The 57,671-nt window shown below is 52.7% G+C and carries 50 protein-coding genes, 4 tRNA genes and 1 other annotated feature (2 of these 55 only partly in view); of the genes, 40 read left to right on the plus strand and 14 right to left on the minus strand.

Going from position 1 to position 57,671, the window contains the following annotated elements; all coding sequences use genetic code 11:
- The 6 genes from ETHHA_RS14415 to ETHHA_RS14420 form a co-directional block, all read left to right on the plus strand.
- A protein-coding gene (locus ETHHA_RS14415) for a family 8 glycosyl hydrolase (protein WP_013484814.1) crosses the window boundary here: on the plus strand, positions 1 to 234 show its 3' portion. Its footprint begins 756 nt before the window's first position; 234 of the gene's 990 nt are visible here — the last part of the coding sequence; the start codon falls outside the window, past its left edge; it ends in the stop codon at positions 232 to 234.
- A gap of 674 nt (positions 235 to 908) precedes the next feature.
- A complete protein-coding gene (locus tag ETHHA_RS04510; RefSeq protein ID WP_137143848.1) occupies positions 909 to 1,355 on the plus strand; it encodes an oxidoreductase in 447 nt (148 codons plus the stop codon).
- A 111-nt stretch (positions 1,356 to 1,466) separates the two neighbouring features.
- Positions 1,467 to 1,826, plus strand: coding sequence for an IS66 family insertion sequence element accessory protein TnpA (tnpA, locus tag ETHHA_RS04515; protein WP_013484562.1), 360 nt, complete (start codon positions 1,467 to 1,469; stop codon positions 1,824 to 1,826).
- Positions 1,826 to 2,176, plus strand: a complete 351-nt coding sequence (gene tnpB, locus ETHHA_RS04520) for an IS66 family insertion sequence element accessory protein TnpB (protein WP_013484563.1) — start codon at positions 1,826 to 1,828, stop codon at positions 2,174 to 2,176. The genes tnpA and tnpB overlap by 1 nt, the downstream gene beginning before the upstream one ends.
- A gap of 65 nt (positions 2,177 to 2,241) precedes the next feature.
- Positions 2,242 to 3,774 carry an IS66 family transposase gene (gene tnpC / locus ETHHA_RS04525; RefSeq protein ID WP_013484564.1) on the plus strand — a complete coding sequence of 511 codons (1,533 nt, stop codon included), beginning with the start codon at positions 2,242 to 2,244 and terminating at the stop codon, positions 3,772 to 3,774.
- 43 nt (positions 3,775 to 3,817) lie between these two features.
- Positions 3,818 to 5,002, plus strand: coding sequence for an FAD-dependent oxidoreductase (locus tag ETHHA_RS14420; protein WP_120405677.1), 1,185 nt, complete (start codon positions 3,818 to 3,820; stop codon positions 5,000 to 5,002).
- Here ETHHA_RS14420 and ETHHA_RS04535 read toward each other — a convergent pair.
- Positions 4,995 to 5,192, minus strand: a complete 198-nt coding sequence (locus ETHHA_RS04535) for a hypothetical protein (RefSeq protein ID WP_013484815.1) — start codon at positions 5,190 to 5,192, stop codon at positions 4,995 to 4,997. The genes ETHHA_RS14420 and ETHHA_RS04535 overlap by 8 nt on opposite strands.
- A 64-nt stretch (positions 5,193 to 5,256) precedes the next feature.
- On the opposite strand from ETHHA_RS04535, the gene ETHHA_RS04540 reads away from it, so the two are divergent.
- The 9 genes from ETHHA_RS04540 to ETHHA_RS04580 all read left to right on the plus strand — a co-directional run bounded on the left by ETHHA_RS04540 (position 5,257) and on the right by ETHHA_RS04580 (position 18,365).
- Positions 5,257 to 5,607 (plus strand): hypothetical protein, encoded by a 351-nt coding sequence (locus ETHHA_RS04540; RefSeq protein WP_041686661.1) that lies wholly within the window; start codon positions 5,257 to 5,259, stop codon positions 5,605 to 5,607.
- Positions 5,608 to 6,005: 398 nt separating this feature from the next.
- Positions 6,006 to 6,926, plus strand: a complete 921-nt coding sequence (locus tag ETHHA_RS04545) for an aldo/keto reductase (protein WP_013484816.1) — start codon at positions 6,006 to 6,008, stop codon at positions 6,924 to 6,926.
- 318 nt (positions 6,927 to 7,244) lie between these two features.
- On the plus strand, positions 7,245 to 7,850 hold the full coding sequence (locus ETHHA_RS04550) for a YesL family protein (protein ID WP_242822095.1): 606 nt from the start codon (positions 7,245 to 7,247) through the stop codon (positions 7,848 to 7,850).
- Between the two features lie 510 nt (positions 7,851 to 8,360).
- A complete protein-coding gene (locus tag ETHHA_RS04555; protein WP_013484818.1) occupies positions 8,361 to 10,082 on the plus strand; it encodes a phospho-sugar mutase in 1,722 nt (573 codons plus the stop codon).
- Between the two features lie 49 nt (positions 10,083 to 10,131).
- The gene (locus ETHHA_RS04560) at positions 10,132 to 11,109 is read left to right on the plus strand and encodes a type I phosphomannose isomerase catalytic subunit (RefSeq protein ID WP_013484819.1); all 978 of its coding nucleotides are present in this window, start codon (positions 10,132 to 10,134) and stop codon (positions 11,107 to 11,109) included.
- 36 nt (positions 11,110 to 11,145) lie between these two features.
- Positions 11,146 to 13,617, plus strand: a complete 2,472-nt coding sequence (locus ETHHA_RS04565; protein WP_013484820.1) for a beta-mannosidase — start codon at positions 11,146 to 11,148, stop codon at positions 13,615 to 13,617.
- Between the two features lie 118 nt (positions 13,618 to 13,735).
- Entirely contained in the window at positions 13,736 to 15,070 is a 1,335-nt protein-coding gene (locus ETHHA_RS04570; RefSeq protein WP_013484821.1) for a GH1 family beta-glucosidase, read from the plus strand.
- A gap of 65 nt (positions 15,071 to 15,135) precedes the next feature.
- Positions 15,136 to 17,325, plus strand: a complete 2,190-nt coding sequence (locus tag ETHHA_RS04575; protein ID WP_013484822.1) for an alpha-galactosidase — start codon at positions 15,136 to 15,138, stop codon at positions 17,323 to 17,325.
- Between the two features lie 11 nt (positions 17,326 to 17,336).
- Positions 17,337 to 18,365, plus strand: a complete 1,029-nt coding sequence (locus ETHHA_RS04580) for a LacI family DNA-binding transcriptional regulator (protein ID WP_013484823.1) — start codon at positions 17,337 to 17,339, stop codon at positions 18,363 to 18,365.
- Positions 18,366 to 18,427: 62 nt separating this feature from the next.
- Here the strand turns inward: ETHHA_RS04580 and ETHHA_RS15800 are convergent, their stop codons facing one another.
- Complete coding sequence (locus tag ETHHA_RS15800) at positions 18,428 to 18,868, minus strand: helix-turn-helix transcriptional regulator (protein ID WP_162938332.1); 441 nt, start codon at positions 18,866 to 18,868, stop codon at positions 18,428 to 18,430.
- A 708-nt stretch (positions 18,869 to 19,576) separates the two neighbouring features.
- On the opposite strand from ETHHA_RS15800, the gene ETHHA_RS04590 reads away from it, so the two are divergent.
- From ETHHA_RS04590 to ETHHA_RS16035, 17 genes are all read left to right on the plus strand, one after another.
- On the plus strand, positions 19,577 to 20,932 hold the full coding sequence (locus tag ETHHA_RS04590) for an ABC transporter substrate-binding protein (protein ID WP_013484825.1): 1,356 nt from the start codon (positions 19,577 to 19,579) through the stop codon (positions 20,930 to 20,932).
- A gap of 80 nt (positions 20,933 to 21,012) precedes the next feature.
- Positions 21,013 to 22,083 (plus strand): carbohydrate ABC transporter permease, encoded by a 1,071-nt coding sequence (locus tag ETHHA_RS04595; protein WP_013484826.1) that lies wholly within the window; start codon positions 21,013 to 21,015, stop codon positions 22,081 to 22,083.
- Positions 22,084 to 22,307: 224 nt separating this feature from the next.
- A complete protein-coding gene (locus ETHHA_RS04600; protein WP_341349195.1) occupies positions 22,308 to 22,943 on the plus strand; it encodes a carbohydrate ABC transporter permease in 636 nt (211 codons plus the stop codon).
- Between the two features lie 40 nt (positions 22,944 to 22,983).
- On the plus strand, positions 22,984 to 24,009 hold the full coding sequence (locus ETHHA_RS04605) for a glycoside hydrolase family 130 protein (protein WP_013484828.1): 1,026 nt from the start codon (positions 22,984 to 22,986) through the stop codon (positions 24,007 to 24,009).
- Between the two features lie 159 nt (positions 24,010 to 24,168).
- Positions 24,169 to 25,251, plus strand: coding sequence for an AGE family epimerase/isomerase (locus tag ETHHA_RS04610; RefSeq protein ID WP_341349196.1), 1,083 nt, complete (start codon positions 24,169 to 24,171; stop codon positions 25,249 to 25,251).
- Positions 25,238 to 26,416 (plus strand): glycoside hydrolase family 130 protein, encoded by a 1,179-nt coding sequence (locus tag ETHHA_RS04615; RefSeq protein ID WP_013484830.1) that lies wholly within the window; start codon positions 25,238 to 25,240, stop codon positions 26,414 to 26,416. Before ETHHA_RS04610 ends, ETHHA_RS04615 begins: the two co-directional genes overlap by 14 nt.
- A gap of 2 nt (positions 26,417 to 26,418) precedes the next feature.
- Positions 26,419 to 27,945 carry a sialate O-acetylesterase gene (locus ETHHA_RS04620; RefSeq protein ID WP_013484831.1) on the plus strand — a complete coding sequence of 509 codons (1,527 nt, stop codon included), beginning with the start codon at positions 26,419 to 26,421 and terminating at the stop codon, positions 27,943 to 27,945.
- A gap of 41 nt (positions 27,946 to 27,986) precedes the next feature.
- Positions 27,987 to 28,961, plus strand: coding sequence for a glycoside hydrolase family 113 (locus tag ETHHA_RS04625; RefSeq protein WP_013484832.1), 975 nt, complete (start codon positions 27,987 to 27,989; stop codon positions 28,959 to 28,961).
- Positions 28,962 to 29,215: 254 nt separating this feature from the next.
- Complete coding sequence (locus ETHHA_RS14430; RefSeq protein WP_013484833.1) at positions 29,216 to 32,077, plus strand: methyl-accepting chemotaxis protein; 2,862 nt, start codon at positions 29,216 to 29,218, stop codon at positions 32,075 to 32,077.
- 741 nt (positions 32,078 to 32,818) lie between these two features.
- Positions 32,819 to 33,355, plus strand: coding sequence for a glycerol-3-phosphate responsive antiterminator (locus ETHHA_RS04635; RefSeq protein WP_013484834.1), 537 nt, complete (start codon positions 32,819 to 32,821; stop codon positions 33,353 to 33,355).
- 311 nt (positions 33,356 to 33,666) lie between these two features.
- Positions 33,667 to 34,605 carry a carbohydrate ABC transporter permease gene (locus tag ETHHA_RS04640; RefSeq protein ID WP_013484835.1) on the plus strand — a complete coding sequence of 313 codons (939 nt, stop codon included), beginning with the start codon at positions 33,667 to 33,669 and terminating at the stop codon, positions 34,603 to 34,605.
- Positions 34,602 to 35,432, plus strand: coding sequence for a carbohydrate ABC transporter permease (locus ETHHA_RS04645; RefSeq protein ID WP_013484836.1), 831 nt, complete (start codon positions 34,602 to 34,604; stop codon positions 35,430 to 35,432). The genes ETHHA_RS04640 and ETHHA_RS04645 overlap by 4 nt, the downstream gene beginning before the upstream one ends.
- 78 nt (positions 35,433 to 35,510) lie before the next feature.
- Positions 35,511 to 36,914 (plus strand): ABC transporter substrate-binding protein, encoded by a 1,404-nt coding sequence (locus ETHHA_RS04650; protein ID WP_013484837.1) that lies wholly within the window; start codon positions 35,511 to 35,513, stop codon positions 36,912 to 36,914.
- 132 nt (positions 36,915 to 37,046) lie between these two features.
- On the plus strand, positions 37,047 to 38,171 hold the full coding sequence (locus tag ETHHA_RS04655; RefSeq protein ID WP_013484838.1) for an ABC transporter ATP-binding protein: 1,125 nt from the start codon (positions 37,047 to 37,049) through the stop codon (positions 38,169 to 38,171).
- Between the two features lie 230 nt (positions 38,172 to 38,401).
- Positions 38,402 to 39,136: a glycerophosphodiester phosphodiesterase gene (locus tag ETHHA_RS04660; protein ID WP_013484839.1), complete on the plus strand. Its 735-nt coding sequence runs from the start codon at positions 38,402 to 38,404 to the stop codon at positions 39,134 to 39,136.
- Between the two features lie 198 nt (positions 39,137 to 39,334).
- Positions 39,335 to 39,529 carry a V-type ATPase 116kDa subunit family protein gene (locus ETHHA_RS15450; RefSeq protein WP_137143849.1) on the plus strand — a complete coding sequence of 65 codons (195 nt, stop codon included), beginning with the start codon at positions 39,335 to 39,337 and terminating at the stop codon, positions 39,527 to 39,529.
- A gap of 495 nt (positions 39,530 to 40,024) precedes the next feature.
- Positions 40,025 to 40,402 carry a hypothetical protein gene (locus ETHHA_RS16035; RefSeq protein WP_242822096.1) on the plus strand — a complete coding sequence of 126 codons (378 nt, stop codon included), beginning with the start codon at positions 40,025 to 40,027 and terminating at the stop codon, positions 40,400 to 40,402.
- A gap of 124 nt (positions 40,403 to 40,526) precedes the next feature.
- On the opposite strand, the gene ETHHA_RS04670 is transcribed toward ETHHA_RS16035, so the two are convergent.
- The 3 genes from ETHHA_RS04670 to ETHHA_RS04680 form a co-directional block, all read right to left on the minus strand.
- Positions 40,527 to 40,616, minus strand: a tRNA-Ser gene (locus ETHHA_RS04670).
- Positions 40,617 to 40,693: 77 nt separating this feature from the next.
- A tRNA-Ser gene (locus ETHHA_RS04675) sits at positions 40,694 to 40,780 on the minus strand.
- Positions 40,781 to 40,964: 184 nt separating this feature from the next.
- A complete protein-coding gene (locus tag ETHHA_RS04680; protein WP_013484840.1) occupies positions 40,965 to 41,870 on the minus strand; it encodes a M14 family metallopeptidase in 906 nt (301 codons plus the stop codon).
- Between the two features lie 124 nt (positions 41,871 to 41,994).
- Between ETHHA_RS04680 and ETHHA_RS04685 the strand changes: the two genes are divergently transcribed.
- The 3 genes from ETHHA_RS04685 (at position 41,995) to ETHHA_RS04695 (ending at position 44,765) form a co-directional block, all read left to right on the plus strand.
- Positions 41,995 to 42,540 carry an NUDIX domain-containing protein gene (locus tag ETHHA_RS04685; protein ID WP_013484841.1) on the plus strand — a complete coding sequence of 182 codons (546 nt, stop codon included), beginning with the start codon at positions 41,995 to 41,997 and terminating at the stop codon, positions 42,538 to 42,540.
- A gap of 134 nt (positions 42,541 to 42,674) precedes the next feature.
- On the plus strand, positions 42,675 to 43,520 hold the full coding sequence (gene dapF, locus ETHHA_RS04690; RefSeq protein WP_013484842.1) for a diaminopimelate epimerase: 846 nt from the start codon (positions 42,675 to 42,677) through the stop codon (positions 43,518 to 43,520).
- A gap of 48 nt (positions 43,521 to 43,568) precedes the next feature.
- Entirely contained in the window at positions 43,569 to 44,765 is a 1,197-nt protein-coding gene (locus tag ETHHA_RS04695) for an LL-diaminopimelate aminotransferase (protein ID WP_013484843.1), read from the plus strand.
- 75 nt (positions 44,766 to 44,840) lie between these two features.
- Here ETHHA_RS04695 and ETHHA_RS04700 read toward each other — a convergent pair whose 3' ends face one another.
- Together ETHHA_RS04700 and ETHHA_RS04705 are read right to left on the minus strand one after the other, a co-directional pair.
- Positions 44,841 to 45,158 (minus strand): GNAT family N-acetyltransferase, encoded by a 318-nt coding sequence (locus tag ETHHA_RS04700; RefSeq protein ID WP_083803619.1) that lies wholly within the window; start codon positions 45,156 to 45,158, stop codon positions 44,841 to 44,843.
- A complete protein-coding gene (locus ETHHA_RS04705; RefSeq protein WP_013484845.1) occupies positions 45,155 to 45,430 on the minus strand; it encodes a hypothetical protein in 276 nt (91 codons plus the stop codon). The genes ETHHA_RS04700 and ETHHA_RS04705 overlap by 4 nt, the downstream gene beginning before the upstream one ends.
- A gap of 975 nt (positions 45,431 to 46,405) precedes the next feature.
- On the opposite strand from ETHHA_RS04705, the gene ETHHA_RS04710 reads away from it, so the two are divergent.
- Positions 46,406 to 47,713 (plus strand): amidohydrolase, encoded by a 1,308-nt coding sequence (locus tag ETHHA_RS04710; RefSeq protein WP_013484847.1) that lies wholly within the window; start codon positions 46,406 to 46,408, stop codon positions 47,711 to 47,713.
- Between the two features lie 440 nt (positions 47,714 to 48,153).
- On the opposite strand, the gene leuB is transcribed toward ETHHA_RS04710, so the two are convergent.
- The 5 genes from leuB to ilvB all read right to left on the minus strand — a co-directional run bounded on the left by leuB (position 48,154) and on the right by ilvB (position 54,321).
- A complete protein-coding gene (leuB, locus tag ETHHA_RS04715) occupies positions 48,154 to 49,233 on the minus strand; it encodes a 3-isopropylmalate dehydrogenase (RefSeq protein WP_013484848.1) in 1,080 nt (359 codons plus the stop codon).
- Positions 49,234 to 49,247: 14 nt separating this feature from the next.
- Positions 49,248 to 49,739, minus strand: coding sequence for a 3-isopropylmalate dehydratase small subunit (gene leuD, locus ETHHA_RS04720; protein WP_013484849.1), 492 nt, complete (start codon positions 49,737 to 49,739; stop codon positions 49,248 to 49,250).
- Positions 49,740 to 49,760: 21 nt separating this feature from the next.
- Complete coding sequence (leuC, locus tag ETHHA_RS04725; protein WP_013484850.1) at positions 49,761 to 51,017, minus strand: 3-isopropylmalate dehydratase large subunit; 1,257 nt, start codon at positions 51,015 to 51,017, stop codon at positions 49,761 to 49,763.
- Positions 51,018 to 51,086: 69 nt separating this feature from the next.
- On the minus strand, positions 51,087 to 52,646 hold the full coding sequence (gene cimA / locus ETHHA_RS04730) for a citramalate synthase (protein WP_013484851.1): 1,560 nt from the start codon (positions 52,644 to 52,646) through the stop codon (positions 51,087 to 51,089).
- Positions 52,633 to 54,321 (minus strand): biosynthetic-type acetolactate synthase large subunit, encoded by a 1,689-nt coding sequence (gene ilvB / locus ETHHA_RS04735; protein ID WP_013484852.1) that lies wholly within the window; start codon positions 54,319 to 54,321, stop codon positions 52,633 to 52,635. The genes cimA and ilvB overlap by 14 nt, the downstream gene beginning before the upstream one ends.
- A 106-nt stretch (positions 54,322 to 54,427) precedes the next feature.
- Positions 54,428 to 54,659: a binding site (T-box leader), on the minus strand.
- A 230-nt stretch (positions 54,660 to 54,889) separates the two neighbouring features.
- Here ilvB and ETHHA_RS04740 point away from each other — a divergent pair.
- Positions 54,890 to 54,974, plus strand: a tRNA-Leu gene (locus ETHHA_RS04740).
- A 35-nt stretch (positions 54,975 to 55,009) separates the two neighbouring features.
- Positions 55,010 to 55,096, plus strand: a tRNA-Leu gene (locus ETHHA_RS04745).
- A gap of 233 nt (positions 55,097 to 55,329) precedes the next feature.
- Here the strand turns inward: ETHHA_RS04745 and ETHHA_RS04750 are convergent.
- Positions 55,330 to 56,523, minus strand: coding sequence for an AIPR family protein (locus ETHHA_RS04750; protein ID WP_013484853.1), 1,194 nt, complete (start codon positions 56,521 to 56,523; stop codon positions 55,330 to 55,332).
- A 118-nt stretch (positions 56,524 to 56,641) separates the two neighbouring features.
- Between ETHHA_RS04750 and ETHHA_RS04755 the strand changes: the two genes are divergently transcribed.
- On the plus strand, positions 56,642 to 56,935 hold the full coding sequence (locus ETHHA_RS04755; protein ID WP_013484854.1) for a hypothetical protein: 294 nt from the start codon (positions 56,642 to 56,644) through the stop codon (positions 56,933 to 56,935).
- Positions 56,936 to 57,025: 90 nt separating this feature from the next.
- On the opposite strand, the gene ETHHA_RS15805 is transcribed toward ETHHA_RS04755, so the two are convergent.
- The gene (locus tag ETHHA_RS15805; RefSeq protein WP_013484855.1) at positions 57,026 to 57,196 is read right to left on the minus strand and encodes a hypothetical protein; all 171 of its coding nucleotides are present in this window, start codon (positions 57,194 to 57,196) and stop codon (positions 57,026 to 57,028) included.
- 157 nt (positions 57,197 to 57,353) lie between these two features.
- Here ETHHA_RS15805 and ETHHA_RS15455 point away from each other — a divergent pair, with 157 nt between their 5' ends.
- Positions 57,354 to 57,671, plus strand: the 5' end (the start) of a protein-coding gene (locus ETHHA_RS15455) for a hypothetical protein (protein WP_013484856.1). Its footprint extends 687 nt past the window's final position; the window shows 318 of its 1,005 coding nt (coding positions 1-318); its start codon is at positions 57,354 to 57,356; its stop codon lies off the right edge, out of view.

The raw sequence follows: 57,671 nt of genomic DNA on the forward strand, positions 1-57,671 counted from the left end.
CGAGTACCCATTCGCCTGCTATATACATACCAGGCTGAAAAAGATTCTCAGTCCGCAACTCTTCTTGCCAAAATATATAACTACGTATCAAATAAATCATCACTTGTTGCGGGATATTCTCTTAATGGAAACCCATTAGTGCGGTATTTAAATACTTCGTACCTTGCTTCTTATGCTGCTGTCGCTTCATACAATAATCAAACTGCATTTATACGAAAATGCTGGAAAAATTAGAGGGTTCACAAAATGACAGTTATTATGGAACTTCATTAAAATTATGGGTATTGCTTATTCTGGCAAAGTATATTTAAAGTCTCCGATATTTATTGTAGGCATAAGTCTTAATGCAATATATTCATTCATTTATTCGGTTACTTTTACTTATATTATATATATTTAAAGTGAAATGCAACAAAATTATCCCCTGGTGTACTGTTGAGCCTAAGAATATGAGAAAAAGCCTAATTTAAATCTATTTTCCATGTTGTAGGTAAAGAGATGATTCCGAACTGAATCACTACCGGATACAACCGTAAATTCAACTTGCGGTTAAGCCCCTAATTTTAAAATCATCGCTTTCATTTCTTTAATATCTTGATTAGAATATACACCGCTGTCGCATCGTCGGTTACATTACCACTACTGGCAACTAAATATCCGCGCGCCCATATGTGTTGCCACACCCATATATGTATTTATTTTCCATTTGGCGCAAATATCAGGCTAATGGTACATAGACACGCTCTAAGTAGCATGAGAAAATGGACTCGAAAAACTCTCAAGAGTTTGTCAAGTAAAGACTAAAAACTCCAAAGAGACCACTCTCATGGGAGCATGGAAAACAACACACGGCTACCAACCCCCAAACATTTGGATTCCGCGTTCTGAATGCATCAAGTCCCTTTAATGTGATTGACTTAAATGAAATAGCGGAAATGATCCACGAGAGTGGAGCTGCCGCCAGCATCGAGCTGGCTTATGCAAAATATATGCTGGGACCGGCTGATATGGTCGTCAACAACAGTACAACTGAGGAAATCAGACAAGCAGTTGGTACTTATGTGCAATCTGCAGTTAATTGCATGCGGGCGGGCTTCGATATGATCATGATACATGGAGGCCATGGTAACGTGCCTGCCCGTTTTTTTTCCACCGCAATCAACTACCGATCTGACGAGTACGGAGGTTCATTGCGTAACTGCGCCCGTTTTGCTACAGAGCTGCTTGAAAAAATACGTGAGGCGGTGGGACAAGCTATTGCCATTGAATACCGTATCAGCGCGGAGGAATTGGTACCTGATGGAACCGGCATGGCGGAAACACAAGAGTTTGTCAAACTGATCGAAGATAAGTAACCGTCAAGACCGCGCGCACCTTGTAAGCATGGTGTCGGGGAAGGTACAATGAACTTCAAAAGGGTTCAAAACATGTAATGGAGTGTTTTGGACCAAATTGGAGTGAATAAAATGGATACGCAAAAAATCGCGAGGGAGTTCCGGCTATCAGAGTGGGGCGAGGCGGTAAAGGAGCGAATAGCTGGCGGGCAGAGCGTGGACGCATTTTGCGAAGAAAAAAACATCAGCAAGGCCACCTATTACTACAGGCAGAAAAAAGTACGGGAAGCTGCCTGCATGGAGCTTATGGAGAAACAAAAGCGCGGAACCGGGCTTGTGCCGGACGGCTGGACGCAGCTTACGGAAGCAAAATCTGTTACTGCCGGCGAAGGCACCCTAGACATTGAAATCGCCGGCTGCCATATCCTTGCAAATGCCCAAACCGACCTGGAATTGCTGGCGAGAGTCTGCCGCATCCTGAGATCGCTGTGATGCAGTTCGGAGAAAAACCTGTGTATCTTTGCTGTGGGTGCACGGATATGAGGAAATCGATCAACGGGCTAATGACGCTTGTGCAGCACAGTTTTTCTCTCGACCCTTTTGTCGACGCGCTGTTCGTGTTCTGCAACCGAAGCCGTGACCGCCTGAAAATACTGGAGTGGGACGGCGATGGCTTTTGGCTGTATTTCAAACGGCTGGAACGCGGACATTTCCGCTGGCCGTCGTCAGACGAGGAAACCACAATGACGCTGAACAGTGAGGAACTGTCTTGTCTGATCGATGGCGCAAGGCTGGAGAAAAAGCTTCGCCGCAGCGAAGTTCTTGAACACAATATTTCGTAACACATCGGGATACGAAAATGCCGTTTTTTCTTGATTCTATGCGGTTTTTCCGGTATAATTAGAGAATGGAAAAACAAGAAAAAACAATTGAAATACCGCTTTCTGTTTACGAGAATTTTCTCAAACAGGCGGAGCAGATTGCCGAGCTAAAACAGCAGATTCAGTGGCTGATGGAGCAATTCCGCCTGGCCAAACGTAAGCAATTCGGCGCGTCCAGTGAACAGACGGACAACGAACAATTATGTCTGTTTAACGAAGCAGAGCAAACCGCCGATTTGACCGTGCCAGAGCCGGAAACCACCGAGGTCAAGGCGCATTACCGCAGAAAGACGCGCCTGACCACCGACAAGTTGCCGGAAGATTTACCTGTTGAGACCATTGAACACGAGCTGCCGATCGAGGCGCGTATCTGTCCGGACTGCGGTTGTCCTCTGCACAAAATGGGGGAAGACATCCGTGAGGAACTGAAAATCATCCCGGCAAAAGCCGTGATTGTACGCCATGTACGGCACGTCTATGCCTGCCGCCACTGCGAGGAGTCCTCTGATCGTGTGCCGATTGTCAAGGCGGAGATGCCAAAACCCGTCATCAAGGGAGGGTTCGCATCACCCGAATCCGTCGCCCATATCGCCGTGCAAAAATTTGTGATGGGCAGCCCGCTTTATCGGCAAGAGCAGGAGTGGGCGCAAAGCGGCATTCTGCTCTCACGTCAAACCATGTCCAACTGGCTCATCAGAGCCTGTGAAGATTGGCTGGAGCCAATTTATCAGGAAATGAAGCGACAGCTATGCAATCATCAAGTCCTTCACGCAGACGAAACCACCCTTCAGGTGCTGCATGAGGACGGCAAGCCCGCCCAGAGTAAAAGTTACATGTGGCTTTATCGTACAAGCGGCGAGGCTAAGCGCCAGATTGTGCTGTATGACTACCAGCGGGATCGAAAGCATATCCGTCCGAAAGACTTCTTAGAGGATTTTTCAGGTTTTCTCCATGCAGATGGTTATGACGGATACCACAAGCTGCCTGACCGAATCACCGTGGTGGGCTGTTGGGCGCATCTGCGTCGGAAATTTGACGAAGCGCTGCAAACACTGCCGAAGGATAAACGGAAATCGTCTGACGCCGCAAAGGGGATTGCTTACTGTGACAGGCTGTTTCATTTGGAGAAACAGTTCACTTTGCTGACCCCGGAAGATCGTTTGAAGGAACGCGAACAGCAAAGTAAACCGGTGGTTGAGGCGTTCTACGCCTGGGTCGGATCGCTCCGGGAACTGCCTAAAACCCTGATGGGTAAAGCAATCCATTATGCACAGTCACAGCGCATGTATCTTGTGCGGTATCTGTTGGACGGACGGCTGGAAATCAGTAACAATCGCGCGGAAAACGCCATTCGACCTTTTGTAATGGGACGGAAGAACTGGCTGTTTTCCAACACGCCAAACGGTGCAAAAGCCAGCGCAATCTATTACAGCTTGATCGTCTCTGCCAGGGAGAATGGTCTTGTGCCTTTTGAGTACCTCACAAAGATTTTCACCGAAGCGCCCAATGGCGCGGATGTTGAAAACCTCATGCCTTGGGGGGCGTGCCCGTTGATTTGACGGTTACGAAGATAAGATCGATCTTCTCCATGTATCACGTGGATTGCTGCTTGATGACAGCACATTGCCCGATGTCTTTCAGCCGACATATTTTCCAAGAGCCATGAATTTAGCGGCGGCGAAAGAACTAAAAAAATCCGTTGGCATTCCGGTTTCCGTAGTGGGATCATTTGATTTAGAGACCGCCGAGCGTGTAATCAAAAATGGAGATGTTGATATCGTAGCCATGATACGGAATGTCATTGCAGGTGGAAAAGATTGTGTCCATAATGCCCTTGTTGGCAAAGCCGCTGAGACGCGCCCGTGTATTCGCTGCAACACATGCATAGACCGCACACACTCGCAATTTCTTGCCGTGCGGTGTGCAGTCAATCCTACAGTAGGCAGGGAGACGCAAGTGCAGATGGGCATTCATACTCGGAAGTCGATAATGTTGGTAGGGAGAGGACCAGCTAATTTGGAAGCAGCCCGGACTGCTTCCAAAGTTGGCCTAGCTGTAAAATTGTTTGAAAAAACTGACGCTTTGGGAGGATTGTTGAAAACAGCTGTATCCATGCCATTAAAAAGCGATTTGAAAAAATATTTGGACTGGTCGATTAAACAGGTTGAAAAAGATTCCAATATCATGATTCAAACAAACACTTTTGTGACCCCGGATGTAGTGCGGGAAGAAAAGCCGGATATATTGCTCGTTGACGTAGGGGGAACACCTGTCATATTGCCTCATACAACGCAAATCACCAACCGGGTCATTTGGGCAGGAGATTTGGAATTAGAGCGTACCCAGGTAGGGGATACGGTCCTGGTTGCGGGCGCGGGCTTTTCTGGTCTGGAAATTGCACTTCATCTTTCAAGGCAAGGCAAACAGGTCTTGGTGGTTGAATCAAGCCCGGAGCAGATCGTGGCCAAGCGGAATGTCGCTATCAGTATGATAGGAATCAAGCAACTGCTTCATGATACCGGAATAACTATTCGGTATAATACGGTTCTAATGGATGTGACGGACGCCCATGCGGTATTGAAGGAAGGCAACAATTCTATAGAATATTTTCAATGTGACGCCGTTATTTGTGCACAAGGTGTTCAACCCGACAAAAAACAAATTTCAGGTTTTGAGGGATTATGCCCAAACACCTATGTCGTTGGAGATGGCAATCCGATTCATGGGTGCACTTTGCGGAATGCCACAACAACTGGCTATGATGCTGTTATGCGAGCAATCAACTAATGTGGCAGATTCCGCAGCATGTGCAAAATGCATAAATATGGCTGTCTTCCATATAAGCAATCGCATTACTTCCGTATGCTGGGCATTTGAAAGATATGTCATGCTGTTCTGGAGAATCTAATGCGGCCATTTGAGCAGCTTTTTGGAACAGGTTGATTTTCGCAAGAATTTGGTTTTCAGCGATTGGCATAAAGACTCCTTTTTTCTATGGTGATGAATTCATTATAACTTAAAACTGAAAGGAAGAAAAACGAATGAGCAACGTAGGAATGATTGAGCCGACGGCTTCTTTATCCACTCAAGCCAAAACCAAAATTGAGAGCGAACTGAATGCCCATAAAAAGAGGATTCTTTCACTGAAACCAAAACCCGTTTACGCAAAATGTATGGATACCATCTTCACTGAGGGAACAGGGAACCGCGTGGTACACAAAGGAGACGGCTGGGGCCAGTCAAGAACTTGCGGCGCTTGTCCCTGTCGAAGGAAAAACGCTTGCGTAATGCACACAGCATGTCATGAAATACAATCGGCCCTTAGCGTCGCCCATGCGTTCCGCTCTCCCATGCCGGAACAGATTGAGCTGAATGATCCGGCATTTACCTGAATGAAAATCGCATCGTTTTTGGGGGAAAAAGATGTTGCCTTGAATTGGAAGGTGGCTGTTTGAACATCCCCATACCGGGCGGATTCAGTGCGATTGTTGTTCTGCCGACGCCATAAGCTGCCGCGTTGGCCCGTTTCAGTCACGATTAACCCTGTTCAACAGATACAAAATAGCCTTGTGCGGTTGGTACTGCGTTACACAGAACAGGCGATTCGAGAAGAATGGGTTTGAAAAACGCCGCGCAAATATGGTATGATCAGCATGTGGCTTTGGGCCTTGAATAGCGCGGAATCTGCAACGGTTCCCTTTTGGAGCGTTATGCGTATTGTTGAATAACAGAGCTGGCCCGGAATACACCGGGCATGTATTGGAAGAACAAAGAAAGGAAGTGCTGCTCTATGCAGACCATTTTACTTGGGACATCCGGGATGCGGGTCCCAACAATTTCCGTTGGATGTATGCGCATCAACGAACTGGATAAACGTGCCGCCGAGACTTTTGTGCAGACGGCGCTGGATCTGGGCGCGTATTTTTTTGATCACGCCGATATCTATGGGAACGGTGTCTGTGAGAAAATTTTCGCGGATGCCGTTCATATGAACAGCGCCGTGCGCGAGAAAATCATGCTGCAGTCGAAATGTGGCATTGTGCCGTCTAAGATGTACGATTCGTCCAAAGAGCATATCCTTGCGTCGGTGGACGGCATACTCAGACGGCTGAAAACCGATTATCTGGATGTGCTGTTGCTGCACCGGCCGGACGCACTGGCCGAACCGGAGGAGGTTGCGGAGGCGTTTGACCAGCTTCACAGCAGCGGCAAGGTGCGGTATTTCGGCGTATCCAACCAGAACTCCATGCAGATGGCATTGCTTCAGAAATACCTGCACCAGCCGCTTGTGGTGGATCAACTGCAATTCGGCATAGCCCATGCGGGCATGGTTTCCGCCGGCATTCATGTCAATATGGAAGAAGACGCGGCGGATGACCGCGACGGCAGCGTGCTCGATTACTGTCGCTTGCACGATATCACCATCCAGCCGTGGTCCCCGTTCCAATACGGCTTTTTTGAAGGGGCATTTTTGGGAAATCCAAAGTTCCCAGAGCTAAACGTGAAGATAAGTGAAATTGCGGCGGGATACGGTGTATCCGACACGGCCATCGCGCTTGCATGGATCCTGCGGCACCCGGCGAAGATGATGCCGGTGGTGGGCACCATGAACACCGAACGTCTGGCGGAGTGTGTGAAGGCGGCGGATATCCGGCTCACACGCGAAGAATGGTACGATATCTATCGCGCAGCGGGCAACACGCTGCCCTGACCGGACGAACGGCTCTGCGTCAGGCGCGGGCCGTTATTTTGCGAGTACCAATGCGGGTCATGGAACGGCGGCGCGCATTGCAGGAAAAGGGGGCAAAACGGTTTGGCTTTTTTTAATATGCGGTATGATCGGCCGGGACCGGGTGTGAGCAAAGATGAAAAGAAACCGCCGGCTCCGATCTTGTTTTTTCAAATCTATTTCCGAAAATTTTGGTATCTGGTTCGTCTTAATCTCCTGTATGTGGCCTCGTGCATTCTCTTCTATGTGCCTGTGCTTTTTGCGTTTTTTGGCCGTGAACTGGGAAGCTGGTATTTTTACGTGTCCGTCTTTCCCGTTTTGCTCACCGGGCCGTTCACTGCAGGGTTTGTGTATGAACTGCGGGATTTTGCGCGCGAGAGGCCTTCCTTTATCTGGGGGGATTTCATAAGCGTCGCCCGTAAAAACTGGAAGCAAAGCATGGCCGCGGCGGCAATCGGCGTGATTGGGTTTGATCTTTTCTTTTATCTGTTCCAGGTCTGCTCTGCGCTGACGGGCACGCAGTCATTGTTTTACATTCCTCTGACGATGCTGTGTGTCTTTGGACTTTTTTTCCTGTTTATGCAGTATTATGTCTTTCTTGTCATTGTCACATTTGAGATGAAACTGAAAGACATTTACCGCAATTCCCTGATTTTTGCGTTTATCGGGATTGGACGGAATGTGTTTGTCACCGTGGTGAGTTCGCTCCTCCTGCTCGTGACGGTGTTGCTCTATGTTCCTCTGGCTTTCCTTTTTCCTTTCATTACGGTGGGAACAATCGGATTTTTGATTGTTTTTTCGGTCTGGCCTCTGGTGAAAAAACATATGATCGACCCGTATGCCGGGCAGCCGCCAGAACAGGACAAGGGGGACGCCCTTTTCACGGATCGGGGAGAAGAACTGTAAAGTTGCCCGTGGATTTCCGGGATATGTGGATATAAAATTGCAACTTTTGTTAACGCCAATCGTGACGCTTCCGTCATCGCTGTTGGCGTTTTTTTACAGCTGTGTACGTCACATCTCGACAGTGTGTGTGCAAATAAGGGGGGCGCCGTTTATATCCGGAATGGGGAATATATCTGGTGAAACCACAGTGTATATTGCGAAACAATGGTGTTGCCTTCATATTATGCTGGTGTCAAATTAAATTTATGAGAAATTGCCTTACAATTAACTTGACAATTAGCTTAAGCAACGATACTATATAGCTAAATTAAAGATCTCGTGGTGCCACATCAGCGTGTTTTATTTATGTCTTGGCGTATGCGTGTTCGGTGTGTCGGACAAAGAGACGCCCGCAATCTTTGATTCGTCAGCGACATGAAATTGGGCGCATAGATACAAGCGAGAGAAGTGCCGTTACGGTAAATGACCAAAGCCTATATTCTGTCAAAACATGGAAAGTTGGGGTAAACAATGGGCGTGACAAAAGAATACGAGCGCTGGCTTACTCATACGGATGACCATACAAAACAGGAGATGGAGCAGGTTTCCGCCAACCCGGCGGAGCTTGAGGACCGGCTGGGTCGGGCGCTTGCTTTCGGCACCGGCGGCCTGCGCGGCGTGATGGGTGCCGGTAACAACCGCATGAATGTATATACCGTGCGGCAGGCGACCCAGGGCGTTGCCAACGTGATCGTCTCCGAGGGCGAAGAAGCAAAGAAAAAAGGCGTGGTCATCGCGTATGACAGCCGCCATCATTCGGTGGAATTTTCCAAAGAGGCCGCCCGCGTGCTGGCGGCTGCCGGTATCGTCAGCTATCTGTTCGATGAGCTGCGCCCCACTCCGGAGCTTTCCTTTGCCATCCGCAAGCTGCACTGTGTGGCGGGCATCAATGTGACGGCCAGCCACAACCCCAAGGAATACAACGGCTATAAGGTCTATTGGGAAGACGGCGCGCAGATCGGCCCGGAAAAAGCGGCCGAAGTGCTGGCGGAGATCCGCAGGAGCGATATTTTTGACGACGTGCATGTGATGGATTTTGACGAGGCGGTGAAGCAGGGCCTCATCCACACCATCGGCAAGGAGATTGACGAAGCGTTCCTCGCGCGCGTGCTGGAACAGGCCGCCTCGCCGGACGCGGTCGCGGCGGTAGCCGACACCTTCAAGATCATCTACACGCCGTTCCATGGCGCGGGCTACCGTCTGGTGCCGGAAGTGCTGCGGCGCGCGGGCTTCAAGCATGTGCTGACGGTGGCGGAGCAGATGAAGCCGGACGGCGACTTCCCCACCGTTAAATCTCCGAACCCGGAGGAAAAAGAGGGCTTTACCATCGCCATCGGGATGGCGAAAAAAGAGGCTATTGACCTCATCATCGGCACCGACCCGGATTCGGACCGCGCAGGCATCGTCGTGCGCGACGCTTCCGGCGAGTATATCGCCATGACGGGCAACCAGGTGGGCATCCTGCTCACAGATTATATCATCTCGGTCAAAAAGGAAAGAAACGAGTTGCCGGAAAACGCCGCCGTCGTGACCACCATCGTCTCCACGCTGATGGCCGACCCGGTCTGCCGGCAGAACCATGTGGCGCTTTACCGCACGCTCACCGGCTTTAAGTTCATCGGTGAGAAGATTAAGGAATTTGAAGAAAGCGGTTCGAACACCTTCCTCTTTGGCTTTGAGGAAAGCTATGGTTATCTGGCCGGCACCTATACCCGCGACAAAGACGCCGTCGTCGCCTCTCTGATGATCGCGGAGATGGCCGCGTGGTACCGGAACAAAGGGGTCACGCTGTACGAGGCGCTGCAGGCCCTTTACCAAAAATACGGCTATTACGGCGAGCGGCTTATCAGCCTGAAGATGGAGGGTCTTGACGCGCTTGATCGCATGAAGGCGCTGATGGAACACCTGCGCGAGGAGGGCCTCAAGGAGATCGGCGGCGTGGCGATCACGGCCGAGCGCGATTATCTCAAGGACGTGCGCAAGACGATGGACGGCAAGACCACCGAGAAGACCGGCCTGCCGCAGTCCGACGTGCTGTATTATGAGATGGAAGACGGCAGCAGCGTGATCGTCCGTCCCTCCGGCACCGAGCCGAAGATCAAGCTGTACCTGCTGGTTTCCGGCCAGAGCGCCGCGGAAACCGGTGAAAAGCTGGACCGCTATGAAAACGCCATGCGTGCCGTCTTGAAATAACAAGGCGGATTGGCCGCGCGGCGCAAAGACTGACAGGAGGAATTTTTTCATGCAGCAGGATTTACTGGTTCGTTATCCGATGAAAATGACACCGGCGTTTAAAGACTATATCTGGGGCGGCAGCTTGCTGACCTCGCGTTACCATAAACCGTCGCCCTATGAGCGCACGGCGGAAAGCTGGGAGCTGTCCTGCCATCCGGCCGGGTTCAGCACCATTGCCAACGGCCCCTATGCGGGGGAAACGCTGGAGGACTATTTCAAGATCTATGGAAAAGAGATTATGGGCGCGCGCTACGCGAAGTTCGAGGAATTCCCGGTTCTCATTAAGCTGATTGACGCGAACAACAATCTGTCCATTCAGGTTCACCCCGACGACGCCTATGCGAGAGAGCATGAAGACTCGTACGGCAAGACCGAGATGTGGTATGTGGTGGACTGCGCGCCGGGCGCTTCGCTCATTTATGGGTTTGAAAAAGAGGTCTCCAAAGAGGAGTTCCGCAAGCGCATCGAGGACAACACGCTGCTCGACGTGCTCCATTCGGTACCGGTGCATAAGGGTGATACCTTTATGATCCGCCCCGGCACCATTCATGCCATCGGCAAAGGGTGCCTGATCGCGGAGATCCAACAAAGCTCCAACATCACCTACCGCGTTTATGATTACGGGCGGCTGGGCAAAGACGGCAAACCCCGCGAGCTGCACATTGAGAAAGCGCTGGCGGTCACGTTTTCGCACCCGGTCAAGCAGGAGGCCGCGGCGCCGGTGGAACAGATGGACGGCTATACCCGTCGGACACTGGCGGCCTGCGATTATTTCATCGTCGATCTGCTCAGCGTGAACGGCACGGCCAAGCTGGAAGCGACCGACCAATCCTTCCACGCGCTGCTCTGCGTGGAGGGCGATCTGAAACTGGATAACACCGGCGACGTGATGGAACTGCACGAAGGAGACACCGTGTTCCTCCCCGCGGAAAGCGGAAACTATACGCTGACAGGCAACGGACGTGTGCTGCAAACCCATTTGTAAGGATAGTTTGGGTTCGGAGAAAGGCCAAATCGTATAATGAAATTGTTGAATCTGAACGGCTCGTGGAAAATGCGGGCTCTGGACGAGAAAGAGTGGACAGAGGCTGTCGTGCCGGGTTCCGTTTACGCGGATCTGCTGCGCGCCGGCAAAATGGAAGATCCGTTCTATCGTGAAAACGAATGGGATGCCATGCGCGTCACCGAGCGCGATTTCGAGTATGTCCGCGCTTTCTCCGTTTCGGAGGATGTATTGAACCACGACCATGTTCTTCTGCGCTGCGAAGGATTAGACACATTATGCGACGTATTTTTGAATGACATTTGCATCTTCACCGGTGAGAACATGCACCGGACATATGAGGTTGCTATAAAAGCCGCCCTGCGCGCGGGGGAAAACACCCTGCGCGTGGTGTTCCACTCCCCCAACCGGTTCATCACGGAAAAAAACACCGAGATGCCGAACGATTTTCTGGAACACACGATGGACGGGTTCGCTTTCCTGCGTAAAGCGCATTATATGTTTGGGTGGGATTGGGGTCCCCGCCTGCCGGACGCGGGCATCTGGCGCGATATCTCCATCGTGGGATGGGACATTGCCCGGCTGAACGATGTCTATGTGACTCAAGAGCATACCGAAAACGCGGTAGCGCTTTCCGTCCGTGTCGGCGCGGAAACCTGTGCGCCGGCCGATCTGACGGCGCGCGTGGCGGTCACGGCGCCGGACGGCAAAACGTTTACCGTCGAGCAGGAGATGGAGCAGGCCAAGGGCGTGCTGAAACTGGACATCAAAAATCCGCAGCTCTGGTGGCCCAACGGCATGGGCGCGCATCCGCTTTATGACATGGAGGTTACGCTCCTTTCCGGGGGGCGCGCGCTGGACAGCCGCAGTCTCCGCATCGGTCTGCGCACGCTTACCGTTAAGATGGAACCGGACGAATGGGGCGCCTCGTTTGCGTTTACCGTCAACGGCGTTTCGTTCTTCGCCAAGGGCGGCAACTATATCCCGCAGGATAATATCATCAGTCGGGTCACGCGCGAAAAGACGGAGATCCTCATCAAAGACTGCGTGCAGGCAAACTTCAACATGCTGCGCGTGTGGGGCGGCGGCTATTATCCGGAGGATTTCCTTTATGACCTCTGCGATGAATACGGTTTGGTCGTTTGGCAGGATCTGGGTTATGCCTGCGGCGTCTACTCGTTTACGGATGCGTTCCGCGACAGCATCGTGGCCGAGACGAAAGACAATGTCGGCCGTTTGCGCCACCATGCCTGCCTGGGACTGTGGTGCGGCAACAACGAGATGGAGTCCGCGTGGCACCACTGGGGCTGGAAGGAAAAATACGGCCCGCACCTGCAGGCGGACTATATCAGGCAATTTGAATATGTCCTGCCGCACGTCATGAAAGAGTGCGACCCGCAGACCTTTTACTGGAGGTCCTCCCCTTCCTCCACCGGCGATTTCGACGACCCGGACAGCGAGCGCATCGGCGACATGCACTATTGGGGCGTCTGGCACGGGCAGGAACCGTTTACTGCGTTCCGAACCCATTTTCCGCGTTTTATGTCCGAATTCGGCCTTCAGTCTTTTCCCTGCCTTAAAACGGTGGAGACTTTCACGTTGCCGGAAGACCGCAATATCTTCTCTCCGGTGATGGAATCGCACCAGAAAAACCGCGCGTCCAACGGCAAAATTCTTTATTATATCAGTGAAACTTACCGCTACCCCAAGGATTTCGATTCGCTGTTGCTTGCTTCGCAGCTTATTCAGGCGGAGGGTATCCGCTATGGCGTGGAGCACTGGCGCCGCAGCCGCGGGCGCTGCATGGGCACGCTCATCTGGCAGGTCAATGATTGCTGGCCGGTCGCTTCGTGGTCGAGCATCGACTATTATGGCCGTTGGAAAGCCCTGCATTATGCGACAAGGCGTTTTTACGCGCCGGTGCTGCTCTCGGCCTGCGAGGAGGGCACGTCCGCTTCGCTCCATGTGACAAACGACCGGCGTGAAACGTTTACCGGCACCGTCCGCTGGCGCCTGCTTGACGATGCTTCGCGCATGGTCTGCGAAGACAGTGTTGCGGTCGCGGTGGACGCGCTTTCCGATAAAGCGTGCGCCGAGCTTGATTTCTCGGATGTGCTTGATACCGTTGAGCGGCAGCGCGGCCATTATCTGGCCTTTGCGCTGGAAGAAAACGGGCAAACCCTTTCTACGGGAACCGTGCTGTTCGTCAAACCCAAGCACTTTGCCTTCCATGACCCGGAGCTTTCCACTCGTGTGGCGGAGGCGGGTGACCATTTTGATATCACGGTTTCCGCCCGCTCGTTCGCGATGTTTGTGGAGCTTTCGCTGACCGACGCGGATGTGGTGTTCAGTGACAATTACTTCGACATTTCCGGCGGCGAGGAAAAAACCGTGACGGTTCCCAAGGGCGGCAAGCTGATTTCCCGGGAAATCGTCGAAGCGCAGCTGCGCGCGCGCAGCCTGTACGACACCTATACGCACGGCGAATAACCGACCGGAAAACCGGCCCAAAAATATGAGAGCGGGTTCTAAACGTGACCGGCATGTTTTACCGGTCACGTTTCCGATAGCGTGGTGCGCGCGGCGCGCTCTTACCGGGGGAAACCATATGGAAAAATCTTTTGTATTCGGGACCGCCACGGCGGCTTATCAGGTCGAGGGCGCCGCCCATGAGGGCGGGCGCACGCCCTGCATCTGGGATACGTTCGCAAAGCAGCCCGGCGCGGTCAAAGACGGCGAGGACGGCGCGGTCGCCTGCGACCATTATCATCGCTATAAGGAAGATATCGCGCTGATGAAAGAACTGGGGACGGACAGTTACCGCTTTTCCATCGCGTGGCCGCGTATTTTCCCGGCGAAGGATCACTATAACCCCGAGGGGATGCGGTTTTATAAAAACGTGCTGGCCGAGCTGAAAAAACAGGGCATCAAGGCCGCGGTAACCCTTTATCACTGGGATCTGCCGCAGTGGGCCGAAGAACTGGGCGGCTGGCAGAACCGAGCCTGCGCGGACTGGTTCGTCACGTTTGCGGCCAAATGCTTTGAGGAACTGGACGCCGACGTGGATATGTGGATCACGCACAACGAGCCGTGGTGCGCATCGTTTCTTTCTTATTTTATCGGTGAGCACGCGCCCGGGCACCGCAATCTGGCGGAGGCGCTGGTCGCGGCGCACCATATCCTGCTTTCACACGGAATGGCGGTGCGGGTCTATCGCGCGATGCATGGCGCGCATCCAATCGGCATCACGGATAATCTCTCGCCGGTGTATGCAAAGACCGTCGGAATAGCTGACAGCCTGGCCCGCGTCATGCAGGACGGCTATCAAAACCGCTGGTTTTTAGACCCCGTTTTTAAAAAACGGTATCCCGCCGATATGCTGACGCTCTTCGCGGCCCGCACGGCGACCGATTACGCTTTTGTGCATGAAGGTGATCTGGAGATCATCGGGGAACCAATCGACTTTCTCGGCATCAATTTTTATTCCCGTAACTATGTCCGTTATGACCCCGCGGCGCTGCTGTTGACGGGGGCCGCCCCGTCCGACAAGAAGCAGACCGACATGGGCTGGGATGTCTGCCCTGAAACGCTGGCGGATCTGCTCCGTCAGGTGCGCGGCTATACCGCGCTGCCCGTCTATATTACCGAGAACGGTTCCGCGTGGAAAGACACGCTGGAGGACGGCGCGGTGCACGATGTCGAACGTGTGGACTATCTGCTTCGCCACCTGCGAGCTGTGGAGCAGTGCAACGCGGAAGGCCTTGACATCGCGGGGTATTACTGCTGGTCGTTCATGGACAATTTTGAATGGGCGCACGGCTACAGCAAGCGCTTCGGCATCGTCTATCTCGATTATGCGACACAGGCGCGCATTCCCAAAGACAGTTTTTATGCCTACCGCGACTACATCCGGGCATATAAAGCGGCGCATGCGGGGCGGTAGGCGGCCCGAGGAAAGCTACAACAATTATCGGCGTGAACCTGCCGCTTGCAGAAGGAGCGTTGCTTATGGCAATCACCTATTATGAGGCAACCGACACGTTTAAACTGGACACACCCGCAAGTACCTATATGATCCGTGTGGTGGATGAAGAGCGTTTTATCGGACATGTCTATTACGGCAGAAAAGTCCCCGATGAAGACCTTTCCTACCGGCTGCGGATCAATGAGCCGCCGTTTACGCCTTCGGTCAACAACCGGGATCGGGTCTCGTTTCTGGATACGTTCCCCATGGAATATCCTACGCACGGTCTGGGGGATTTTCGTGAAGACTGCCTTGCTGTGCAGACCAACGGCGGGCACACGGCCTGCGCGCTGCAATACAAATCCCACCGGATCTTTGCCGGCAAGCCCAAGCTGCCGGGACTGCCGGCGACGTTCGGCGGTGAGCGGGACTGCACCACGCTGGAAATTCTGGCGGTCGCCCCCGTTCTGGATATGGAGGTCATCCTGCGCTATACGGTGTTTGAAAAGTTGGATGTCATCGCGCGCAGCGTGGATGTGAAAAATGCGGGCAAAGAGCCGGTGCGGCTGACGAAAGTTCTGTCCGCCTGTCTGGATATGGACAACCGCGCGTTTGACATGATCAGCCTGTACGGTTCTTGGGCAAGGGAGCGGCATATCCAGCGCCATCCACTGGGTTATGGCAAGCAGAGCGTCTCCTCTGTGCGCGGCGAGTCCAGCCATCAGGAGCACCCGTTCATCGCGCTTGCCGAGCATGCCGCCACCCAGCAGAGCGGCGAGGTTTACGGTCTGCATTTTGTCTATTCCGGCAATTTTCTCGCGCAGGTGGAGCGCACGCAGTTTGACTCGGTGCGCGCGGTCATGGGCATCCATCCGCAGGATTTTTCATGGACACTGGAGCCCGGCGAGACCTTCACCGCGCCCGAGGTTGTCGAGGTCTATTCCGCACAGGGCATCGGCGGTATGACGCGCACCTTCCACGATCTCTACCGCAGCCACCTGATCCGCAGCGAATACCGGGACAGCAAACGGCCCATCCTTATCAACAACTGGGAAGCGACCTATTTTGATTTTGACACCGAAAAGCTGTTGGGCATCGCCCGGGAGGCGTCGCGGCTCGGCATCGAGATGCTGGTGATGGACGACGGCTGGTTTGGTAACCGCAACGACGACAATACCGCGCTCGGCGACTGGAAGGTCAACGAAAAGAAGCTGAAGGGCGGCTTGAAATATCTGGTGGATGAGGTCAACAAGCTGGGCATGCGCTTTGGCATCTGGTTCGAGCCGGAGATGATCTCGCCGGATTCCGACCTCTACCGTGCGCACCCCGACTGGGCCATCCAGATCACGGGCCGCACGCCCAGCCGCTGCCGCAACCAGTATGTGCTGGATTTTTCCCGCAAAGAGGTTCGGGATTATACCTATAGTCAAGTGAGCGCGGTGCTGCGCAGCGCCAATATCCAGTATGTGAAATGGGATATGAACCGACAGCTCACCGACCTTGGAAGCGTTGCCCTGCCCGCGGACAGACAGGGGGAGCTTTCGCATCGCTATGTGCTGGGTCTGTATGAGATGCAGGAACGTCTGGTTGCCGATTTTCCGCATCTGCTGCTTGAAAACTGTTCCGGAGGCGGCGCACGTTTTGATCCCGGCATGCTCTATTACAGCCCGCAAATCTGGTGCTCGGACGATACGGACGCCGTAGAGCGCCTGAAGATACAGGAAGGCACCGAGCTGATCTATCCGCTTTCCGCCATCGGCGCGCATGTCAGCGTCTGCCCGAACCACACGGTGGGGCGGGTCACGCCGTTTGAAACGCGCGGTTATGTGGCGCTGGCGGGCACCTTTGGTTATGAACTGGACATTACCAAATTGTCCGATGAGGATAAGAAGACGGTTCGGCAGCAGGTGGAGCTTTATCACCGCTACAACGATCTGGTGCGCCGGGGCGATTATTACCGGGTGCTGTCTTATACCGAAAACCATGAAAACGACTGTTGGATGGTCGTTGCCAAAGATCGGCGGGAGGCGCTGGTCACCTTTGTGCGTGTGCTCGGGCAGCCAAATGTTCACAGCACGCGTGTCCGCCTGCAGGGGCTGGACCCCGCTCTGCGCTATCGGGTGGAAGGAACGGAAGACGTGCTTTCGGGCGCGGCGTTGATGTACGCAGGCTACCATATCGGAAGCCTGTGGGGGGATTTTCAGGGACGTTTGTTGCATTTGAAAGTTGAGTAGGAGGGTTGCTTATGCCGAAGGAAGTTCGGATGGCGGACATCGCCAAACGCATCGGAGTGAGCACGGTAACGGTTTCTAAAGCTCTTGCCGATAAAGAGGGTGTCAGCGCAGAGGTCCGTGAAAAAATCAAGGCGCTTGCGCGTGAAATGGGCTATCCGTTTGGCCTTGCCGCCAAAAGGACGGCAAAGAAAATGGGCAATATCGGTATTTTGATCCCAATAGGTTTTATTGAAAAGGGCCGGTCGTTTTACTGGAAAATGTACGAATGTCTGGTTAGCAATCTGAATGAAATCGGGTATTTCGGGGTTTTGGAACTGATTCAGTCCGACGATGAGGATCAACCCGTGGAGCCCCGCATTTTGCAGGATGAAAAAATTGACGGGCTGATCCTGATTGGGCAGAAAGGCGCGAAATACCGCGATATGCTGCAAAAAAATGCTCGAAACATTCCGGTCGTTTTTTTGGATTCGTACGATATCACGGACGGGAACGACTGCATCATTTCAGATGGATATCACGGCATGGCGGCCGTCACGAGCCATTTGATTCAATTGGGACACAAGAAAATCGATTTTGTGGGTTCTCTAAATTCCACCAGCAGTATCAATGACCGGTATTTCGGTTATTGCCAGGCTATGCAGGAAAACGGACTGGAGTTCCGCCCGGATATGGTGCTGCCAGACCGCATAGCGGACGGCACGCTGCGGATTGTGCTACCGGACATATTGCCGACGGCATTCGTCTGCAACTGCGATGTGGTGGCCTGTGAGCTCATCAATTTGCTGAAGAACGCGGGATACAGTATTCCGGAAGATGTCTCGGTGGCGGGGTTTGACGATTATGTCGTTCTTGGCTTGGGGGCTGCTACTAGGGTCACGACCTATAAGGTAGACACGGGCGCGATGGCGCAGGCCTGCATCAACCGGCTATTGAAAAAAATAAACAATCGGCACTATGCGTTTAATTTGAAAGTCATCACGGGGCATCTGATCATAAGGGGGACAACAGGAGCGCCCCCGAATAAACCGTCCATAGAGTAACCAAACGTCCAAATGGAAGGACTCGGAGAGGATCCCCCTCCGGTTTTCCGATTTGGGCGTTTTTATTGGTGTTGCTTGCGATAGGATAAAGGCGTGCAGCCGATTTTTTCTTTAAATGCCCGAGTAAAATACGTGGGATTGGAGAGGCCAACCATAATGCCGATTTCAATGATTTTCTTGTTTGTCTCCAATAGCAGCCTGCACGCTTCCTGAATACGACGATTTAGAAGATATTCAATGGGAGGCATGCCATATTGCTTTTTGAATTCTTTGACCAGTTTAAATTTATTGACATACAATTCCTCCGCGAAGCCGTCAAGATGCAGCGATTCCATATATCGGGTATCCAGAATCCTCTTGAGAGTGTGAATAGGGGCAGATCCGGACGGGCAGCCTGTTTGGCGAGAGGCGATGCGGCTGCGGAATTCCGTCAGCGCGGCGGAAAGCGCGTCCGAGGGAGTGCCGGGCAAAAAAGGTGTAGACTGTTTTTCCAACAGGCTCATCGCGTGTATCAAATGTGGTTCTGCCTGATCTGGATGCAGGACCAAAGGAAAGGCGAAACAGTCCCCTTCCACTAAAAAATCGGTGAAATGGAGCGGGGCATCGCCCGCCTGTAGCAGAAAATTTGTCTCGGGACGAAGGAACAGGATGTTCCCGGCACGGATATTCTGCCGGTCCTGCTGGTACTGCCGCTTTGCCAGCATGCCCAGGCCGTCATGGATGTGCAGTATATGGAACAGGTGGTTTTTTGTCTCTGCCAATGAGGCATAATGAAATACGGTGGACTGTGTGTTTCCCCACAGAAGGTAGCGGGGCGGATTCTTTTTTTCAGATGGCATGGTTTAATTCCCTTGATGCTTAAATTAGCTAAAAAATTGTGTTTAGCTTACATACATCGGCGATTCAGCGCTGGAGTACCATGAGGCTGCTAAAAAATGTGAAATGTCAAAATACACATAATTTTTAAACTCTTTAAGTAAATAGTACTGCAAAAACATAAAAAAAGTCAAGATAGTGTCAGAAAATCAAGATAAACTGATGACAGATGTTTGTTAAATATATATAATTTAGTTGTAGAGATTAAGGTAAACAAAGTGCATGTTTAAAAAATAATTACTTAAAAATAACTCCAATATTCTATTGCGGCACTTTGTTTTAGCAAGCCTTAACGAATTCATATTTTATTTGCTGCGTATTAGGAGGCAGAACAGATGAAAAAGTTTTTGAGTTTGATGCTAGTTGGCGCTATGGCTGTGTCGCTGGCAGCCTGCAACAACAACGGCAGCGCCGGTGGATCGTCGTCTCTTCCCACGATTGATTCCATCAAACTGGGGAGTGACTACAAGGACATCAAAGCGAGCCTGGTCTTCCATACCAACCGTACCGATCTTCAGAGCACCGTGTTTCCAGAGTATGTCAAGAAATTCGAAAAACTGTATCCTGGCATTACGGTTAAGTACGTCGGCGACACGAACTATGCACAGAACATGACGACAGAACTGACGACAAAAAACTGGGGCGATATCTGCATGATCCCTACGACCGTGAAAAAGACCCAGCTTGCTCAACTGTTTGTGCCGTTTGGCAAAGAAACGACCATTGCTAAAACGTATAACTATCTGGATAACTTCTCTTACCAAGGCACTGTGTACGGCGTTCCTTCCCTCAGCAACGTGCAGGGCGTCGTGTACAATAAAGCGGTCTTCCAGAAAGCGGGCATCACCTCGCTGCCCAAAACGCCGGATGACTTCATTGCGGATCTGCAGCTGATTAAAGATAAAACAAGCGCGACTCCGCTGTATACCAACTTCTCGGCCGGCTGGACCATGGGCGCATGGGACGCATACATTTCCGGCACGGCAACGGGCAGCGCGGACTTTATGAACAACACCCTGGTTCACAGCAAGAACCCGTTCTCCAAACCTTCCAATGGAAGCGAGACCGGCCCGTACTATGTTTACAAAATCCTGTATGATGCCGTCAACAAGAAGCTGACGGAAGCCGACCCGACCACGACCGACTGGGAAGGCAGCAAGACCAAGATAAACAATGGCGATATCGGTGTGATGGTGCTGGGCTCTTGGGCTGTTCCGCAGATGCAGCAGGCGGGTTCTCATTCTGCCGACATCGGTTACATGCCTTTCCCGATCACGGTGAATGGCAAACAGTATGCGACTGCGGGTCCTGACTACAACTACGGCATCAACAAAAACGCTTCCAAAAACAATCAGATCGCTTCCATGCTGTATGTCAAATGGCTGATTGAAGATTCCAACTTTGATACGGATCAGGGCGGCCTCCCCACTGTGAAAACGCATGCGCTTCCCTCGGTTCTCGCCAACTTCAAAGACGTGACCATGGTCACAGACAATCCTGCACCGAAGGGCGAAGAGGATCTGCTTTCCAAAATCAATACCGAGTCCGAGCTGGCTCTGAACTCTGATAACAACCACGTGATGTCGATCGTGGAAGCGGCGGAAAAAGGAACCCCGACCTTTGATTCCATTATGAACGGTTGGAACCAGAAATGGACTGCCGCACAACAAGAATATGGGGCGTTGAAATAATGCGAGAAGCATCTATTTGACTGCGCTTTTGCGGAATGGCTTTAATTGGCCGTTCCGCATTCATTAAGGAGGAGGAATTTATGACAAGTGCAAGAAATCATGAATTGAAAAAACCAACTACATTCAGACAATGGATAGGCAGCATGCGCGGGCAGCAAATGGTTGTCATCATAGCCTTTATGGCAGCGCCGCTCTTTTTGCTGGTCCTATTCACCTACCTGCCATTCGCCAATATGATCCAATATAGCTTTTTCGACATGGATTATCTTTCTCCGGGCACATTTATTGGGTTACACAATTATATTGAGGTGTTTACACGGTCGGATATTTTTTCTTCTCTGGGTCTCATGTTCTACTACATGGCGGGTGCTTTCATCCAGTTGGCTTTGGCTCTTTTGCTTGCCACTATATTGAGTTTTAAGATAAAAGCCGGCGGGTTTTATAAAGCAGTCCTTTTCTTTCCGTTTTTAATCGGCGGTATTGCAGTCGGCTTCATTTTTAAATTTTTCTTTACACATGGTTTTGTGTTTGATACGGTGCTCTCTTGGCTTGGGTTCCATATCAACAATTTGCCGTATTGGCTGAAGGATACATCCGTGAACAATGCCGCGTTGGCGGGCACTTCCATCTGGCGCTATTTGGGGCAGAACGTTATCCTCTTTATTGGTGCGATTACATCGGTCGACCCCGATTTGTATGAAGCTGCAGATATAGACGGGGCCAATGCCTGGCAAAAATTTGTCCATGTGATTCTTCCCGGTATCAAGACAATCGTCGTTTTGAACCTGATTCTTTCCATTTCGGGTTCGATCGCTGCTTTCGAGCCGCCATACGTTATCACAAAAGGTGCCTTTGGCACAGCCACATATTTTGTAAGAATGGATGCAATCGCGCACCAGGATCAGAAAGTGGGCTTGGCCAGTGCCATGGCGGTGGTGCTGATGGGGATCATCGTTCTTGTAACATTGCTGCAACTGTTTGTACAGAAGACGTTCCTCGACGAAAATTCCGAAGGAATGACGTTTGCCGACAAGCTTAGCCGTAAGCGCCGTTTGGAAAGGCAGCGACAACAGGCGGCGCAGACGACTCAGACCGTGCGGAAAGTTCGAGTCATGCCGTCGGCAGTCAAGAAGGGAGGAGCATCTATATGAAGCTGAAAGGCCTTACCGTTCCACAGGCCATTCTTAAATACGCTCTGATTGTTTTGAAATATGCGTTTTTGTGCCTAATGGCTTTTATAGCACTCGTTCCTTTGTATGCTTGTGTTGTGACGGCGTTCAAGACGAAGACGGAATATCAGAGCACAAGCGTTATGACATTGCCGCAAAGCTGGCTCAATTTTAGCAATTTTGTTGATGCCTGGAAGCAGGCGGATATGGGTCTGGCATTTTTCAACTCCGTAATCATTTTGGTCTTTGTTCTGGTTGGGTCCATTTTGATCAGTTCCATGCTCGCCTATGTTTTAAACCGGTTCAAATTTCCTGGAAACGGGCTGGTGCGCAATCTGTTTCTGTTTGCCACATTGATCCCCGGTATTGCGATGCAGGTTACGGTTTACAAAATCATGTATAACTTAAACCTGATTAACTCCATGCCCGGATATATTCTTCTTTTGATGGGCACGGATGTGATCTCCATCTATATTTTTATCCAGTTCTTCACAAACATCTCGGTTTCACTGGATGAAGCGGCCATATTGGATGGATGCTCTTATTTTGGCGTGTTTTTCAAGGTTTTGCTTCCACTGCTCAAACCGGCTATCGTGACCGTTATTATTCTAAAGGGTGTGGCCACTTACAACGAATATTACATGGCCAACCTGTATTTGCAGGACAAAACCACACTGCAAGTGGTTTCCACGTCTCTGTATACGTTCACCGGCCCGTTGGGCAGCCAATACAACCTCATCTGCGCCGGTGTGCTTATCACCATGGTGCCTGCCATCATTGTATTTCTGATTTTCCAGAAACAGGTTTACAGCGGCCTGACAGCCGGTTCCGTAAAAGGTTGATCCTCTCATTGCATTTATAACAAAGAAAAGGCGGATTCATATGGCCCAGGTACAATTTATCAATGGACAATCACTTTCCAACATTCCGTGGCAGGAAGCCCCGGAGGGCATCCGGAACATACCTCTTTGGCGCTACAGTGGAAACCCGGTCATCGGGCGCAACCCGCTGAAAGGCGTGGCAAGAATTTTCAACAGCGCGGTTGTCGCCTATGAAGGCACGTTTATCGGCGTGTTTCGCGGTGAGCAGACAAACGGTATTCCTTACATTTATTTAGGCTGCAGCGAGGATGCTATTCACTGGTCTTTTAATGAAGAACGGATTCAGTTTGTAGATGAAGACGGCGAGTCGTTCATGCCTATCTACGCTTATGACCCGCGTTTGGTCAAGGTGGAAGACACTTATTATGTCATCTGGTGTCAGGATTTTTATGGGGCGGCCATCGGCATGGCCAAAACGCAGGATTTTAAAACCTTTATCCGCGTAGAAAATCCGTTTTTGCCGTTTAACCGCAATGCGGTACTCTTTCCGCGGAAAATTAATGGAAACTTTGTTTTGCTTTCCCGCCCAAGTGACAGCGGACACACCCCGTTCGGTGATATTTTCTTGAGTGAAAGCCCGGACCTCACCTATTGGGGCAAACACCGGCATGTAATGGGCAAAGGCAGCGAATGGTGGGAATCGCTGAAAATCGGCGGCGGTGCGGCGCCGATCGAAACCAGCGAAGGCTGGCTGCTGTTTTTTCACGGTGTTGCCGGCACCTGCAATGGGTATGTGTATAGCATTGGCGGCGCCATCCTGGACATTGATAATCCCTCGATTGTGAAATACCGGTGCCAGAACTACATGCTCACACCGGAAGAATGGTATGAGGAGCGAGGCTTTGTGCCAAACGTGGCGTTCCCCTGCGCGACTCTTTGCGACGCGGACACCGGACGCATTGCCATCTATTATGGCGCCGCGGACAGCTATGTAGGTCTTGCCTTCACCACGCTCAACGAAGCGGTGCAATACATCAAGTCAAACAGTGTGGTCACATCCATCGACACGGAAATCGGAAAGCGATAATCGCACTTTTTGAATGCAGTCTCTCGGGGCTGTATTCTTATTTTTCCACGGAAAGAGGGGAGTTTCGTGCTACTGGACGAAGTAACATCTGCGTTAACGGATAACATTATACCTTTTTGGAAAGGCCTGCGAGACGACGCATTCGGAGGCTATTACGGATTGCTTGATTTCGATTTGAATCTTGATAAACAAGCTGAAAAAGGCTGCATTCTCAACAACCGCATCCTCTGGTTCTTTTCGACTGCCGCAAAAGCGCTGGGACGTTCCGATCTGCTGGATGAAGCCAGGCATGCGTATGTGTTTTTAAAGGGGAATTGCCTGGATAAAGAATACGGCGGTATTTACTGGTCGCTCAATTATGACGGTTCGGTAAAGGACAGCACCAAGCATACCTATAATCAGGCGTTTGCGATTTACGCGCTTTCCGCCTATTATGAACTCACCAGGGACGAGGAGGCGTTGACACTGGCGCGCGGCCTCTACAAAATGATTGAAGCCAAATGCACCGACGAGATCGGCTATCTGGAAGCGTTTGACCGTTCCTTCAAGCCCGTTTCCAATGAAAAACTGTCTGAAAACGGTGTGCTTGCGGATAAGACGATGAACACACTTCTGCATGTCTTTGAGGGCTATTCCGGGCTGTATCAGGCGTCGGGCGACGCCGATGTGGGCGAAAGCCTGCGGCATATTCTGGAGACGTTCATCAGTAAGGTCTACAATCCGGAGAAACGCCGGCAGGAAGTCTTCTTCGACCGGGAGCTGCACAGCATTCTGGATTTGCACTCTTATGGGCACGACATCGAGACTTCGTGGCTGATGGACTGGGGCTGCGGGCTGTTGAAAGACCCGGCGCTCACCGCGAAGCTTTCGCCTATCACCAGTGCGCTGGCGGAGCAGATCTACAAAACGGCGTACCACAAGAACTCCATTTGGAACGAATGTGATCGCGGCGTGGAAAATAAGACGCGTGTATGGTGGGTGCAGGCCGAAGGCATTCTCGGGTTTCTCAACGAGTACCAGAAATCCGGCCGCAGGGAATTCTTGCAGGCGGCGGAGGATGTCTGGGGATACATCAGGACCTATCTCGTCGACCCGCGTCCCGGTTCGGAGTGGTTCTGGGAAGTGGATGACGACGGAAAGCCTTCGAGCAAAAAACCGATCGTGGAACCCTGGAAATGTCCGTATCACAACGGCCGTATGTGCCTGGAAGTTATAAGGAGAAATATAAATGCTGCATGCTGATTATTATGTCGAGCTAGCCAAACAGGAACGTCTGCTTGCGCGGAAAAACCAGCCGAAGACGCGCTACAACGGTATCTATACCCGCTGGGAGCACCCGGTTCTCACGCGTGAGATGGCGCCTTTAACCTGGCGATACGATCTGGATACGAGAAGCAACCCGCTCTTTTTGGAACGGCTGGGCGTCAACGCCACACTCAATGCGGGCGCGTTGTATCTGAACGGGAAGTACTATCTGGTCGCCCGCGTGGAAGGCAATGACCGCAAATCGTTCTTCGCCGTGGCCGAAAGCGATTCTCCGGTGGATGGTTTCCGTTTCTGGGATTATCCGGTGCAGCTACCGGATACCTGCCCCGAGGAAACCAATGTTTACGATATGCGCCTCACACAGCATGAGGACGGCTGGATCTACGGCGTTTTCTGCTCCGAAAGCAAGGACAAAGACGACCCCGACCTCTCCGCCGCCGTGGCGGCCGCCGGCATCGTGCGTACCAAAGACCTCAGGACATGGGAGCGTCTGGACAATCTGGTCACCCGGCAGTCCCCGCAACAGCGAAATGTCTTACTCCTGCCCAATTTTGTAAACGGCAAATATGCCTTCTATACCCGCCCAATGGATGGCTTTATTTCCACCGGCTCAGGCGGCGGCATCGGCTTTGGTATGTGTGACGATATCTGCCACGCGGTCATCGACGAGGAGATCATCACCAGCGCCCGCCGCTACCATACGATCACCGAAGCGAAGAACGGGGCGGGCGCCGTGCCTATCCGCACCGAAAGAGGCTGGGTACATATCGCACATGGTGTGCGCAACACCGCTGCCGGTCTGCGTTATGTCATCTACGCGTTTGCCACTGATCTGAACGAGCCTTGGAAAGTGAATGCCGAGCCGGGCGGATTCCTGATCGCGCCGCTTGAAGGGGAGCGCGTGGGCGATGTTTCCAACGTCGTGTTTACCAATGGCGCAGTTGTGGATGAAAATGAGAATGTTTATATCTATTATGCATCCAGCGATACCCGCGTACACGTAGCGTCCACCACGCTGGACCGATTGGTCGATTATGTGTTCAACACGCCAGCAGATGCTCTGCGCTCGGTAAAATGCGTGGAACAGCGCTGTGACATGATTCGCAAAAACCTTGATATTCTGGGGAAAGAGAAGCAGTAATCATGCCTAAAACGAAAATGCGTCCCGCCGCAATATTTTCCGATCATATGGTTGTTCAGAGGGAAAAAGACATCGACGTATTCGGCGCCGGCGTTAATGATCGGACAGTCACGGTGGAGATGGACGGAAACGAGGTTTCCACACCGGTAGAAGCGGGCTTTTGGAGAGTGTCTTTGCCGTCGGTGCCCATAGGCGGACCCTATACGATGACGATTACGGACGGGACGGATACCGTTTGCTTTCATGATATCCTGGCCGGTGAAGTATGGCTGGCCGGCGGGCAGAGCAATATGGAACTGGAGTTGCGGAATTGCCTGAATGGCGAAGAAGAAGTGGCGCAGTCCGGCAACGACTGCATCCGCTTTTTCAATGTTCCTAAATTCGCGTGGGAAGGCGAGCAACTGTATGAGGCGGAGGACGTATCCTCCTGGCAAGTCTGCGGAGCGAAGACATCCGCAACAATGTCGGCCGTGGCTTATTTCTGTGCACGGAAATTGCAGGAGGCATTAAATGTCCCGGTGGGTATCATTGATTGCTATTGGGGCGGCACGTCCATCAGTTGTTGGATGGATGAAGAGCAGCTTGCGCGCACGAAAGCCGGGCAGCGCTATCTGGATGATTATGCGGCACTGGTGGGTGATAAAACCGAAGAGCAGTACGACGCGGAGATGGAAGCTTATTTCCGGGACTGGAACGCTTGGAATGCGCGCGTGCAGGCCATGCGCGCCAAAGACCCGGATGTCACCTGGGAAACGCTGAATGCCGAATGCGGGGTATGTCCGTGGCCCCAGCCTGCCGGCAGGAAATCACCATTCCGTCCGTCGGGTCTCTACCATACGATGATTGCGCGGGTGAAACCTTACACCGTCCGTGGATTTTTGTATTATCAGGGCGAGGAAGATGAGACCCGCTGTACGGATTATGGTGAAATGCTGGGTTATCTTATCGGCCAGTGGCGCGGTGACTGGGAAGATGCCGAACTACCTTTCGTGTTTGTGCAACTTCCCCGTTTTGTCAGCAAAGCCGATTATGACAAGGGTGAGGACACCCGTCATTGGTGTATCCTGCGTGAAAACCAGTGGCGCGTGTCTCGCACAATTAAAAACACAGCGCTTGCTGTCACCATCGATTGTGGAGAATTCGACAATATCCACCCGCTGGACAAACAGACTGTGGGTAAGCGTTTGGCTTTGCAGGCGCTCAAAACAGTCTATGGAAGATCGGTTGCCGCGGATGGGCCTGCGTTCCATATCGTCCGCCCGGAAAGCGGCGGTATGCGAATCTGGTTTGTGGAGGCAGATGGCCTGCATTTTCAAGGTGGCAAAGGCGTGGGCTTTGAGGTGGCCGGCGCGGATGGCGTGTATCATTCGGCGGAAGCGGTTATCAAGGGGAAAACAGTATTTGTAAGATCCGGTGATGTTCCGGTTCCTTGCTATGTACGCTATGCGTGGTTTAGCTGGGGAGAAGTTTCACTGTTCAATGCCCACGGCCTGCCTGCCACGCCATTCCGCAGCCGCCGCTGTTATTAAGCGGTGGGTATCTGCCATCCGGGAAATAAATAGGGTATAAAATGGAATTTATATATGGTGTGACATTTCTTCCTTTTGGTAGAAGAGGCACGTTGCAAGGTAAGGAAGCATATAAAAGTTTGCGGTTAATGAAAGAGGGGACAGCTGCCACGCATGTGATTTTTGCACCTGCGGGCATACAGCAAACGCCGCAATCCGAAAATATTGATTTTTCAGGTCCACACACTTTTTCGGATGAAGAACTCTGTGGCATGATCTCATATGCGCAGTTGATGGGATTACAGGTTATTTTGAAGCCCACTGTAAATTGCGCAAATGGAGTCTGGCGCGCGCACATTAATTTTTTCGATAACGAAGTTCCCTGTGAGCCTAAATGGAGAAATTGGTTTGCTTCACATGAGGCGTTTCAACTGCATTACGCCGCGCTGGCGGAAAAAACCGGCTGCGTGATGTTCATCACTGGTTGTGAAATGGTGATGGCGCAGCGGCGGGAAGCGGAGTGGCGTGACTTGATCGCTAAAGTGAAACAGGTATACAGCGGCCCTGTGTCTTACAATACCGATAAGTATCAGGAAGATCAGGTGCGCTGGTGGGACTGCGTGGATGTGATCTCCTCCAGCGGATATTATCCGTTTGAATCTTGGGGAAATGAACTGGATCGCATAGAAACAGTGGTAAAACAATATAGGAAGCCATTTTTCTTCGCAGAAGCCGGGTGCATGTCCATTCACGGATCTGGATCCGTACCGAATGATTGGTCTGTAAGAGGTGCACCGGACATGGAGGAACAAGCGCGATGGTTCCAGGAAATGTTTATGCATACGGATCGGTGCCCATGGATGCAGGGGTTTGGCATGTGGGAATGGCCTGCCCGGCTGTATTCCTCTGCCGATGCTGCGGAGGATATAAGTTATTGTTTTTATGCCAAGCCTGCGGAGCGGGCCATCGCGGCATATTATGCGGCGAAGAGCGGCCGTGCCTCATCTGAATGGCAGCCTGGCCCGAATCGCGGCTGAGTAAAATTTTATCCGAAAACGTGTGTTCAAAAGTTCTTCGGACAGTTGGTGTCTGAGGAACTTTTGGTACATAAAACAGATTTTTACTTCAGCGGTTTGACAGGCAGGGTCCGTGTATCCATTCAGTCTGGTTGTAAAATGGTCTTGGGTTTGTTTTGCGGTGCGGGCTTTCAGATTTTAAGAACACGCCAAGCTTTGCCGTTTTTCTTGGTTGGACAGGATGCGTGTGTGAATGTCTAAAAAGGGGAAAGACCATGAAAAAAGTTATAAAGAAAAAGCGCATGAAATTCGACAGGGTTCCCCATCAGCGCATCGAATTTGGTCGGATCAAAGAGAGGCTCGTAAAATGGTTTATGAGCCGCAGCTTCTCAGAACGGTTGATTGTTTCGTTTCTCTTTGTGGCACTGGTTGGCAATATCCTGATCGGTATCGTCGGCGTTTTCAATATTGTCAAAATCAGCAATGTGGCGAGTGAGATCTACAAAAAAAATCTGGTTTCTCTTACACCGCTCAATAAAATTCAGACGGATGCGTTTTCGATTCAATCTCTGTTGAAGGATAAAGCAATCAACTCGAGTGATAATTACGACCAGGAACTCTCAAATCTTCAACAGGACATTTTGAATCAGCTCAGCGCGTTCAGTGAATATGCCGATTCAAATGCAGAGAAGCAAGATGTATCCGCGCTTGCCGCCGATCTCGGCACAATCATGAACGGTGCGCAAATCCTTAACCGCACGTTTGGGCTGGGCGATGTGGCGCAGGGGGAAAAAGTACTCAACGGCGATGTGGCAAACGCAAGCAAAGCGTTCAATCAGGCGATAAATAAGCTCATTGCTTACCAGACAAACGATGCAAAAGCCCAGAACTCCGCAAACGCGCAGGCGTTTGTAGCTGCGCTTATTTGGATGGGCGCAGCGCTCGTTTTGTCTCTCGGTTTGTCGCTTTTGCTGGGGGTTTTAATGTCTAGAGGTCTTTCGCGGCCTATCCGAAAACTGGTTGCCGTGGCGGAGTCCATTTCGGCGGGGGACCTTGGGGTGGACATTGACATGCGTTCCAAAGACGAGTTTGGCATTCTCGCACAGGCATTTCATAAGATAGCCGATTCCCTGCGGGCACTGAAGGGCGATGTCGATACGCTGATTGCCGGAGCGGTGGACGGAAAACTGGATGTGCGTGCCGATACAGCCGCGCATCAGGGCGCCTACGCTGAAATCATTGACGGCGTAAACCGTTCGCTGGATGCCATCGAAACGCCGATCAATATGGCCGCATCCTATATCGAGCGCATCAGCCGCGGCGAGATGCCCGATCTGATCACGGAAGAATACCGCGGCGATTTCAATAAGATTAAGGATAACCTCAACACCTGCATCCAGTCGATCAACGCGCTTATACAGGATGCGAACGTGCTCACGCGGGATGCCATGCAGGGGAAACTTTCGGCCAGAGCTAACGCGGAAAGACATCAGGGCGATTACAGGAAGATTATCGACGGTGTGAACAATACACTGGATGCAATCATCCGTCCCTTGGCTACCTCCGCCGATTACCTTGAAAAAATCAGCAGTGGCAATATACCGGATGAAATCACGGACGAATTTGTGGGCGATTTCAACCTGATCAAAAACAATCTGAACACCTGCATTCGCTCCATCAACGCGCTGGTTAAGGACGCCAATCTGCTTTCGGCTGCGGCAGTGGAGGGGCAGCTTTCCGTCCGGGCGGATGCCGGGTGTCATCAGGGCAGCTACCGGAAAGTAATCGAGGGCGTAAATGCCGCAATAGACGCAATCGTCAGTCCGCTGGAGGTGGCGGCCGACTATGTGGACAAAATCAGCCGAGGCGATCTGCCGGACTGTATCACAGACGAGTATAAAGGCGGATTCAACCGCATCAGAAACAGCCTCAACGGCTGCATCGGGGCTATCCGTAAACTGATCGGCGATACCAGGATGCTGGAGCAGGCGGCGGAATGCGGCAATCTGTCCGTGCGCGCGGATGTTGAAAAGCACCAGGGCGATTATAAAGCCATCATCGAAGGCTTCAATGATACGCTGGACCAGTTTGTCCATCCGATACAGGAGGCCTCCGCGGTTCTTCAGGAGGTGGCCAAAGGCAACCTGCGAACGAAAGTCACAGGCGACTATCCGGGTGATTTTGTCCAGATCAAGGATGGGTTGAACGACACGGTTGATTCGCTGTCCGCATACGTCGGCGAAATATCGAAGACCCTGTTTTCCATGGCGCGTGGTAACCTCAATGTGGATATCCGGACGGAATTCCAGGGCGATTTTGCGGAAATCAAGGATTCCATCCAGAATATCATCGTTTCGTTTGAGGAAACCCTGCGCGCTATTCAGACGACCTCCGACAGAGTGGCCTCCAGCTCCAAAGAGGTGGCGGGAGCCAGCCAACTGTTGTCGCAGGGCGCGACTGAGCAGGCAAGCACGATGGAAGAGTTTACGTCGTCGCTCGGCAGCCTCACGGAAAAAACAAAAGCGAATTCCATGAGTGCGCAGGAGGCTAGGCAGATCACCGTCAAGGTTCAGGATGGCGCCTCACTGGGCAACGAGAAAATGAAAAGCATGCTGGAAGCGATGCAGGCGATCGGGGAATCGTCGAACAATATCGGCAAAATTATCAAGACCATAGATGAAATTGCTTTTCAGACGAACATTCTGGCTCTGAATGCGGCGGTGGAGGCGGCCAGAGCGGGCCAGAACGGTAAAGGCTTTGCGGTCGTGGCCGAAGAGGTGCGTAGCCTGGCCGGGCGCAGCGCACAGGCGGCAAAAGATACTACCGAACTGATCGAAAATTCCATTCAGAAAAGTGAGCTTGGCCTGAAAATCGCGCAGGATACGGCTCAGGCGCTGCAGACGATGCTGTCTTTGGTGGATCAGTCGGCGATGTTGGTCAAAAGCATTTCAAACGATTCTGATGAGCAGGCAAACAGTCTTGTTGAGATTGATAAGGGATTGAAGCAGGTTTCGGAAATCGTGCAGACTAATTCGGCTACCTCGGAAGAGACGGCCGCGCTGAGTGAGGAACTTTCATCGCAGGCCAAGATCCTGAAAACGCAGGTTTCAAAATTTTTGTTGCACACAGAGGCGTAATCTACGCAGGCATTGCCGAAAGTTTTTTGCAGATTCAAAGTTGCCGTAAGGCGTCGCCACCGGGCGTATACATGCTCTCATAGGTAAAACGTGATGCATTTGTCTTAAAAATGCATCATGTGAGTCTAAAAATACTTTTAGACTGCTAAAAAACATTATAGTCAGAATTAGACGTGGAGCCGTACAGGCATGTAAAAGCCCGCCGTTAAGCGGGCTTTTCAGTGGTGGAGGCAAGGTGCACAAAGCCAACGTCCAGCGTCGGGTTCACGGTCTGCGCTATGCTTGTGAGGGTGGAAAGCGGTAATTGCCCCAATCTGCGCGTGTGATCTTCCAGTCTGCGACGCCGATGGTCAACGGTGTGGGGCTTTTACTCTTGCGGCGTTTGGGAGGCACATAACCCATCTGGTGGGCAATCTCCAGAATCAGTCGCCGCGTCTTCGGGCTGACCGCCATGGCCGAACAGATGGTTGCGGAAATGTTTGCTTTGCATATCAAGGGTGACAGTACGATCGCTACTACTGCGGTGTGTCTGGCCAAAGCCGGAAGTGTATGCCTTGCATAGCAGCGGATTTTACTTGGATTTTACAGATTTTATACGTTACTTGGCTGTTTTACCGGCAGAATTTGAAGTATATTGTAAAAGGTTTCAATGTGCAAAGCAAACAAGGCACATACGCGATTTCTTAAGTAAAGGCCTGGCAACATCTTTGCTTGGCAGTGCGGTTGTGATACGAGAAACAGATGGATAAAAGTAAAATTATCCCGTCGATTGTGCGGCTGGATCAGATTCCGGTTGCGGTGCAGTCACAATGTGAACGCGTGAATCTGATGGCCGGAAACATTAACACCCTAGGGGAGCTGAACGAGCGGCTCCGGTCGTCTGGTAAGCAGGTTTATATCCACATTGACATGATTGGCGGATTAGGGCGCGACAAGGAAGCTGTAACGTTTGTGGTGGAGAAACTGGGCGTCTCAGGCATCATTACGACCAAAGCGCATTTGATCGTCGCTGCAAAGACGTTGCATTGCAGATGTGTGCAACGGATTTTCGCCATCGATACCGCTGCGTTGCAGACCTCTTTTAAGCTGATTGAAAAGCACGAACCGGACGAAATCGAACTGATGCCCGGCTTAATGCCGGATGTTATTCGGATAGCCAAATCCCACACGCAGAAGACGCTGATTACCGGCGGCCTGATTCGCAGCGAGCGGCAGGTAGAGCAGGCTCTTGCCAGTGGCGCGGACTATGTTTCCACGGGCTATGAGGCGCTTTGGTAATTCCGGTTGCCTTGCAAATGAATGCAATTCGCAGCCGCTATAAAAATGTAGAAACGTAAGGTTAGAGGAATTGAGAAACCTTATGGCACTTTGTCTGACTGTTTTCACACATCGGGCATGGTGTTGTATGGTTCGAGATTCCTCTTTTTGTTGTGTCGGAATAAACAGAACGAGCATACGGGTGGGAAAAAACAGGAGCTGCGCATACCGTTTTTGGTGTGTGGTGTTCCGTTCAGATACTGGGTTGTTATCCGTTTGAAGACGAAACATGCCAATGAAATGTGTATCGGAAAAGGATGTGAAAGCTGTATATGGTCGCAAACGTAGAAGAAAAGCAGGTGGCATATCCGCAGGAACGGGCGAGCACCGGCACCCATGTGCCGGAGAAAAAGCCGCTTCTGTCCAGACTGCTGCCTTATCTGTTCATCGCGCCCGCTCTTGCGGTCTTCACTGTGTTTTTGTTCATTCCATTCATACGCACCATTTTTCTCAGCCTGTTTTTGACCAATAGCGTGGGGGAAGCGCGCGTATTCCGGGGGCTTGGCAACTACATACGCCTGTTTACATCTGTCGACTACCTCACCGTCATGCTACATACGGTGGTGTTTGCCGCGATTCTGATTGTGGGGGCGATGGGGCTGAGCTTCATCACGTCAAACCTTGCCAATATGAAGGGCCGCGCGTTTCGTATCTTCCCGATCCTGTTCACCATGCCAATCGCCGCTGCGGCCGGTTCATTCGCCCTACTGTTTGAAAAAATGTTCGACCCCACTGCCGGCGTCATCAATAAGATGCTGCATGCCAATATCGGCTGGTTCCAGGATCCACATCTTGCCATGCTGTCCATTGGAATGATTTCAATCTGGCTGCTGTCGGGCGGCAATTTCCTGTATATGTACGCGGGCTTGAAAAACATTCCCAAAGATGTTCTGGAGAGCGCCGAGATCGATGGTGCTTCCGGTCTTGTCAAGCTGTTCCGCGTGACGGTGCCATGCATGTCCCCGATGCTTTTCTTTATCCTGGTAACCGACATCATCGCTTCGTTCCAGGTGTTCACTCAGATCAATGTAATCACGCAGGGTGGGCCGGGTAATGAGACCAATGTGATGGTCTACGGCATCTACCGCGACGCGTTTTTCAATTTCCGGTTCGGCCCGGCCGCAGCGGAGTCGGTCGTCCTGTTCCTGATTATTTTGGGTGCTACGTTGCTGCAATTCCGCAATGAAAAAAGGATGGTGCATTACAATTGAACACCGCCGCGAAAATTCAAAAAGCCGTGCTGTGGGTGGTTGCCCTGTGCATGGCGATCGTTGTGGTCTTTCCGTTTTGGTATATGATTACCATGAGTATATCGCCCGACAGCAAAATCCTTTCCAATAACATCAACCTGTGGCCGACTACCGTTTATCTGGGGAACTTTGTAAAAGCGTTGACAAAAACCCATCTGGTCCGCCAGTTTTTCAACACGTTTTTTGTCAGCCTGTCTATCATGGTGCTGAATATCGTAACGTCGCTGTTGGCCTCCTATGCGTTTGCTTTTCTGAAATTCAAAGGTAAAAATATATTATTCTTGCTCATTCTTTCTACGATGATGATTCCGACGGAGGCCACGCTCATTTCCAACTATCTTGCTATCAGTTCCTGGCATTGGCTGGACACTTATCAGGCGCTTATTTTGCCGTTTGCGGCCTCAGCGTTGGGCATCTTTCTCTTTCGACAGTATTTTCTTACCATGGCCAGAGAAATACACGAAGCGGCCATGCTTGAAGGTTGCGGTCACATGCAGTTTGTATGGCTCATTGCCACGCCGCTTGCCCGTCCCATCATCGCGGCGTTTGGTATTACGTCGTTCCTCAGTTCCTGGGGAATGTACCTGTGGCCATTGCTGGTGACGAGCAAAGACGACATGCGCATGCTCCAGGTGGGCATCAACTCCATGCAGGATGTCGATTCCGTACTCTCGTTCGGCATGGCGATCGCCGCCGTCACTCTGGTCACACTGCCCTCGCTCATCCTGTTCATCATCGGACATAAGCATCTGGTCGAAGGGATGATGAGCGGCGCCGTGAAAGGGTAGAAACCATCGGATGGTATGACTGTCCGTTCTTATATAGGTTGATGCATACACTGCTGCCATGAAAAGGGGAAAATGAACATGAAGAAAACGACGATCAAACACCGCGTACTAGCAATATGCAGCGCGGCTGTTGCCTGTACGCTGCTGTTCAGTGGCTGCTCCACCGGCGGCACAAGTTCCAGTTCTTCCTCCGCGCCCACTGCTTCCGTCGATCTGACCAGCGGTCCGGAAGTGGATCTGACATTCTGGCACTCCATGGGCGGCACCAATGCCAACGCGTTGCAAACCATGGTGGATGATTTCAATAACCAGCACGCCGGACACATCAAGGTGACCGCCCAGTATCAGGGCAGCTATGACGACGCCATTAACAAATTCAAGAGCGCCATGGTGGCCAAAAGCGGCCCGGACATCATGCAGTCCTATGAACTGGGTACCCGGTATCTCATCGACAGCGGTTTCATCGAGCCGATGCAGGATTTCATCAACAAAGACAAATGGGATGTCAAGCAGATTGACGCCAACATCGCCGCGTACTATACCGTGCAGGGCAAGCTGTATTCCATGCCGTTCAACTCGTCCACGCCGATCCTGTATTACAACAAAGATATGTTCAAAGAGGCCGGCCTGGATCCCGCAAATCCCCCGAAAACCTTTGAAGAGATCATCAATGATGCACCCAAGCTCACCAAGAAAGACGCGTCTGGCAATGTGACACAGAGCGCCCTGGGTATGTATGTGTACGGGTGGTTCTTAGATCAGTCGCTTAATAAGATGGGCAAACCGTCGTTCGATAACGGCAACGGCCGCACCAAAGCCCCGACCAAAATCGTCTTTGACACAAATGGCGGCGGCAAAACGTTCCTGGATATGTATCAGCAACTGTTGAAGACCGGTACCATGCCGGCTTACGCGATGAAAGACGCGGACGGTCAGGCGGCCTTTGTCAATGGCAAGTTGGCGATGTACATTAACAGCACCGCCGGTCTGGCTGGTCTGCTCAAAGCCATCAACGGCAAGTTTGATCTGGGTACGGCGTATTACCCGGCAATTGATTCCAAATCTGTGAACGGTGGCGTGTCCATCGGCGGCGCTTCGCTCTGGATGACCAAAAATTCCGACGCCCGCGTGATGGAGGCCAAATGGGAATTCATCAAATTCATGGCGTCCGCCAAAGAGCAGGCGTACTGGAACACGCAGACCGGCTATTTCCCGATCAATGTCGGCGCGTACAACGAACAGACGTTTAAAGACAACGTGAAGAAATACCCGCAGTTCCAGACAGCCATCGATCAGCTGCACGCCAGCAGCAAGAGCTCGGTGGGAGGCCTGTGCGCGATCTACACGCAGGTGCGCAAAATCGAAGAGACAGAAATGCAGAAAATGCTCAACAACCAACAGTCGTCCGACGAAGCGCTCAAAAACATGGCCAGCCAGATCGACGGAGCGATGCAGGATTATAACGACGCCAACGTCAAATAAACCGCATGGAATACGATTCCTTCGCAAAAACGGAGTGCGTCCGTGCAGGCCGGTTTTCAAAAGGGTCTTGCGTGATGTCTGCGCGGACGCGGAAAACACACGCGTTGCCCACTATATGGGAGGTTCATGTTCATGGCGAATGTGTCACTCAAACACATTTACAAGAAATACGACGGAGGAATCACCGCGGTATCGGATTTCAATCTGGAGATCGCGGATAAGGAATTCCTGATTTTGGTCGGTCCGTCCGGCTGCGGAAAATCCACCACCCTGCGCATGATCGCGGGATTGGAGGAAATCTCGGAAGGCGAGTTGTACATCGGAGACCGTTTGGTCAACACCGTGGCTCCAAAAGACCGCGACATTGCGATGGTGTTCCAGAATTACGCGCTGTATCCGCATATGACCGTGTATGAAAACATGGCGTTTGGGCTGAAACTGCGCCACACACCCAAGGATGAGATCCGCCGCCGCGTGGAAGAAACCGCACAGATTCTGGACATCGCGCATTTGCTCAGCCGCAAGCCGAAAGCCCTTTCCGGCGGGCAGCGGCAGCGTGTGGCGCTGGGGCGTGCCATGGTGCGCGAACCCAAGGTGTTCCTGCTGGACGAGCCGCTTTCCAATCTGGACGCCAAACTGCGCACACAGATGCGGTTAGAGATTTCCCGTTTGCACAGGCGGCTTGGCACCACCTTTGTGTATGTAACGCACGATCAGATGGAAGCCATGAGCATGGGGGACCGCATCGTCGTGATGAAAGACGGTGTGATCCAGCAGGTGGATACGCCACAGAACCTGTATGAAAATCCCCGCAATGTCTTTGTGGCCGGCTTCATGGGTTCTCCGCAGATGAATTTTCTGACCGTCCGCGTTTTGGAACTGGATGGACGTCTGGCGGTGGTCTTCGGTGAAGAAGTCGGTGCGCGGTATGTTCTTTTTCTGCCGGACGGAAAGATCCGGAACACCAATTTGCGCCCGTACATTGGCAGAGAAGTCCTGTTGGGCATCCGCCCGGAACATTTGCACGACGAGGATGCGTTTCTTCCCTCTGGGACAGGCGTTGTGGATGCGCATGTGGATATGGCCGAGCTGATGGGGGCCGAAACGTATCTGTATCTGACAGTGGCAGGGCAGAACATGGTTGCCCGCGTGCATGCGCGAAGCAAAGCCGTCCGCGGGGATGATATCCGGATCGCGCTGGATGTCGAACGCATCCACCTGTTTGATCGAGAGACAGAAGCGGTCATTTACCAGTAAGCATGGATAAGCCTTTTAAAACCGGATCGGAAGAGCGATTGTATAAGATGCTGTATGGAGTACGATGCGATTCGATATACAGCACCCTTAAAGCGCTTGCTGCTCTCAATCAGAGGGCAGCATTTCTTTCGCAAGCGGTTTGATGCGGACTCTTTTCTTTGTGATCTTCCGCGTATGTACTGTATAGGCCGTTTCATATCGTATCACATCGTTATATGGGAGGAATTTTCTTGTTGGCACTTAACACACAAGTAATCGCTCATCGTGGATTTTCTTATCAGGCACCGGAAAATACGCTGGAGGCATTTTCTCTGGCGGCGGAATTGGGCGCGGACGGAATCGAATTGGATGTGCACTTGAGCAAAGACGGGCAAATCGTCGTGATCCACGACGATACGGTCGATCGCACCGGAAACGGGACCGGTGTGGTCAACGAGATGCTGTTCGACGATTTGCGCACCCTGGACGTTTCAATGGGCAAGCCGGGCTATACCGGTGCTTGCATCCCGACGCTGGAAGAGGTCTATCGTCTGCTTGCGCCGACTTCTCTGAACATCAACGTGGAAATCAAGGAATACCGGTATCAGGATGGATTTGTGATCATCCCGAAAGTTCTGGAACTGGAGGAGCGGTACCAGTTGTCCGGCCGGGTCTTTTATTCGTCATTCAATCATTATGTCCTGCGGGAAATGAAGCAACGCCAGCCGCAGGCGGCCACGGCGGCGCTTTATGCCGCGGGCCTGGTCGATGTCTGGGAGTACACGAAGCGGATTCCATCCGACGCCATCCACCCGCATTTTTTTGCTCTGCGGGATCCCTCGCTGGTTTCGCAGTGTCATGCAAATGGGATAGCGGTCCGCCCGTGGACAATCGATCAGCCGGACGATATGGAACGGATGCTTGTGTCGGGAGTGGATGCCGTTATTACTAATCGTCCTGACCTTGCCCTGAAATTGCGAGGATAACGCATTTGTTTGGCGTACCTGCCAGTCATTCGTTTTTGCGATCTGGGGTCTGTGTTAAAATAATGGACAAAGTGATAAGATAAAGCATAACAGAAAAAGGAGCTTATCACGATGACAGAAACACAAAAAAATACGATGAAGAATTCAAGAAACGCGCTGTTCGTATGAGTTTCAGCAGCGAACGAACAGTAACGCAAGGTGCTGAAAATCTGTGGATCAGCAGTAACATGGCTGTATCGGTGGCGGAAAAAATACACGCCGGACGGCGATAAAACAGAGATGGCCCAGCAGCAGGATGAAATGCACCAGCTGCGTTTGCGGAATGCTGAACTGGAAGAGAAAAACTGCATATTAAAAAAAGCGGCGGCCTTCTTCGCACAACATCAGAAGTGAATGCCGTAAGCTGCTATCAGTTCATGGAAAAGCAGAACCGATACTCAAAAGCGAAGTGGGCCAAACAATTAGGGCGTTTCTACATCAGGATATTATGCATGGCTTCAAACGCGCAGTGCATGGCAGAAACGGTATAAAATATGTGAAGGCAGGGTAATTTCTGCTTTCAAAGAGGGAAAGGGCACTTATGGTGCGAAACGTATCTGCGGAATAATCCGGCGTGGCGGATATGCCATTTCTTACCCTGTCGTAAAAAGATTATGGTTCACGAAGGCCTGAATGCCATTTGCGGCGCAGACAACTTTCTCTGACAGATAGCCGGGGTGCACATTCGGAGACCTATCAAAATCTGACCAAGGGTTTAAAATTAACAGATCCTTCCAAGTTTTATCCAGTGATATCAGCTATATCCGCACCGGTGAAGGATTTGATTATCTGGGTCAGATCAGAGATGTCTATACCAACGTTGTTTTAGCAAGCTTCCAGGAAAAGTGAATGAAAAAGGAACTGGTTTTGCATACCTTGAATGCTGCGCAAAGACGCTGGAATTTGCCGACTGACCGAATCTTTCACAGCGACCGCGGTAGTCAGTACACGTCACAGGCCGTTAAAGATCAGATTCATCGTATGGCTGGAAACCAAGCTATTCACGACTTGGAACCCCGGGAGACAATGCCTGGAGTGAAAGTTTTTTCTCCGTTCTCAAAAAAGAAATTGTCCATTGGCATTTCTACCCTACAAGAGAAGCTGCCCATCAAGCCATATTTGAAAATATCGGGGTTTTTTACAACCGCACCGTGCTCAAAAGCGGCTGGGGTATCTTTCCCTAATTCATTTCCTGTCGAAATGGATTCAGCAAAATCTTCAGCTTAGTGCTTAACATTTTATCCTTTTTTCTGTTGACGACCCTTGGGTTGCGGCACAACTCAGTGGACATAAAATTAATGACGAAGCTGCATAGGTATGCAAAAAGCTCGCTGAAAAGCGAGCTTTTTGTTGGCGGAGAAGGAGGGATTTGAACCCTCGCGCCGGTTTCCCGACCTACACCCTTAGCAGGGGCGCCTCTTCACCACTTGAGTACTTCTCCGTATGGTGAATAATATCAAACATATAAAGTTTGGCAGAAGAAAAAGCTTGTCCCAAAAGGACGCGGGCTGTGCCCGATGGCGGAGAGAGAGGGATTCGAACCCCCGGCCCTTTCGGGTCACTGGTTTTCAAGACCAGCTCCATAAACCACTCGGACATCTCTCCGTTTGGAATGCCGACATATATCATATCATAGCATCAAAACATTTGTCAATACCATATTTGCACGGAGATTTTAAAATCGTCCGATCCGACACGGCATGCGGATGCGAGCGGGATGAATTGAAAAAATGGGGGATTTTGTGTATACTATTTTATATGCTGTGCCAGTGCGCGGCGGCTTTTCGGGTCACACCTGCAACCCCAGCACCATCATGGGTTCCAGTTTTTCGTAAATGACGGGGCAGTTTTCCGGAGGCAGAGGGTTATGGCCCTTTCCGACCTCCACTGTGAACCCCGGGCGGGCGAAGGTCTGGATGAACCAGTCCTTAAATCCGCCATGTGCCGCCATACCGGTGGGGTTTTTCACGGCATATCCCGCGCTGTTTCCGAGGCGCATGGCCATTTGGCAGGCCTCTGGCGGCGTTTTGGGTCCATAGTGCCAATACAGTTCTTCTCCTTGGCTATGGAACGCGATTGTTTTTTTAAACGGTATCCTGCGGCACAGGTGACAAAGCGCGCGGGTCTCTGCTTCGCTTTCCGGGCGGTATCCGCCGAATTTTCCGGGCCCCGGGCCATGGATACCGTGTTGCGCCTCCTGCTGTTTGAGGATGCGGAAGCCGGCATCAAAGTTGTGGTTCAGGTCTACGCCGCGCGCGTTGGCCTGCCAGGTGGAAAAATCTCCGCCGGACAGGCGCATCACCGTTGCCGCGGCAGCACCGGCGGTCTGTGCGCCGTGCAGATGGATTTCCACACCGTCGGGGTTGAGCATGGGCAGAACGGCGAGCGCATGGTTGGACAGAAATGAGGCCGCGCCCAGCCCATGCAGTGTGCCGCCTGTCTCCGCGCAGGCGCAGAGGCGCTCTGTAAAGCGCACCAGCAGCATGGACGTGATGTATTCCAGCGCATGCACACCGCCCACATAGAGCGCTTGGCACGGCCCCTGGCCCAGCAGATATAGAAAGAGCGGCCGTCCGAGCACGCTTTCGCCGATTGTCTGCGTGCGCAGGGACGCATAGCGCTCCTGCAGTTTGTGGGTAGCTTCCCGCAGTTCTGATGTACCAAACGGCATGCGGTCGTTGAAAACAATGGCCATGTCCTTTTGCTCCCCTTTGATGAAATGAAAATACGTGCAGCCGCTGCGCTTCCTTTTATTCGTATGCGGCGGATGACGCCGTGAGAAGCGGAATGATCGACTTGACGGAAAGGAACCTGTGCATATGAAGTACGAAGAAAAAATGATTGACAGCACCGCCCTGTATGAGGGGCGCATCATCCGGCTGCGCAAAGACGAGGTACTGCTTCCGAACGGCCACCGAAGCACCCGCGAGGTGGTGGAGCATCCGGGCGGCGTCTGCGTGGTGGCCGTCGCGGATGACGATACGGTGCTGCTGGTGCGGCAATTCCGCTATCCGTTTGGTGAAGAATTGCTGGAGCTGCCGGCGGGCAAGCTGGAAAAAGGGGAAGATCCGCTGGAGTGCGGTAAACGGGAGTTGTTGGAAGAAACCGGCGCTGTAGCGGCGGAATACGTCTCGCTTGGCGCGTTTTATCCCACCTGCGGGTATTGCAATGAAATCATCTATCTCTACCTTGCAAAAGGGCTGACAATGGGCGAACAGCAACCCGATGAGGACGAATTCCTCGATGTGGTGCGCCTGCCGTTTGCGCAGGCGGTCTCCATGGTGCTGGATAACACGTTGCCCGACGGCAAGACGCAGGCGGCTATCCTCAAGGCGTGGGTGCTTGCGCAAAAAGAGTCCGACTGATTTTGCCGGGTACGGGTATTTGATTCGGACCGATGAAGCTTCTGTTTTGAAACCAGGCCCGGGGGCTTGTAAAATGCATCCGTTTGTCGGATAATATAGGATATTCGGTTTAGAAAAAAGCGGGGGGAATTGCGATGCAGCTTCATTTTTATAAAATGCAGGGAATCGGCAACGACTATGTGTATATCAATGCGATGGAGACTAAGGTTCCAAATCCGTCGGCACTGTCGAAAACGGTCTCCGACCGGCATTTCGGTATCGGGTCGGACGGCCTGATCCTGCTTCTGCCTTCCACGGTGGCCGATGTGCGCATGCAGATGTTCAATGCCGACGGCAGCGAAGGCAAGATGTGCGGCAACGGTATCCGCTGCGTGGGCAAACTGGCGTATGAGCTGGATATTTGCAAAAGCGAATCCATGACGGTGGAGACGCTTTCCGGCATCAAGACGTTGAAATTGCAGGTGGAAGACGGGAAAGTCTCCAGCGTCTGCGTGGATATGGGCAGCCCGTCCATGGAAATTGAAAAGATCCCCGTACGGTATACCGAGCGGCGGATGGTGGAAGCGCCTCTTACCGTGAACGGCACAACCTATTCGGTCACCTGTGTTTCCATGGGTAACCCCCACGCGGTGATCTTCACCGACGGTATCGACGAGATGGAACTGGAAAAGATCGGGCCGCAGTTTGAGCACCACGAAATTTTCCCCGAAAGCGTGAACACCGAGTTTGTCGAGGCGCTGGGCGACCATCTTCTGAAGATGCGCGTGTGGGAGCGCGGCAGCGGCGAAACGCTGGCCTGCGGCACCGGCGCGTGCGCGGTGGTGGTGGCGGCCTGCCTGACCAAGCGCTGCCCGCGCGGCGAGGACGTGGATGTGCTGCTGCGTGGCGGCAAGCTCACCATCCGGTGGGATAATGACCGCGTCTGGATGACCGGCCCCGCTGAACTGGTTTATACCGGCGATATTGAGATCGTGGAATAAACCTGACCGGCAAACGATTGTATCATAAAAAACAGGAGTTGGTCTTGCATGGCGTTTTTCAATGAAAATTATACGAAACTGAGCGAAAGCTATCTGTTTGCCACTATCGAACAGCGGGTGAATGCTTATAAAAAAGCCAACCCGGACAAAAAGGTCATCAGTCTTGGTATCGGCGACGTGACCCGTCCGTTGCCCCAGGTCTGCCTGAATGCTATGCACGCCGCAGTGGACGAGATGGGCAGCGCGGAAACGTTCCGCGGGTACGGCCCGTATGAGGGCTATGCGTTTTTGCGTGACGCCATCGCGGAGGGCGATTTCCGCTCGCGCGGTATCGACATCTCGGCGGATGAAATCTTTGTCAGCGACGGTGCCAAGAGCGATACCGGCAACATCGGCGATATTTTCGGGCCGGAAAACGTCGTGGCCATCACCGACCCGGTCTATCCCGTGTATATCGATACCAACGTGATGGCCGGCCGCACGGTGAAGATCATTCCCTGTGAGGAAGCCAACGGGTTTGCACCGCTGCCGCCCTCTTTCCATGCGGATATCGTTTACCTCTGTTCCCCGAATAACCCCACCGGTTCGGTGTTGAACAAACGACAACTGGCGGACTGGGTGACATATGCCAAAGCGAACCATGCCGTCATCCTGTACGACGCGGCGTATGAGCGGTTTATCACCGAGGACGAGATTCCCCATTCCATTTTTGAGATAGAGGGTGCCAAAAGCTGCGCCATCGAGTTCCGCAGCTTTTCCAAAACGGCCGGTTTCACCGGCACGCGTTGCGGCTATGCCGTCATTCCAAAAGAGCTGACGCTCACAGCGGGCGGCGAGACCTTCCCGGCTCATAAACTCTGGCTGCGGCACCAGTCCACCAAATACAACGGCACGTCCTATATTATCCAGCGCGGTGCGGCGGCGGTCTTCACGCCCGAGGGGCGCAAAGAAGTTGCCGAGCTCATCGACGATTACCTTGAAAACGCGCGCATCATCCGTGAGGGCCTGCTGGCCGCCGGATTCTCCTGCTCGGGCGGCGTAAACGCGCCGTATATCTGGCTGAAATGCCCGCAGGGCCTGAGCTCGTGGGAACTGTTTGACGAGCTGCTGAACAAGGCGTCCGTGGTGGGCACACCCGGCGCGGGCTTTGGCGAAAAGGGCGAAGGCTTCTTCCGCCTGACCTCTTTCGGGAGCCGGGGCGACACGGTGGAAGCCGTGCAGCGCATCGAACAAGCGTTCAAATAAGAAGCCCTCTGCATGTAAAGCGGCCCCGGACGGAACGTTCTCCCGTTCGGGGCCGCTGTTTTACGCGGAAAGCGGTCAGGGCTCGGCGGGGGATTTCACATCCGCATATTCGGGATGCTTTTCGAACCATGTGACGGCATAGGAGCAGGTGAGCAGCGCTTTCTGATGGTGCCGCCGCAGGTTCTCCGCGACCGCCTGCATCATTTGGCTGGCCACGCCCTGCCCGCGCAGGGATTCGTCCACAAACGTGTGGTTGATGTCCACCAGCCCTTCCTTCACGGCGGGGAACGTCACCTGCGCGACGATCTTCTGGTTTTCGTCCGCCATAAAAACACGGTTTTGTTCGGTTTGCAGATGCATGTCCATACACTCCTTTTGATACGGCGCGGTCATTCCACGACGGTGTACTTTTTCCAGGAAATGTCGGAAACCGGGATGCCGGACAGATAGCGCAGGTGGTCTTCACGCCCGAAAAAGGCAAGCGAGCCATCCGCTTGGTCGCGGGTTGCAAGCACGATGGGGATATTGCCGAGTCGTCGCCCTGCCAGCGAGACCACAAAATCCATCTTTCGCACGTTTCCCGGGATGGGCGGCGTAACGTGGACGATGCCGAAAGGGGCGCCGCCGTTTTCCATGATTGCGCCATCAAATTGCATGGTTCCCATTTCCGTATCTCCTAGTTTACATCCATGTAAATAAAATAGCAACCAGCCTTTAGCCTGTCCGCAATTCACGTCGGGTGCGTTCCTGTTCTTCAAGGCGCAGGAGTGGGCATCCACCGTTCATTTTGCGGCATTTCCGGCAGCAGGCCGCACAGAGCGGCGCGTTGCAATAGGGAATCTGATCGGTTACGTTCGAACAATATGCGCATTCGATTTGCATGGTATATCCCCGCCTGTTCTAAGTTTTGCCGTCGGGCAAACGATGCGCTGCGAGCCGGACGTGGCTCTGTGAAAAAGCGTGTCCGAATAAAGCAGCCATTCTATACCATTTCCTTGTATGTTCCAATTTATGCGTGTGGGTTCTGTGAGGTGATTGGTCTGCTTGGAACGGACTTGTCCGCGCCGCATATACTGGGAATGCACTTGGTTCAGATGGAGAGGGGTTTGTCGTATGCGTGATTTATTGCCCTTGCTGATCGTGGGCGCGATTGCTTATCAACAGGGCCGGAAAAGCTGCTGGCGCGGGGGCCGGGGCTGCGGGGAAATTTGCGGGCCTTCCTGGGGCGGTTGCTTCGAGCCGGTCCGCGACAGGGGATGCTGCTCGCCCTGCCGCAGAACTTGTTATGGGCCGTCCCGGCTTTTCTGGTAACAGTGCTGTCTGGTTTGTTCGCACCTCAGCAGGCTCCGTCGACGTTTGGCGCAGCCTGTGCGGTTATAGAGATACAAAGACCCCTTCGTTTGGTTTGCCGGACGGAGGGGCCTTTGTGTGTATGGCAGGATGCGGAAAAAACAAAATGCAGTCGGATTTTGATGCGATTCAAACTATTTTGTAGAATATATGTGAGAGGAAGCCCGGTTCTATTTACGTTCCCCGTCAATTGTTATACAATACAAAATAGCATCCTTGTTTTATACAGAGATTGTGCGAAGCTGACGATGCGGTTTCGCACACGGGGAATCTGAAAGGCGGTGGAACATATGGATGCGATTCAAAAGAAGATTCTGGACAGCATCGACCAAAACAGCGTACGCATTGCGGACTTTGCACAGGATATTTATAAAAACGGGGAAACGGGATACCAGGAGTTCCGCACCGCGGGAAAAGTACGGGCCTTTTTCGACTCGCTGGGGCTGCCGACCGAAGAAGGTTTGGCTATCACCGGTGTGAAAGCCACCCTTGGCGGGCATTACAAGCGCACGGTTGCGCTCATCGGAGAACTGGACGGCGTCCGCTGTGAGAAGCATCCCGACGCCAACCCGATCAACGGAATCGCCCACGCCTGTGGGCATCATATCCAGCTGGCGGCGCTGGTGGGGTCCGCCCTCGCCCTTTCCGACCCCGAGGTGGCGGCCATGCTGGGAGCCAATGTGGCGTTTTGGGCCGTGCCGGCCGAAGAGCATGTGGACGCCGATGTGCGGGACAAACTGATCGCACAGGGGCGCATTCGCTACATCACCGGAAAAGGCGAATTGATCCGCATCGGAGAGTTTGACGGCGTCGATGCGGTGGTTGTACATCATGTGCACTATGCTCCTTTGGAAGCGGACGTGTTGATCGGCTGTAATTCTTCCAACGGCTATGTGACCAAGAATATCCGTATTTTGGGCAGGGCGTCCCATGCGGCGGCCGCACCCGAAAAAGGCATCAATGCGCTCAACGCCGCCGCGCTGGGATTTTCGGCAGTGGCGTATCAACGGGAAACGTTCCGCGACGAAGACCGCGTGCGTGTCCACGGCATTGTGGAAAAGGGCGGCGGGGCGGTCAATGTGGTGCCCGAGGAAGTGGTGGTGGAAGCCATGGTGCGGGCCAAGACGATTCAGGCGATCAAGGACGCGTCCGAGAAAGTGGACCGTGCCTTCCGCGGCGCGGCATATGCACTGGGCGCGAAAGTGGAGATCAAAGATATCCCGGGTTATCTGCCCGTGATCGCGCAGCCGCCGCAGCGGCCTCTGCGCGAGGCGGCGGATGTGCTGGGGAATATGGCCACGATTCAAAAGGCGGATCTTTCCGGGCACAACCCACTGTCCACCGATGTGGGCGATCTGTCGCAGCTCATGCCGGTGCTGGGTTTCACCACCGGCGGCTGCACCGGCACGCTGCACGGCCCGGATTTCCGGGTGGTCGACCTGCCGAGGACCTGCCGTTTGGCGGCCAAAATGATGGCACTGACGGCTTATTCGTTGCTCAAAAACCAGGCGGAGGAACTCAAAGAAATCCGCGAGCGGTTCCACCCGCAACTGACCAAACACGAATACCTGGCCTATATGGACGGTGCATTCCAATAAACCGCGCCGCACGCGCGGCTGCTTCCCATGGAAAAGAGCGGGGCGTTTTCCGGCATGTTGCCGTGATAAACGCCCCGCTTTTCCATTTGCCAGCAAAGCAAGCAGGTGGACACCTGTTTGTGTGATTTGTTTGATGTAATAAACGAATCGAGAAATTCTGTTTCAGATTTATTCTTTTAAATAAACAAATCCGCAAGTATGCTTGCAAGGAATGCTTGGGAAAAACATGTTTGTTTATTATAGCAAAGAAAAACGGCACAGTATGGTTTGCTTTTTGTTTACCGTACAAAACAAAAAATCCAACGGCAGGTGCCGGATCGAAGGCACAGGGAGAACGGCCTATGTCCGTTCCACCGCCGCATATGCAAAAAAAGAGGGAGCCGGTCGGCTCCCTCTTTCACATCACCAAGATGGTGCGAATCTTCTGTTGTGCGGATGTTTTATGCCCGCAGCTCGGCGCGGATGGCATCACCCATCTCGGTGGTGGTGAGGGTCTTCTGCCCGCCCACACCCGCGATGTCCGGCGTACGCAGTCCTTTTTCCAGCACGGCCAGCACGGCGGTGTCAATGGCGTCGGCTTCCGCCTGCAGGTCAAACGCGTAGCGCAGCATCATGCCCGCGGAGATGATGGTGGCGATCGGGTTGGCTTTGCCCTGCCCGGCGATGTCCGGTGCGGAGCCGTGGGTCGGCTCATAGAGACCGAGTTTTCCTTCGCCCAGCGAAGCGGAGGGCAGCATGCCGATGGAACCGGTGATCATGCTCGCCTCATCCGAGAGGATGTCGCCGAACATGTTGCTGGTCACAATCACATCGAACTGCGCCGGGTCGCGCACCAACTGCATGGCGGCGTTGTCCACCAGTACATCGCGGCATTCCACATCGGGGTATTCCTTAGCCATGCGGTGGATGACCTCGCGCCACAGGCGGGAGCTTTCCAGCACATTGGCCTTGTCTACGCTAGCCAGTTTCTTCTTGCGTTTGCGCGCCGTCTCGAACGCAACGCGGGCGATGCGCTCGATCTCCGGTACGGAATAGCATTCGGTGTCGTAGGCTTCCTCGCCGTTTTTGCCCTGTCGACGGCCGCGCTCACCGAAGTAGATGCCGCCGGTCAACTCGCGTACGATGAGGATGTCCAGACCGCCTTTTACGGTTTCCGGTTTGAGCATGCAGGCGTCTTTGAGCGGCGCGTAGAGCACGGCCGGGCGCAAGTTGGCATAGAGCCCCAGCGCGGAGCGGATGCCCAACAGTCCCTTTTCCGGACGCAGGTGGCCGGGCAGCGTATCCCATTTGGGGCCGCCCACCGCGCCGAGCAGCACGCTGTCGCTCTCTTTGCAGATCTTTACCGTTTCGTCCGGCAAGGGCACGCCGGTCGCGTCGATGGCGCAACCGCCCATCAGCACGTTGGTATAGGTGAAGGTGTGGCCGTATTTTTCACCGATGACGTCGAGCACTTTGGTGGCTTCGTCCACGATCTCCGGACCGATGCCGTCGCCTTTGATGACCGCAATTTTGTAGTTCATTTGCAATTGTCGCCTCACAGTTTGTTGTTTTGGATGGCTTTAAGCAGGCCGCCGTTTGTGATGATGTTCTGAAGGAACGGCGGGAACGCCGCGCCCTGGAAGGTTTCGCCGGTGGTTTTGTCAACAATTTTGCCCGTATCGAAATCCACTTCGACCTCGTCGCCGTCCTTGATCTTTTCGGATGCCTCGGGGCATTCGATGATGGGCAGGCCGATGTTGATGGAGTTGCGGTAGAAGATGCGCGCGAAGGTGGCGGCGATCACGCAGGAGACGCCCGCCGTTTTGATGGCCAGCGGCGCGTGTTCACGAGAGGAGCCGCAGCCGAAGTTTTTACCGCCCACGATGATGTCGCCCGTTTTGACGCGCTTGACGAACGTCTGATCGATGTCCTCCATGCAGTGGGAGGCCAGTTCCTTCGGATCGGAAGAATTGAGGTAGCGCGCGGGGATGATGACGTCGGTATCGACGTTGTTGCCGTATTTGAAAACAGTGCCTTTTGCGTTCATTTACTTGCTCTCCTTTCTCAATCAGTCTTCGGGCCCGGCAATCTTGCCGGCCAGTGCGGAAGCGGCCGCCACGGCCGGGCTTGCCAGATAGACTTCGGAATCCACATGGCCCATGCGACCGACGAAGTTGCGGTTGGTGGTGGCCACGCAGCGCTCGCCCGCAGCGAGGATGCCCATGTGGCCGCCCAGGCAGGGGCCGCAGGTGGGTGTGGAGAACGCGCAGTTGGCTTCCACGAAAATCTTCGCCAGGCCTTCTTCCACCGCCTGCAGCCAGATCTTCTGGGTGGCGGGGATGATGATGCAGCGCACGTCGGGATGCACGGTTTTGCCCTTGAGGATGTCCGCAGCGATGCGCAGATCCTCGATGCGTCCGTTGGTGCAGGAACCGATGACTACCTGATCGATCTTGATGTCGCCCACATCGTCGATGGTATGTGCGTTTTCCGGCAGGTGCGGGAACGCCACGGTCGGTTTGACCTCGGAGAGATCGATCTCAATGGTACGCTCGTATTCCGCGTCCTCGTCGGCTTTGTAGACGGTCACCGGCTTGGCGGCATGCTCTTTGGCATATTCCAGCGTGAGGTCGTCCACTTCAAAGATGCCGTTCTTGCCGCCGGCTTCGATGGCCATGTTGGCCATGCAAAGGCGGTCTTCCATTGTGAGGTTTTTCAGGCCTTCGCCGGTGAATTCCATGGATTTGTAAAGCGCACCGTCCACGCCGATCAGGCCGATGATGTGCAGGATGACGTCTTTGCCGCCCACCCATTTGGAGGGCTTGCCCTTGAGAATGAAGCGGATGGCGGAGGGCACCTTGAACCAGAGTTTGCCCATCTTCATAGCCGCGGCGATGTCGGTGCTGCCCACGCCGGTGGAGAATGCGCCCAGCGCGCCGTAGGTGCAGGTGTGGGAGTCGGCGCCCACAACGAGATCGCCGGTGGTCACCAGACCTTTTTCGGGCAGCAGCGCATGCTCCACGCCCACGCAGCCGGTGTCAAAAAAGTTGACAATGCCATACTTCTTCGCAAACTCGCGCACCTGCTTGCACTGCTCGGCGGCTTTGATGTCCTTGTTCGGGGTGAAGTGGTCCATCACCAGCGCGATTTTGGTCTTGTCGAACACCGAGTCAAAGCCTGCGGCTTCAAAGTTCTTCACGGCCACCGGTGCGGTGATATCGTTGCCGAGCACCAGATCAACCTTTGCCATCACCAACTGGCCGGCTTCCACCTTGTCCAGCCCCGCATGGGCGGCGATGATTTTTTGTGTCATGGTCATTCCCAATCGAATCAGCTCCTGTTCTTAATCGTATTATATATGAAGAAAATAGGGGACGAATATTGCAGAACTGCCTTAAAGCTCGTCGCGGGTCAATTTATACTCAATGGAATCGACCAGCGCGATCCAGGATGCGGCGATGATATCGGTGGATACCCCCACGGTCGTCCAGGATGCGGTGCCGTCGGTGGTCTCGATGAGTACCCGCACTTTGGAGGCGGTGGCGCTGCGCGATTCCATCACGCGCACTTTATAATCCGTGAGGCGGATGTGCTGCACGGCAGGATAGAACACGGTGAGCGCCTTTTTCAGCGCGATGTCCAGCGCGTGCACCGGGCCGTCGCCCTGCGCGGCGGATATTTCAGATTTGCCGAACGCGCGCAGGCGGATGACGGCGGTATCGCTCCGGCCGCCCACCGGGGGCTGCTCGCCGATGATCTTGTACTGTTCCAACTCAAAGAACGGCTTGTAGACGCCGAGCACCTTGCGGATGAGCAGCTCTACCGTGGCTTGGGCGCCCTCGAACTGATAACCCTCGAACTCCAGTTCCTTAATGCGCGCCACCACCGCCTTGACCTCCGGGGAATCTTTGGTAAGCGTGGGGTCGATGCGCTGGACGGCGGCCAGCACCGTGGTGCGCCCGCTCACTTCCGAGAGCAGGAAGCGCCGCTCGTTGCCCACCGCGTCGGGGTCGATGTGCTCAAAGCTGCGGGGCAGCTTCATCACGCCGTCGATGTGCATGCCGCCCTTGTGCGCAAATGCGCTTTTGCCTACATACGGCGCATCGCCCGCCAACGTGACGTTGGCGATCTCGGCCACGCGGCGCACGGTGGGAGTCAGCTGCGCAAGCTGTTCGTCCGGCACGCAGGAAAAGCCGCGTTTGGTTTGCAGATTGGCGATGATGGTGGCCAGGTTGGTGTTGCCGCAACGCTCGCCGATGCCCAGCAGCGTGCCCTGTACCTGCGCGGCACCTGCGTCCACCGCTACCATCGAGCCTGCGACCGCCATGCCGGTGTCGTTGTGGCAGTGGATGGCGACCCGCCTGCCGAAGGTACGGCAGATATCCGCGACCGCTGCGCCTATGTCGGTGAGATAGGCCGCACCGCGTGTGTCGCACAGGCACAAAACATCCGCGCCGCCCTCGCAGGCCGCCCGCAGAGCTGCGAACGCATAGTCCTTGTTCTCGGCGTACCCGTCGAAGAAATGCTCCGCGTCGAAGATCACTTCCCGCCCGCGGGTTTTGAAATAGGCGATGGTCTCGCGGATCATGTTCAGGTTTTCGTCCAGCGAGGTACGGATGACATCGGTCACATGCAGGTCCCACGATTTTCCGAAAATGGCGACGGCCGGGGTGCCCGCCTGCTCAAGGGAGAGGACGTTGGCGTCTTTTTCCACACTGTTGCCGGCTCGACGGGTGCTGCCGAACGCGCAGAGCTTAGCGTGCCGCAGGTTGCCTGCCCGCGTGAAAAATTCCAGGTCCTTGGGGTTGGAACCCGGGTTGCCCGCCTCGATATAGGCAACGCCGAGTTCGTCCAGAGCCGACGTGATGGCCAGTTTATCCTCTACCGAAAACGAGATACCCTCGCCCTGCGCGCCGTCACGCAGTGTGGAATCGAAGATTTCAATGCGTTTCATTGCCGCCTCCTTTCTCCAGCGAGAGGATGGGATCACCGACCGGTTTGCCGGCCGGTACCATCGGCAGCACATTTTCACCTGGATCGATGAGGCAGTTGATGACGCAGGGCCGCCCGCTCTGCAGGGATTCGGAAAGCACGGGGCGGATGTCCGCCGGACGCGCGATGGTGAACGGCAGCGCGCCGAATGCGCGGGCCAAAGCGGAAAGATCGGTCTGCCGGTCGAGGACGGAGTGTGAATAGTGTTCTTTATAGAAGAACTGCTGCCATTGGTGCACCATGCCCAGCACGCCGTTGTTCATAATCAGCTCGATGACCGGCAGATCATAAGTGACGGCGGTAGCCAGTTCGTTCAGGTTCATAAAAAAACTGCCGTCGCCCGCCACGTTGATGACGTGTTCGCCGGGGTGGGCGACCTGTGCGCCGATGGCAGCACCCAGCCCGAAGCCCATGGTGCCTAGTCCCCCGGATGTGAGGAAATGGCGTGGGCGCGTAAAGTGAAAGTATTGCCCCGCCCACATCTGGTGCTGGCCCACTTCGGTGGTGACGATGGCATCCGGCGCGAGGTCGTGGAGCGTGGAAAGCACGGCATAGGGCATAGTGTCGCCGTCGAGCGGCCGGTCAATAGGATAGTTCGCTTTGATGGCCTGCACATTTTTCATCCATTCGGTGTGGGAAATGCGGTCGGGCAACTGTCGGAGCAGGGCAGTCAGAATGGTGCCGAGATCCCCCGCGACCGAAGCGAAGACCGGAATGTTCTTGTTGATTTCGGCGGGATCGATGTCAATCTGCAGGATCTTTGCGTTTTTGGCGAACGAATCGGTGTGGCAGAGCACGCGGTCGGAAAAACGAGTGCCTAGGGCGATAAATAGGTCGCAGTTTTCCACCGCATAAGAAGAAGCTTTGGAGCCGTGCATTCCCAGCATGCCGGTAAAACGCGGGCTTTCCGGCAGGAAAGAGCCGAGCCCCATCAGGCTGAGCGCAACCGGCGCATCGATCTTTTCCGCAAAAGCGGCCAGTGTGTCACAGGCGCCTGAAGCGACCGCACCGCCGCCGGCAAAAATGAACGGACGCTGGCTCTGAGTGAGCAGGTCAAGCGCCTCGCCCAGATCGGGCAGGGGAGTGTTCGTTTCCACATCGGGTTTGGGTGTTTCAGGCGTATAGTCGATCTGTGCGGCGGTGATATCTTTGGGGATATCAATCAGCACTGGGCCGGGGCGGTCGCTGTTTGCGATGGCGAATGCCCGCCGCAGAGTGGGGGCCAGTTCTTCTGCGTGCTTGACGATGAAATTGTGCTTGGTGACGGGCGCGGTGATGCCGGTGATGTCCACTTCCTGAAACGAATCGCGCCCGAGAAGACCGACGTTCACGTTCCCGGTGATGGCCACCATAGGCACCGAGTCCATATAAGCGGTGGCAATACCGGTGACCAGATTGGTGGCACCCGGCCCGGACGTGGCGATGACCACGCCGGTGCGGCCGGTGGAACGGGCGTATCCATCCGCCGCGTGGGCCGCGCCCTGCTCGTGGCAGGTGAGAATGTGCCGAATGCGGGACTGATATTCGTACAGCGCGTCGTAGATATTCAGGACAGCACCGCCTGGAAAACCAAAGACCGTGTCGACACCTTGTTCAATCAGACAGTTTACGACAACCTGCGCGCCGGTCATCTTCATGTGCATCCCCCTTGATACCTTCCGAAAATGATGTTTGGTTTTGCGGCGGAAAAGATGTTGGCAGAAGCTGTTGTGTTTCTGCAAATAAAAAAGCCCCCGCCTCATTTTCCGAGACGAAGACATTAACTCTCCGCGTTACCACTCTAATTGGTGCAAAGCACCCACTCAAACCGCCGTCAAAAAACAGCGTTTCCTTCTAACGGAGGAAAACCGTGCCATTCTACTGTGGTTCGATGGCCCGCTCAGGGGTGATTTTTCACCGCTTTGCATGCTGTCTCACACCACCCGACAGCTCTCTGATATGCAGACACGATTACGCTCCCCATCTTCGCATTTACTTTATGTACTATATACTAATGCTTTTGGCCGCTTTTGTCAAGTGAAATCTATGTGCAAAAAATTTGCAGTGCATGCAGTTCACCCAAGCAGGCCAATCGAAAACGCATTTGGGAAAAACCAAAATTTTTGTTGACAGAGAAAAAAGACTCTGCTATAATACATCTTGCACCTCAAAAGACAGCAAGCAAAGTTCCGTGGTTTCTGTCTGATTTTGTTGAAAAGAGCATATGCGATCGTGGCGGAATAGGTATACGCGCACGTTTGAGGGGCGTGTCCAGTAATGGGTACGGGTTCAAGTCCCGTCGATCGCACCAGTGTCGGGTTGCTTGCAACTCGATAAAATGTATATGCGGATATGGCGGAACTGGTAGACGCGCTAGATTCAGGTTCTAGTGGCTTCACGGCCTTGCAGGTTCAAGTCCTGTTATCCGCACCAAACACACATAATCCGAACCCGTTTCCGATAGGAGATGGGTTCGGATTTGTTTTGTGGCTGAAAAACCGCTAACAGGGTAAGTGCAAGAACCGAGGGCAGCCGTTACCAATCTGGTAACGGCTGCCCTCGGCTTTTGTCGTGCCTTGATGGCTTAGAGCGTGCTCAACGCACAATCTGACATTATAAACCATAATGCCATAATAGCAGGGCACCCTGTCTGTAAATGAATTAAATTATTTGCGGCTGAGAAGTTTGCGGAGACTCTGCGTTTCAACAATACGGTAATTTGAAAGCCAAAGTTGCTTATCTTTACCGGCAAGTTGAGGGTTTGTGTATGTTTCAAAGGTGTTCTGCACAATAGAAATACCTACTTCATTCCAGATATCTACAGGATTAAACAACCAGGATAAGGTTCCAGCTTTTTTGTCAAATCGAAGCAGACTACGGAAGGCTCCAAAAATGGGATAGATGTAGCCGGTCGAAACTGAATACTTCACGGATTTGGAAAAAAACTCGGTTTTGGTTTCATTTTCGAGAGATTCGATTCCTCGCACGCTGCCAAAACGGGGATTAGAAACACCCTGTGACTTCTTGTATTCTTTGTACTTTTCAGGAAGTTCACGTTCTATCAGGTCATAAAGCTCAACCAACACAGGAATCTGTTTTGTCAGAGACTTGTAGAAAGGCGTTTCAAAAGCCTGCTTATAGCGCTTGAACACCTGCGCCTTGCCGGAATAGCTTTGAACCGGTGCAGCGTTATCATCGGGAAACCTGTCGATGTCAAAGGCATACATAAGTCGAAGTAGTTCGGAAACATGAATTGCTTTATTCTCATTGTCTTTGTAAGCGATCCAGTCGGCGTATACCTGACCGGAAACAGCGTCTTTAACGTCTTCAAAGTTATTATCAAGGTTGAACAGTGCCATATCAGATACCTGAACAGATGTGTTGCGAGCATCGGATAGCCGGGTTATGTTCTGCACGTTGGTGATGACTTCAACACGCACATACTTGCGAATATCATTCGTGATTTTGTTGCGCTTTTCCATAATGGCTGTGTAAGTGTGACCACCATCAAGAATGCCGTACTGGAACTTGTCGTTTTCATCGTCCTGATTACCAAGGTCAACGGATACCTCGGAATCCGTACTATTAAAAGAGAGAGACTTTGCTGCAATGACAATACCGCGGTTGTTGATGTAGAAGTCTGTTTCCGGTTCTATAACAGCATTCAGCAGACTGCGAGCAACACTCGTTGTCATCTTGGGTTCGCGAGGATTGACATCCAGCGGGAGCTCCGAAGGAAGGTCTTTCATATCCACCAACAGATAGTAGATGGTTTCGAAGGTGTTTTCGTCTTTGTCGCCCTTTCTGTAAGGGGATGCGAGGGTGCGAAGGGCCTCGACTTTAAATTTTACATTTGCCATAATAATTGGTCTCCTTAAATATTTCTTCACGAGAGCTATTGCCCTGTGAGCATTTTTAGTATATCATATTCGAAAGAATATTCAATGCACCATGGTGCATAAAGGAGCACTTGTTTTTATGGCTGAAAAGCACCGAGAGAGTGAATCGCTGGTAAGAATCGGAAAACTGCTTGAATCAAAACGAAAATCGCTTGGCAAACAATATAAAAGCCGTGAGCAGTTTATTAATAAGCGTAGCGATGAGTTATTCAGATCGGAGGACTGGATATCTCTTCGTCATTTGTACAATATAGAACATGGAAAAAACTGGGTTAGCATTGAAAAGCTAATTATTCTGGCAGATGCGCTTGAAGAAGATCCTTTAGATTTGTTTGATGAGATTGTTGGGATATATCGAAGCTCGTCATCCTAATAATTACATTTATATTACTTGAATTTCCAATTTTGGGTAATCTCAATTTAATAAAAAATAGAGGCGGTGCATCCAGCATCGCCCCCTGTATTATGTATGACCGTTATCAGCTCTTTGTACTTTTTGCCTGGTTTTCCACTCGGCGAACTCCCTTTTCCCCTGCTCACTTTCAAAATATTTTTGAATTTCAGGGAGTAGACTTCGCGCGAGTGCTTCAATCTCGTAGTCTGGAATTTCGGAATGGGCTGCCTTTTTCGCCATGCACGATCCTTTCCGTTTGTCAATTTATATAGATGATAATATTACCGCATCCAATAGAATATCGCATATACCTTGCAGAGTAAATCGTTTTAAGGTATCCTATGGGTAATGAATATCGGATATTATAAAATTCCCATTTCGGCAGGGGGGAACAGCCTTGATCTACGAATTTTCAAGCAAGGAAACCGACTTTGCGTTGGCTTTTGCGCTCTGTCTGGATCGTCAGAAAATGAAAGAACATATTTTGATCGGGCCAGAGGGGGCCGTCTACAATCGCCTTTCTCGCGGCGGCGGAGATGTCTACTGCGATCTGACACGCCCTTTGGGAGAGCTTCTCATAGGCTTCCCCCACGACGCAGAAAGCCTGTGGTCACATAATGCAGAAATTCTGAAAGAGAGCTACCAGAAAATTTTTAGCCGATGGGGATATGCTCAACCGGCGAAAGACTGTTTGCAGCGACAGTATGCGCAAAAC

It is taken from the genome of Ethanoligenens harbinense YUAN-3 (assembly GCF_000178115.2).
GTDB classification, from domain to species: Bacteria; Bacillota; Clostridia; order Oscillospirales; family Ethanoligenentaceae; genus Ethanoligenens; species Ethanoligenens harbinense.

Coding starts and splice junctions, on each gene's coding strand:
- tnpA (WP_013484562.1), top strand. CDS start 1,467: ATGGATACGCAAAAAATCGCGAGGGAGTTCCGGCTATCAGAGTGGGGC.
- tnpB (WP_013484563.1), top strand. CDS start 1,826: ATGCAGTTCGGAGAAAAACCTGTGTATCTTTGCTGTGGGTGCACGGAT.
- tnpC (WP_013484564.1), top strand. CDS start 2,242: ATGGAAAAACAAGAAAAAACAATTGAAATACCGCTTTCTGTTTACGAG.
- ETHHA_RS04535 (WP_013484815.1), bottom strand. CDS start 5,192: ATGCCAATCGCTGAAAACCAAATTCTTGCGAAAATCAACCTGTTCCAA.
- ETHHA_RS04540 (WP_041686661.1), top strand. CDS start 5,257: ATGAGCAACGTAGGAATGATTGAGCCGACGGCTTCTTTATCCACTCAA.
- ETHHA_RS04545 (WP_013484816.1), top strand. CDS start 6,006: ATGCAGACCATTTTACTTGGGACATCCGGGATGCGGGTCCCAACAATT.
- ETHHA_RS04555 (WP_013484818.1), top strand. CDS start 8,361: ATGGGCGTGACAAAAGAATACGAGCGCTGGCTTACTCATACGGATGAC.
- ETHHA_RS04560 (WP_013484819.1), top strand. CDS start 10,132: ATGCAGCAGGATTTACTGGTTCGTTATCCGATGAAAATGACACCGGCG.
- ETHHA_RS04565 (WP_013484820.1), top strand. CDS start 11,146: ATGAAATTGTTGAATCTGAACGGCTCGTGGAAAATGCGGGCTCTGGAC.
- ETHHA_RS04570 (WP_013484821.1), top strand. CDS start 13,736: ATGGAAAAATCTTTTGTATTCGGGACCGCCACGGCGGCTTATCAGGTC.
- ETHHA_RS04575 (WP_013484822.1), top strand. CDS start 15,136: ATGGCAATCACCTATTATGAGGCAACCGACACGTTTAAACTGGACACA.
- ETHHA_RS04580 (WP_013484823.1), top strand. CDS start 17,337: ATGCCGAAGGAAGTTCGGATGGCGGACATCGCCAAACGCATCGGAGTG.
- ETHHA_RS15800 (WP_162938332.1), bottom strand. CDS start 18,868: ATGAGCCTGTTGGAAAAACAGTCTACACCTTTTTTGCCCGGCACTCCC.
- ETHHA_RS04590 (WP_013484825.1), top strand. CDS start 19,577: ATGAAAAAGTTTTTGAGTTTGATGCTAGTTGGCGCTATGGCTGTGTCG.
- ETHHA_RS04595 (WP_013484826.1), top strand. CDS start 21,013: ATGACAAGTGCAAGAAATCATGAATTGAAAAAACCAACTACATTCAGA.
- ETHHA_RS04600 (WP_341349195.1), top strand. CDS start 22,308: ATGGGTCTGGCATTTTTCAACTCCGTAATCATTTTGGTCTTTGTTCTG.
- ETHHA_RS04605 (WP_013484828.1), top strand. CDS start 22,984: ATGGCCCAGGTACAATTTATCAATGGACAATCACTTTCCAACATTCCG.
- ETHHA_RS04615 (WP_013484830.1), top strand. CDS start 25,238: ATGCTGCATGCTGATTATTATGTCGAGCTAGCCAAACAGGAACGTCTG.
- ETHHA_RS04620 (WP_013484831.1), top strand. CDS start 26,419: ATGCCTAAAACGAAAATGCGTCCCGCCGCAATATTTTCCGATCATATG.
- ETHHA_RS04625 (WP_013484832.1), top strand. CDS start 27,987: ATGGAATTTATATATGGTGTGACATTTCTTCCTTTTGGTAGAAGAGGC.
- ETHHA_RS14430 (WP_013484833.1), top strand. CDS start 29,216: ATGAAAAAAGTTATAAAGAAAAAGCGCATGAAATTCGACAGGGTTCCC.
- ETHHA_RS04635 (WP_013484834.1), top strand. CDS start 32,819: ATGGATAAAAGTAAAATTATCCCGTCGATTGTGCGGCTGGATCAGATT.
- ETHHA_RS04640 (WP_013484835.1), top strand. CDS start 33,667: ATGGTCGCAAACGTAGAAGAAAAGCAGGTGGCATATCCGCAGGAACGG.
- ETHHA_RS04650 (WP_013484837.1), top strand. CDS start 35,511: ATGAAGAAAACGACGATCAAACACCGCGTACTAGCAATATGCAGCGCG.
- ETHHA_RS04655 (WP_013484838.1), top strand. CDS start 37,047: ATGGCGAATGTGTCACTCAAACACATTTACAAGAAATACGACGGAGGA.
- ETHHA_RS16035 (WP_242822096.1), top strand. CDS start 40,025: ATGAAAAAGGAACTGGTTTTGCATACCTTGAATGCTGCGCAAAGACGC.
- ETHHA_RS04680 (WP_013484840.1), bottom strand. CDS start 41,870: ATGGCCATTGTTTTCAACGACCGCATGCCGTTTGGTACATCAGAACTG.
- ETHHA_RS04685 (WP_013484841.1), top strand. CDS start 41,995: ATGAAGTACGAAGAAAAAATGATTGACAGCACCGCCCTGTATGAGGGG.
- dapF (WP_013484842.1), top strand. CDS start 42,675: ATGCAGCTTCATTTTTATAAAATGCAGGGAATCGGCAACGACTATGTG.
- ETHHA_RS04695 (WP_013484843.1), top strand. CDS start 43,569: ATGGCGTTTTTCAATGAAAATTATACGAAACTGAGCGAAAGCTATCTG.
- ETHHA_RS04700 (WP_083803619.1), bottom strand. CDS start 45,158: ATGACCGCGCCGTATCAAAAGGAGTGTATGGACATGCATCTGCAAACC.
- ETHHA_RS04705 (WP_013484845.1), bottom strand. CDS start 45,430: ATGGGAACCATGCAATTTGATGGCGCAATCATGGAAAACGGCGGCGCC.
- ETHHA_RS04710 (WP_013484847.1), top strand. CDS start 46,406: ATGGATGCGATTCAAAAGAAGATTCTGGACAGCATCGACCAAAACAGC.
- leuB (WP_013484848.1), bottom strand. CDS start 49,233: ATGAACTACAAAATTGCGGTCATCAAAGGCGACGGCATCGGTCCGGAG.
- leuD (WP_013484849.1), bottom strand. CDS start 49,739: ATGAACGCAAAAGGCACTGTTTTCAAATACGGCAACAACGTCGATACC.
- cimA (WP_013484851.1), bottom strand. CDS start 52,646: ATGAAACGCATTGAAATCTTCGATTCCACACTGCGTGACGGCGCGCAG.
- ilvB (WP_013484852.1), bottom strand. CDS start 54,321: ATGAAGATGACCGGCGCGCAGGTTGTCGTAAACTGTCTGATTGAACAA.
- ETHHA_RS04750 (WP_013484853.1), bottom strand. CDS start 56,523: ATGGCAAATGTAAAATTTAAAGTCGAGGCCCTTCGCACCCTCGCATCC.
- ETHHA_RS04755 (WP_013484854.1), top strand. CDS start 56,642: ATGGCTGAAAAGCACCGAGAGAGTGAATCGCTGGTAAGAATCGGAAAA.
- ETHHA_RS15805 (WP_013484855.1), bottom strand. CDS start 57,196: ATGGCGAAAAAGGCAGCCCATTCCGAAATTCCAGACTACGAGATTGAA.